41 protein-coding genes and 2 pseudogenes (1 of these 43 running past the window's edge) are annotated in these 57,671 nt (G+C 73.4%); 28 read left to right on the top strand and 15 right to left on the bottom strand.

The window, feature by feature from the left end:
* Positions 1-248, bottom strand: the 5' portion of a protein-coding gene (locus tag JF597_RS25695) for a PaaX family transcriptional regulator C-terminal domain-containing protein (RefSeq protein ID WP_293999223.1). Its footprint begins 511 nt before the window's first position; the window shows 248 of its 759 coding nt (coding positions 1-248); the start codon lies at positions 246-248; the stop codon falls past the left edge of the window.
* 72 nt (positions 249-320) lie between these two features.
* Between JF597_RS25695 and JF597_RS25690 the strand changes: the two genes are divergently transcribed.
* Both JF597_RS25690 and JF597_RS25685 read left to right on the top strand, forming a co-directional pair.
* Positions 321-1,982, top strand: coding sequence for an acyl-CoA dehydrogenase family protein (locus JF597_RS25690; RefSeq protein ID WP_293999220.1), 1,662 nt, complete (start codon positions 321-323; stop codon positions 1,980-1,982).
* Between the two features lie 129 nt (positions 1,983-2,111).
* On the top strand, positions 2,112-4,097 hold the full coding sequence (locus tag JF597_RS25685) for a HEAT repeat domain-containing protein (RefSeq protein ID WP_293999217.1): 1,986 nt from the start codon (positions 2,112-2,114) through the stop codon (positions 4,095-4,097).
* A gap of 178 nt (positions 4,098-4,275) precedes the next feature.
* Here the strand turns inward: JF597_RS25685 and JF597_RS25680 are convergent, their stop codons facing one another.
* Positions 4,276-4,896, bottom strand: a complete 621-nt coding sequence (locus JF597_RS25680; RefSeq protein ID WP_293999213.1) for a hypothetical protein — start codon at positions 4,894-4,896, stop codon at positions 4,276-4,278.
* A gap of 296 nt (positions 4,897-5,192) precedes the next feature.
* On the opposite strand from JF597_RS25680, the gene JF597_RS25675 reads away from it, so the two are divergent.
* From JF597_RS25675 to JF597_RS25660, 4 genes are all read left to right on the top strand, one after another.
* Entirely contained in the window at positions 5,193-6,278 is a 1,086-nt protein-coding gene (locus JF597_RS25675; protein ID WP_293999211.1) for an exo-alpha-sialidase, read from the top strand.
* Between the two features lie 126 nt (positions 6,279-6,404).
* On the top strand, positions 6,405-7,082 hold the full coding sequence (locus JF597_RS25670; protein WP_293999209.1) for a uracil-DNA glycosylase: 678 nt from the start codon (positions 6,405-6,407) through the stop codon (positions 7,080-7,082).
* Positions 7,079-8,095 (top strand): BadF/BadG/BcrA/BcrD ATPase family protein, encoded by a 1,017-nt coding sequence (locus JF597_RS25665; RefSeq protein ID WP_293999207.1) that lies wholly within the window; start codon positions 7,079-7,081, stop codon positions 8,093-8,095. The genes JF597_RS25670 and JF597_RS25665 overlap by 4 nt, the downstream gene beginning before the upstream one ends.
* Before the next feature lie 142 nt (positions 8,096-8,237).
* Positions 8,238-9,161, top strand: a complete 924-nt coding sequence (locus JF597_RS25660; protein WP_293999205.1) for a hypothetical protein — start codon at positions 8,238-8,240, stop codon at positions 9,159-9,161.
* A 167-nt stretch (positions 9,162-9,328) separates the two neighbouring features.
* On the opposite strand, the gene JF597_RS25655 is transcribed toward JF597_RS25660, so the two are convergent.
* Positions 9,329-10,360, bottom strand: a complete 1,032-nt coding sequence (locus JF597_RS25655) for a lactonase family protein (protein ID WP_293999203.1) — start codon at positions 10,358-10,360, stop codon at positions 9,329-9,331.
* Between the two features lie 123 nt (positions 10,361-10,483).
* Entirely contained in the window at positions 10,484-11,971 is a 1,488-nt protein-coding gene (locus tag JF597_RS25650) for an FUSC family protein (RefSeq protein WP_293999201.1), read from the bottom strand.
* Between the two features lie 214 nt (positions 11,972-12,185).
* Here JF597_RS25650 and JF597_RS25645 point away from each other — a divergent pair, with 214 nt between their 5' ends.
* The 3 genes from JF597_RS25645 (at position 12,186) to JF597_RS25635 (ending at position 14,958) form a co-directional block, all read left to right on the top strand.
* Positions 12,186-12,662, top strand: coding sequence for an Lrp/AsnC family transcriptional regulator (locus JF597_RS25645; protein WP_293999199.1), 477 nt, complete (start codon positions 12,186-12,188; stop codon positions 12,660-12,662).
* 15 nt (positions 12,663-12,677) lie between these two features.
* On the top strand, positions 12,678-13,355 hold the full coding sequence (locus JF597_RS25640) for an HAD family phosphatase (protein ID WP_293999197.1): 678 nt from the start codon (positions 12,678-12,680) through the stop codon (positions 13,353-13,355).
* 112 nt (positions 13,356-13,467) lie between these two features.
* Complete coding sequence (locus tag JF597_RS25635; protein ID WP_293999195.1) at positions 13,468-14,958, top strand: MFS transporter; 1,491 nt, start codon at positions 13,468-13,470, stop codon at positions 14,956-14,958.
* 36 nt (positions 14,959-14,994) lie between these two features.
* Here JF597_RS25635 and JF597_RS25630 read toward each other — a convergent pair.
* A pseudogene (locus JF597_RS25630) lies at positions 14,995-15,777 on the bottom strand (LysR family substrate-binding domain-containing protein); the annotation flags it as partial.
* Between the two features lie 110 nt (positions 15,778-15,887).
* Here JF597_RS25630 and JF597_RS25625 point away from each other — a divergent pair.
* The 8 genes from JF597_RS25625 to JF597_RS25590 all read left to right on the top strand — a co-directional run bounded on the left by JF597_RS25625 (position 15,888) and on the right by JF597_RS25590 (position 30,754).
* Positions 15,888-16,280, top strand: coding sequence for a DUF5997 family protein (locus JF597_RS25625; protein WP_293999193.1), 393 nt, complete (start codon positions 15,888-15,890; stop codon positions 16,278-16,280).
* A gap of 200 nt (positions 16,281-16,480) precedes the next feature.
* Positions 16,481-17,335: a DUF4132 domain-containing protein gene (locus tag JF597_RS25620; protein ID WP_293999191.1), complete on the top strand. Its 855-nt coding sequence runs from the start codon at positions 16,481-16,483 to the stop codon at positions 17,333-17,335.
* Positions 17,332-22,275, top strand: coding sequence for a hypothetical protein (locus tag JF597_RS25615; protein ID WP_293999189.1), 4,944 nt, complete (start codon positions 17,332-17,334; stop codon positions 22,273-22,275). Before JF597_RS25620 ends, JF597_RS25615 begins: the two co-directional genes overlap by 4 nt.
* A 46-nt stretch (positions 22,276-22,321) precedes the next feature.
* Positions 22,322-23,485, top strand: a complete 1,164-nt coding sequence (locus JF597_RS25610; RefSeq protein WP_293999187.1) for an AAA family ATPase — start codon at positions 22,322-22,324, stop codon at positions 23,483-23,485.
* 4 nt (positions 23,486-23,489) lie between these two features.
* Positions 23,490-26,975 (top strand): DUF5682 family protein, encoded by a 3,486-nt coding sequence (locus tag JF597_RS25605; protein ID WP_293999185.1) that lies wholly within the window; start codon positions 23,490-23,492, stop codon positions 26,973-26,975.
* Positions 26,972-28,984: a hypothetical protein gene (locus JF597_RS25600; protein ID WP_293999182.1), complete on the top strand. Its 2,013-nt coding sequence runs from the start codon at positions 26,972-26,974 to the stop codon at positions 28,982-28,984. The genes JF597_RS25605 and JF597_RS25600 overlap by 4 nt, the downstream gene beginning before the upstream one ends.
* Positions 28,985-29,148: 164 nt before the next feature.
* Complete coding sequence (locus JF597_RS25595) at positions 29,149-30,027, top strand: LuxR C-terminal-related transcriptional regulator (protein WP_293999179.1); 879 nt, start codon at positions 29,149-29,151, stop codon at positions 30,025-30,027.
* On the top strand, positions 30,014-30,754 hold the full coding sequence (locus JF597_RS25590; protein ID WP_293999177.1) for a class I SAM-dependent methyltransferase: 741 nt from the start codon (positions 30,014-30,016) through the stop codon (positions 30,752-30,754). The genes JF597_RS25595 and JF597_RS25590 overlap by 14 nt, the downstream gene beginning before the upstream one ends.
* 16 nt (positions 30,755-30,770) lie before the next feature.
* Here the strand turns inward: JF597_RS25590 and JF597_RS25585 are convergent.
* From JF597_RS25585 to JF597_RS55670, 4 genes and pseudogenes are all read right to left on the bottom strand, one after another.
* Positions 30,771-31,636: pseudogene (locus JF597_RS25585) on the bottom strand (MFS transporter).
* Positions 31,637-31,657: 21 nt separating this feature from the next.
* Entirely contained in the window at positions 31,658-32,203 is a 546-nt protein-coding gene (locus JF597_RS25580; RefSeq protein WP_366916446.1) for a GNAT family N-acetyltransferase, read from the bottom strand.
* Positions 32,200-33,378 carry a type III PLP-dependent enzyme gene (locus JF597_RS25575; RefSeq protein WP_293999174.1) on the bottom strand — a complete coding sequence of 393 codons (1,179 nt, stop codon included), beginning with the start codon at positions 33,376-33,378 and terminating at the stop codon, positions 32,200-32,202. Before JF597_RS25575 ends, JF597_RS25580 begins: the two co-directional genes overlap by 4 nt.
* A gap of 8 nt (positions 33,379-33,386) precedes the next feature.
* Entirely contained in the window at positions 33,387-35,363 is a 1,977-nt protein-coding gene (locus JF597_RS55670) for a DUF6271 family protein (RefSeq protein WP_366916445.1), read from the bottom strand.
* A 560-nt stretch (positions 35,364-35,923) separates the two neighbouring features.
* On the opposite strand from JF597_RS55670, the gene JF597_RS25560 reads away from it, so the two are divergent.
* Positions 35,924-36,769 carry a glycoside hydrolase family 76 protein gene (locus tag JF597_RS25560; RefSeq protein ID WP_293999172.1) on the top strand — a complete coding sequence of 282 codons (846 nt, stop codon included), beginning with the start codon at positions 35,924-35,926 and terminating at the stop codon, positions 36,767-36,769.
* Positions 36,770-36,844: 75 nt separating this feature from the next.
* Here JF597_RS25560 and JF597_RS25555 read toward each other — a convergent pair whose 3' ends face one another.
* A complete protein-coding gene (locus tag JF597_RS25555; RefSeq protein ID WP_293999170.1) occupies positions 36,845-37,273 on the bottom strand; it encodes a secondary thiamine-phosphate synthase enzyme YjbQ in 429 nt (142 codons plus the stop codon).
* 84 nt (positions 37,274-37,357) lie between these two features.
* Here JF597_RS25555 and JF597_RS25550 point away from each other — a divergent pair, with 84 nt between their 5' ends.
* Positions 37,358-38,443, top strand: coding sequence for an NAD(P)-binding domain-containing protein (locus JF597_RS25550; protein ID WP_293999168.1), 1,086 nt, complete (start codon positions 37,358-37,360; stop codon positions 38,441-38,443).
* Between the two features lie 13 nt (positions 38,444-38,456).
* Here the strand turns inward: JF597_RS25550 and mltG are convergent, their stop codons facing one another.
* Positions 38,457-39,365, bottom strand: coding sequence for an endolytic transglycosylase MltG (gene mltG, locus JF597_RS25545; RefSeq protein WP_293999165.1), 909 nt, complete (start codon positions 39,363-39,365; stop codon positions 38,457-38,459).
* A gap of 77 nt (positions 39,366-39,442) precedes the next feature.
* A complete protein-coding gene (locus tag JF597_RS25540) occupies positions 39,443-41,344 on the bottom strand; it encodes an ABC transporter ATP-binding protein (protein WP_293999162.1) in 1,902 nt (633 codons plus the stop codon).
* A 94-nt stretch (positions 41,345-41,438) separates the two neighbouring features.
* Between JF597_RS25540 and JF597_RS25535 the strand changes: the two genes are divergently transcribed.
* On the top strand, positions 41,439-41,891 hold the full coding sequence (locus JF597_RS25535; RefSeq protein WP_293999159.1) for a MarR family transcriptional regulator: 453 nt from the start codon (positions 41,439-41,441) through the stop codon (positions 41,889-41,891).
* Positions 41,892-41,972: 81 nt separating this feature from the next.
* On the opposite strand, the gene JF597_RS25530 is transcribed toward JF597_RS25535, so the two are convergent.
* The gene (locus JF597_RS25530; protein WP_293999157.1) at positions 41,973-43,568 is read right to left on the bottom strand and encodes a peptide-N4-asparagine amidase; all 1,596 of its coding nucleotides are present in this window, start codon (positions 43,566-43,568) and stop codon (positions 41,973-41,975) included.
* Between the two features lie 142 nt (positions 43,569-43,710).
* Here JF597_RS25530 and JF597_RS25525 point away from each other — a divergent pair, with 142 nt between their 5' ends.
* Positions 43,711-45,225 (top strand): M1 family metallopeptidase, encoded by a 1,515-nt coding sequence (locus JF597_RS25525; protein ID WP_293999155.1) that lies wholly within the window; start codon positions 43,711-43,713, stop codon positions 45,223-45,225.
* Positions 45,226-45,464: 239 nt separating this feature from the next.
* Positions 45,465-47,492, top strand: a complete 2,028-nt coding sequence (locus JF597_RS25520) for an N-acetylmuramoyl-L-alanine amidase (protein WP_293999152.1) — start codon at positions 45,465-45,467, stop codon at positions 47,490-47,492.
* A 28-nt stretch (positions 47,493-47,520) separates the two neighbouring features.
* On the opposite strand, the gene JF597_RS25515 is transcribed toward JF597_RS25520, so the two are convergent.
* On the bottom strand, positions 47,521-48,342 hold the full coding sequence (locus tag JF597_RS25515) for a L,D-transpeptidase family protein (protein ID WP_293999150.1): 822 nt from the start codon (positions 48,340-48,342) through the stop codon (positions 47,521-47,523).
* A 173-nt stretch (positions 48,343-48,515) separates the two neighbouring features.
* Here JF597_RS25515 and JF597_RS25510 point away from each other — a divergent pair, with 173 nt between their 5' ends.
* The 4 genes from JF597_RS25510 to JF597_RS25495 all read left to right on the top strand — a co-directional run bounded on the left by JF597_RS25510 (position 48,516) and on the right by JF597_RS25495 (position 53,119).
* Complete coding sequence (locus JF597_RS25510; RefSeq protein ID WP_293999147.1) at positions 48,516-50,297, top strand: ABC transporter ATP-binding protein; 1,782 nt, start codon at positions 48,516-48,518, stop codon at positions 50,295-50,297.
* Positions 50,294-52,075 (top strand): ABC transporter ATP-binding protein, encoded by a 1,782-nt coding sequence (locus JF597_RS25505; protein WP_293999145.1) that lies wholly within the window; start codon positions 50,294-50,296, stop codon positions 52,073-52,075. The genes JF597_RS25510 and JF597_RS25505 overlap by 4 nt, the downstream gene beginning before the upstream one ends.
* A 267-nt stretch (positions 52,076-52,342) precedes the next feature.
* Positions 52,343-52,813 (top strand): DUF5709 domain-containing protein, encoded by a 471-nt coding sequence (locus tag JF597_RS25500; protein ID WP_293999142.1) that lies wholly within the window; start codon positions 52,343-52,345, stop codon positions 52,811-52,813.
* A 45-nt stretch (positions 52,814-52,858) separates the two neighbouring features.
* On the top strand, positions 52,859-53,119 hold the full coding sequence (locus JF597_RS25495; protein ID WP_293999140.1) for a type B 50S ribosomal protein L31: 261 nt from the start codon (positions 52,859-52,861) through the stop codon (positions 53,117-53,119).
* A 41-nt stretch (positions 53,120-53,160) separates the two neighbouring features.
* Here JF597_RS25495 and JF597_RS25490 read toward each other — a convergent pair whose 3' ends face one another.
* Complete coding sequence (locus tag JF597_RS25490) at positions 53,161-53,955, bottom strand: metal-dependent hydrolase (RefSeq protein WP_293999135.1); 795 nt, start codon at positions 53,953-53,955, stop codon at positions 53,161-53,163.
* A 145-nt stretch (positions 53,956-54,100) separates the two neighbouring features.
* On the opposite strand from JF597_RS25490, the gene JF597_RS25485 reads away from it, so the two are divergent.
* Positions 54,101-56,614, top strand: a complete 2,514-nt coding sequence (locus tag JF597_RS25485) for an RNA helicase (protein ID WP_293999133.1) — start codon at positions 54,101-54,103, stop codon at positions 56,612-56,614.
* 55 nt (positions 56,615-56,669) lie between these two features.
* Positions 56,670-57,536, top strand: coding sequence for an acyl-CoA thioesterase II (locus tag JF597_RS25480; RefSeq protein WP_293999130.1), 867 nt, complete (start codon positions 56,670-56,672; stop codon positions 57,534-57,536).
* The last annotated feature ends 135 nt before the right edge of the window (positions 57,537-57,671 follow it).

The raw sequence follows: 57,671 nt of genomic DNA, 5'->3' as shown, positions 1-57,671 counted from the left end.
AGCAGCCGGTCGCTGAGGCCGTAGACGCCGTCGCCGGTCCGGCGCAGGTCGCCGGCCGCCGTCATACGGCTGAGCGCGGCCCGGAGCGTGGAGCCGCCGACCCCGAAGGGCTCGACGAACCGGATCAGGTCCTTCACCGGCAACTCCGGCGGATGCGTGCCCAGCAGCAGGCTCAGCACGACCGACCGGGCGGACAGGGGACGCAGGCCGACGTCGGCGGGCTCGGCGGACACATCCTTCATGCGCATGGTCACGTACTGTACGTCCGGGTCCATGTTGCACCATTGCTGCGGCCGCAGGATTACTGCAACATGGAGCCCATGGACTCGACCGTCTCGCTTCCGCAGCCGCAGTACGCCACCCACGACGTCGCCAACCAGGCGCCCCCGCTCGTCCCGTACGACGCCTCCGAGGACCCGGCCCTGCTCGAGGGGCTGCGCCGGGAGGGGGCGGAGTGGGCCGAGGCGGGGATCCGGCGGCTCGGGGTGCGGGCCGGGAGCGCGGAGGCGCAGGAGTGGGGTGAGCTGGCCAACCGGCACGAGCCGGAGCTGCGCACCCACGACCGGTACGGCAACCGGATCGACGAGGTCGACTTCCACCCCAGCTGGCACCACCTGATGCGGGCGGCGGTGGAGGAAGGGCTGGCCGGGGCCGCTTGGGCGGACGACCGGCCGGGAGCGCATGTCGCGCGCACCGCGGGCGGACTGGTGTGGGGGCACACCGAATCCGGCCACGGGTGTCCGACGTCCATGACGTACGCCGCCGTTCCGGCGCTGCGCACCCAGCCCGAGCTGGCCAAGGTGTACGAGCCGCTGCTGACCAGCCGGACGTACGAGCCGGGGCTGCGCGTGCCGACGGAGAAACCGGGGCTGCTCGCCGGGATGGGCATGACCGAGAAGCAGGGCGGTTCGGACGTCCGGACGAACACGACGGCCGCCACGCCCACCGCCGAGCCCGGCGTCTACACCCTGCGCGGGCACAAGTGGTTCACCTCGGCGCCGATGTGCGACGTCTTCCTGGTGCTGGCCCAGGCACCGGGCGGCCTCTCCTGCTTCCTCGTGCCGCGCGTGCTGCCGGACGGCAGCCGCAACGCGTTCCGCATCCAGCGGCTGAAGGACAAGCTGGGCAACCGCTCCAACGCGTCCTCCGAGCCGGAGTTCGACGGGACCGTGGCCTGGCTGGTCGGGCCCGAGGGGCGCGGGGTGAAGACCATCATCGAGATGGTCAACTGCACCCGGCTGGACTGTGTGATGAACTCGGCGACCCTGATGCGCAAAACCCTCGTCGAGGCCGGTCACCACGTGCGCCATCGCAGCGCTTTCGGCGCACTGCTCGTCGACCAGCCGCTGATGCGCAATGTGCTGGCCGACCTGGCGGTGGAATCGGAGGCCGCGACCACGCTGGCCCTGCGGCTGGCGGGGGCCGCGGACCGGGCGGTGCGCGGGGACGAGCAGGAGCGGGCCTTCCGGCGGATCGCGACCGCCGTCGGCAAGTACTGGGTCACCAAGCGCGGGCCGGCCTTCACCGCGGAGGCCCTGGAGTGCCTGGGCGGCAACGGTTACGTCGAGGACTCCGGCATGCCCCGGCACTACCGCGAGGCCCCGCTGCTGTCGATCTGGGAGGGCTCGGGGAACGTCAACGCACTCGACGTGCTGCGCGCGCTGTCCCGCGAACCCGGCGCCGCCGACGCCCTGTTCGGCGAACTCGCGCGGGCGCGCGGGGCGGACGCCCGGCTGGACGCGGCCGTGACCCGGCTGAAGAACGAACTGGCCGAGACCGATCAGGCGGGGGCGCGCCGGCTGGTGGAGCGGATGGCGCTGGCGCTGCAGGCCTCGCTGCTGGTCCAGTACGCGCCGGCCGCCGTCTCGGACGCCTTCTGCGCGACCCGGCTCGGCGGCGACTGGGGGCACGCCTTCGGCACCCTGCCGGCCGGCACCGGGTTCGACGCGATCCTGGAGCGGGCGCTGCCTGGCCGGAACTGATCCCTGTGCGATCCACCGGCGGCCGGCGACCGCCGGTGGATCGCACACAGTTGCCGTCCGATTCCGCATCGTTGTCAGTGCCGTGGTGCAGACTCCCGAACAGGTGGTACTCGCCCGGGGAGGACAACGGTGTTCACGGGGATCGACGAGGTCGACTGGGCCTCGCTGCGGCACGCGTACGGCAGCGCGGCGGACGTGCCCGGTCTGCTGCGCGGACTGGCCTCGGCGGACGCGGCCGAACGGGAGGTCGCGCTCGACGGGATGTACGGCTCGGTGCACCACCAGGGGAACGTGTACGACTCGACGCTCGCCTGCGTCCCGTTCCTCTTCGCGCTCGCTTCCCGTCCGGAGGTGCGGGACCGGGGCGCGATAGTGGAACTGCTGGTCAGCATCGGCGCGGAGAGCGCCGGTGCCCGGGCCCGGGCCGCCGTCCGTGCCGGCGCCGAGGCGCTCGTGCCGCTGGCCGACGACCCGTGCCCGGGGGTGCGCCGCGCGGTGCCCGGGGCGCTGGTCCGGTTCCTCGACGAACCGGACCGGGTGCTGGCGCTGTTACGGCGGCGGCTCACCGACGAGCGCGACGCACAGGTGCTGCTCGCCCTGACCGAGGCCCTCGGGCTGTTCGTACGCTGCCGTCCCGACCGGGCGGCCGGCGCCCTGGAGCTGCTGGCCGTGCAGAGCGGACCGCCGTACCCGCCGACGGCGCGGCTGGCCGCGCTCGGGCAGTTGGGCCTCGGTGCGCCGGAGCGGCTGCCCTCCGATCTGGTGCCGGCCGCGGTGCGGCTGCTCAGGGAGCGGTCGGAGCGGCGGACGGCCGGTCCGGACCGGGTGGAAGCGGACACCCTGGTCGGCCGGATACGGCGACTGCGCCCCTCGGACGAGGAGGGTTCGTATCTGCTGCGCACCCTGCACCGGGCGCTGGCGGACCGGGTGGCGGACCGGATCGCTCTGCTCGTCGGCCAGTTGAGCAGCCCGGACCCGATGGACCGGTGCAACGCGGTGTGGATGTCGGCCGGGCTGTTCCGTGGCTGGCGGGCGGACTTCACGGCGCCCGTCTCCCTCATAGGCAGACAACTCGACCGTGAGCAGGACCAGTTGCGGGACGCGGCGGTCTCGGTGCTCGTGGAGCTGTTCGGGCTGGCCGCGCCGGCCGCCGACGAGCTGCACGCGCTGGTGACCGTGCGGCCCGACCTGTGGGTGCACACCTGGGAGCGCGGCAGACCCTCGCTGGGCGGGCCGCTGAAGGCGCTGGCCAGAAGCGGCGACCCGCGCGCGGTGCCGGCCCTGGCCCAGTTGCTGGCGCGACCGGTGGTGCCCGGTGGGCTGGGCTTCGAGATCGTGCATCTGGGCCCGGCGGCCGCCCCGCTCGCGCCCGCGCTGCGGCGCCGGCTGGGCCTGGTCGACCCGGGCTCCCCCGAGGCCGCCGAACTGGCCGCCCCACTGCTGGCTGCGGTCACCGCCCTCAAGGACCCGGCGGCGGTGCCCGAGGTGCTGCGGCTGCTGCGCGGCGCACCGGACGGCCTGGGGGCCCGGGAGGCCCTCGTCGGGCAGGCGGTACGGACGCTCGACCTCCTGGGGACGGCGGCCCGGGCGGCGGCGCCGGTCCTGCGCGGGCTCCTGGACACCCGGCACGCCGCTCTGGCGGCGGGGGCCCTGTGGTCGGCGGAGGGGGACGTGGCCGCCGTACTCCCCGTGCTGCTGCGGGAGCTGGCGCACGGCCGCAACCGCGGCCCGCGGACGGCTGCCGAGCAACTGGGCCGGTTGGGGGCGGCCGCCCGCGGCGCGCTGCCCGCGCTGCGCCGGCTGGCCGGGTCCGGCAGGGTGTGGGAGCGGGTGGCGGCGGCCGAGGCGCTGTGGCGGATCGACGGGGATCCGGCACCCGCACTTCCGGTGTTCCGGGCCGCCTGGTCGCAGAACCCGTACACGCGGGGCGCGATAGCCGGGTGTCTGGCGGCGATGGGCCCGGCGGGCGCCCCGCTGCGCGACCTGGTGACGGCCGAACTCGCCGGGACCCGGCGGCACACGGCACGGCCGGGCGGGTACGGCAGCCACGACATCGCCCAGGACGAGCGACTGCTCGCCGACTGCCGCCGGGCGCTGGCGAGTTCGGCCGGGTGACCGGCCGCGGGGCAAGCACGCTTGGCACCGGCAGGACGGGTGACCGGCAGCCAGGCCGCGGGGCAAAGGCGCTTGGCACCGGCAGGACGGGTGACCGGCAGCCAGGCCGCGGGGCAAAGGCGCCGACGCCGCCGGGCCGCGGGCGCCCGGCGTGGGGGGCCGGGCGCGGGGCGCCGCGTCAGCCGGTCATCCGGCCCCACTGCGGTCCGAGCCGCGCCCATTCCGCGTCCCAGCGGTCCATCCGGCGCCGCTCCAGCCGGCCGCGCGCCACCAGCCCGGCGACGAACGGGACGGCGGCCGCGCTCAGCCCGACCAGGCCGCCGATCAGCGCGGAGCGCAAGCGGGCCTCGGAGGCGGTGGCGGGCCGGGTGACGAGGTGCCCCTGGAGGTCCGTCCAGACGGTGACCGGGGTGCCGGCCTTGCTGCCCGCCGGGACCCGCGCCTGGCCGGTGTGCGCGGAGCCGTCGGCGACGGTCCAGCCCACGCGCGCCCAGACCCGCTCGCCGTCCGACGAGTCGGAGGACTCGGAGGAACTGGAGGAGCCGGACTTCGGTGCCGCCGAGCCGGGGGCCTTGTCCATGACATGGGCCACGACCGGGTGCCACTCGACACGCTCGCGGGCGAGGCCGTCCTCGACCGACCGGGCCGCCGCGAGCCCGGCGAGCACCCCGGCCAGCAGGGTGAGGAGCCAGGCGCCGAGCAGCACCCAGGCCTCCATCGTGTCGGCACGCCGCTTCAGCGGGTTGCGCCGCCAGCGCCACAGCCAGACCTTGGGACCACGGAACGCCTTCAAAGGCATCCTCCTCACGCGCGCACGGACAGCCCGGACCGCCCTCCCATACGGGAGCGGCCGCTTCGTTGCTCACGGCGAACTCCGAGTCGACGGTCGCACGACCGACCCCGCTCGCGCAGGCGTCTCTCCGAACGCGTTCCGCCGCCTTGTTCGACCGGCCGACACGGCGGCTTCCACCTGCGGTGACGTCGCCCCTGGGGGGACTGTCAGTGGTGGGGTGCAGACTGGCCGATATCCGACCGAGGGCTGCGGGAGCAACCGCGGCCGAGGACTGTGACAAGGACGTCATGGAGGTGACCGGCATGACCGAAGTACTGCTCGCCGTGGGGACCCGAAAGGGGCTCTTCCTCGGGAGGCGGCGAGGTGGCGCCTGGGAGTTCGACGAGAGTCCCTACTTCAACGCGCAGGCGATCTACTCGGTCGCCATCGACACCCGGGGCGAGCGGCCCCGGCTCCTGGCGGGCGGCGACAGCGCGCACTGGGGGCCCTCCGTCTTCCACTCCGACGACCTGGGCCGCACCTGGACCGAACCGGGCCGCCCCGCCGTGCGGTTCCCCAAGGACACCGGTGCCTCGCTGGAGCGGGTCTGGCAGCTCCACCCGGCCGCCGCGGAGCCGGACGTGGTCTACGCGGGCACGGAACCGGCCGCGCTGTACCGCTCCGAGGACCGCGGGGAGAGCTTCTCCCTGGTCCGGCCGCTCTGGGAGCACCCCACGCGCGACAGGTGGGTGCCGGGCGGCGGCGGTGAGGGCCTGCACACCGTGGTCACCGACCGGCGCGACCCCAAGGCGGTGACGGTCGCCGTCTCGACGGCCGGCGTGTTCCGCACCGGCGACGGCGGCGCGAGCTGGACGCCGTCCAACTCCGGTGTCTCCGCGGTCTTCCTGCCGGACCCCGACCCGGAGTTCGGCCAGTGCGTGCACAAGATCGCGCAGGACGCGGGGGATCCGGACCGGCTGTATCTGCAGAACCACTGGGGGGTGTACCGCAGCGACGACGCGGGGGCGCACTGGACAGACATCGGCGAGGGACTGCCGTCCACGTTCGGATTCGCGGCGGCCGCCCATCCGCACCGCGGGGAGACGGCGTACGTCTTCCCGATCAACGCGGACGCCGACCGGGTGCCCGCCGGGCACCGGTGCCGGGTCTTCCGCACGGCCGACGCGGGGAAGACCTGGGAGCCGCTGACGGCGGGGCTGCCGCCGGAGGACCACTACGGCACGGTGCTGCGCGACGCGCTCTGCACGGACGACGGGGATCCGGCCGGGGTGTACTTCGGCAACCGCAACGGCGAGGTCTTCGCCTCTGCCGACGACGGGGACAGCTGGCGCCAGTTGGCCTCCCACCTTCCGGACGTGCTGTGCGTACGGGCGGCGGTCGTCGCCTGATGCCGGATCCCCTGAAGGAGGACGGTTTCCGTCATCCGGGGCACCGGTCCGGTCGTCCCCGGTCGTCCCCCGGCCACGGCGACCTCGGCTTGATCGCCGGCCCGTGTACGGCAGTAGGGTGACGCCGTGGCACCACGACCCTTGCATGAAATCGTCGAACCGGGCTGGGCGAAGGCCCTGGAACCAGTGGCCGGGAGGATCGCCGCGATGGGCGACTTCCTGCGTGCGGAGATCGCCGCGGGACGCACCTACCTCCCGGCCGGCCCGAACGTCCTGCGGGCCTTCCAGCAGCCCTTCGACGACGTCCGCGTCCTGATCGTCGGCCAGGACCCGTACCCGACCCCGGGGCACGCGGTGGGGCTGTCGTTCTCGGTCGCGCCCGAGGTACGCCCGCTGCCGGGCAGCCTGCTCAACATCTACCGGGAGCTGAACACCGACCTGGGCCTGCCCCAGCCGTCCAGCGGCGACCTCACCCCGTGGACCCAGCAGGGCGTCCTGCTGCTCAACAGGGCGCTCACCACGGCCCCGCGCACCCCGGCCGCGCACCGGGGCAAGGGCTGGGAGGAGGTCACCGAGCAGGCGATCCGGGCGCTGGCCGGCCGCGGCAAGCCGCTGGTGTCCATCCTGTGGGGCCGCGACGCCCGCAATCTCCGCCCGCTGCTCGGCCAGTTGCCGGCGGTGGAGTCCGCGCACCCCTCCCCCATGTCGGCGGACCGCGGCTTCTTCGGCTCCCGCCCGTTCAGCCGCGCCAACGACCTGCTGATCCAGCAGGGGGGACAGCCGGTGGACTGGCGCCTGCCGTGAGCGACGGGGGCGGCGGGCCCCGGGAAGAGAGGGGGTTTCTAGCCGTCGACTCCGGAGGCTCCGGGTTACGGGTGGTCGTGGGCGTGCCGGGACGCGAGCCGTCCGCTCCGCAGGAGTCCCGGGAGCCGGTGCGGACCGGGGCGCGGGGCATCGACCCGGGGCACCTGCTGGAGCAACTCCTGCCCATGGCGCGGGCGCTGGCCGACTCGTACGGGCTGGAGCGGATGACGACAGCCGTCGTCGGTGCCGCCGGGCTGGCCGGCCTCGGGGACGCGCTGCGGGCCGAGCTGCCGGGGGCGCTCGCCCGCGAGCTCGGGGTGCGGACGGTCGCGCTGGCCGCCGACGCCGTGACCGCGTACGCCGGCGCCCTGGGTCCGCGACCCGGCGCGGTGGTCGCCGCCGGGACCGGGCTGATCGCGACCGGGACCGATCTCACCCGGTGGTGGCGGGCGGACGGCTGGGGGCACCTGCTGGGCGACTGCGGCAGCGGCGCCTGGATCGGCCGGGCCGGCCTGGAGGCGGCGCTGCGCGCCTTCGACGGGCGCGACGGCGGCTCGGCCGCGCTGCGGGCCGGTGCCGAGGAACGGTTCGGGCCGCTGTCCGGGCTGCCCGGACAGCTCTATCCGCGCCCCGACCGGCCCGCCGTACTGGCCTCGTTCGCCCCGCGCGTCGCGGACTGCGCGGCGGCGGGCGACCCGGTCGCGGCCGCGATCCTGCGCGCCGCCGCCCGGCACATGGCCGAGTCGGCGGCCGCCGTCTGCCCCACGGCGGGTGAACCCTTGGTCGCCCTCACCGGCGGCCTGTTCAAGCTGGGCGACCCGCTCCTCGTCCCGCTGGCCGAGGAGTTGGCGCGGCTGCTGCCACAGGCACGGCAGGTGCCGGCGGAGGGCGATCCGCTGCACGGAGCGGTACGCGTCGCGAGTGACCTGGTCACCGGGCGGCTCACTCTGCCGGGTGATGAGAAACTGCTCTCCGTTGTACACATAAAACTTGTACACACAAAAGGCTATTGATCCCGCTGAGGCACGAAGTGTCCGACAAGCGGCGGGATCACCTTCGAATCATGCGTAACTCATCAGACAAAAGCGGACGGATACCGCTCACCTGCACCCTCCCCGAACAAGGGAGCCCAGATAGCCAGTAACATGCGGCGCCATGAGCTCCCCCACTGGGCCCGCCGGCCTGCCAGTACGAATGCCGCGCCCCCGCCAGCCCGGACGGCACCGCCGCCCCGAGCCGCTGGTGGCTCCCGAGGACGCGCCCGCGCTCGTCCTCGCGGTGCCGGGTAAGCCCAGCGCGGCCACGCGCAGCCTCTCCGAGGAGGTCGTGAGCATCGCTCGCTCCGAGCTGCCCGGCCTCGACGCCCGCATCGGGTACCTGGACGGGGACGACGCGGAGTTCCCCACCCTGCAGTCCGTGCTCGCCGGTGCCGCCGAGGAGCGCACCGCCCGCTACGAGCAGGCCGTCGCCGCCGGCGTCGAGGGGATCAAGGCCCCCGACGGCCCGGTCGCCGTCGTCGTGCCGCTGCTGGCCGGTCCGGACAGCGCGCTGCTGCGCCAGGTCCGCCACGCGGTCATGGAGAGCCGGGTCGCCGCCGACCTGACCGACGTCCTCGGCCCGCACCCGCTGCTCGCCGAGGCGCTGCACGTGCGCCTCTCGGAGGCGGGCCTCGCCCGCGCCGACCGTGCGCGGCTGTTCACCGTGGCGACGGCCGCGGACGGCATCATCCTCGCGTCGGTGGGCGGCGACGAGGCGGTGCAGGCCGCGGGGATCACCGGCATGCTGCTCGCCGCACGCCTGGCCGTGCCGGTGATGGCCGCGGCACTGGACCAGGAGGGTTCGATCGCCTCCGTCGCGGAGCAGCTGCGGGGTTCGGGGTCGCAGCAGCTGGCGCTGGCGCCGTACCTGATAGGGCCGGAGATCGACGCGGCGCTGCTGGCCGCGGCCGCGGAGGAGGCCGGTTGTGCCACTGCCGAGCCGCTCGGCCCGTACCCGGCGATCGGGAAGCTGGCGCTGGCCAAGTACACGACGGCGCTGGGCATTGCGCCGCAGCAGCCGCAGGGGGCACCGGTGCGGTGATGCGCTTCGCGCGTCGGCCGACGTGAGTCGAGGGCCCGTTTCCTTGAGGGGAGCGGGTCCTTTTTCTTGGTCTTTTTTTGCGGGGTACGGCCGGAGTTCGGCTGCGGGCCCGTGGGGGCTGAACGCGCAGTTCCCCGCTTCCCCTGACGGGGCGCTTCAAGGGGTCGTCAGTCGAAGACGATGCAGGACGGGGCCGGGATCTCCACCGTGCCGTCGTAGCGGGGCTGGCCCGTCTGCTGGTCGATCGTGAACCAGGTGATGTTGCCCGAGCGCTCGTTGGCGGCGTAGAGGAAGCCGCCCGACTCGGTGATCGCCCGGGGCCAGTGGCCCCCGCAGGGGACGGTCGCCGTCAGGTGCAGCTGGTCCCCGTCGACCGTGAACGTGGTCAGGACGTCCTCGCCCCTGGTCGCCGTCCAGACGAAACGGCCGTCGGGCGAGACGGCGACACCGGACGGATAGGCGTCGCCGGCCGGGGCGCCGGGCAGGACCGGGGTCTCGGTCAGCGGCTTGAGGGTGCCGGTGCCGGCGTCCCAGCGGCAGACGGTCACGGTCGGGGTGAGTTCGTTGACGACGTAGGCGTACCGGCCGCCGGGGTGGAAGGCCAGGTGGCGTGGACCGGAGCCGGGGCGCAGGGCGAACTCGCGGTGGAGGACGGGGGCGCCCTCGGCCAGGGTGCACACGCGGACCGAGTCGGTGCCCAGGTCGACGCTGACCGCCCAGCGGCCGCTGGGGTCGGGCTGCACCTGGTGGGCGTGCGGCCCGCGCTGACGCCGTTCGTGCGGGCCCGAACCGGTGTGCTGGAGCAGTCCGGAGGGGGCGGGGGCGAGCGTGCCGTCGGGGCGCACGGGGACGGCGGTGACGCTGCCGGAGCCGTAGTTGGCGGTCAGGACGTGGCCGCCGAAGACGCTGAGGTGGGTGGGACCGCTGGCGTCGACCGGGACCGGCGGCCCGGCGAGGCGCGGCTTGTCGTCGTGGACGTGGTACGCGGCCACCGCGCCGTCGGCGGTCTCACTGACCGCGTACAGGGTGCGCCCGCCGGGCGCGAGCGCGAGGTACGAGGGGTCCGGGACGCCGTCGACGCTCTCCAGGAGGGCCAGGGCGCCGCTGTCCGGACGCACCGCCGCCGTGACCACCCCCGGGCCGCCCGCGGCCGTGAACGACCCGATGAAGGCCCTGCGCCGCCTGCCGCCGTCTGCCACCGCTGTCCCCTATCGCTGCGAGCCACCACGAGCCGGTACGAGTCAGAACGGGCCGGTTCGAGCCCGCCCGGGGCCGACGGTAGCAGCTGGCGGTCTAGACCAGGGCGTGCGGGGCGGCGCGTCTCAGGCGCCGACCAGGGGCGAGCCCGAGGGGCTGCGCAGCGGCTCCGCGAGTTCGGACAGGGCACGCTCCAGGCCGTGCAGATGGGCGAGGGCGGGTTCGGCGGGCGGCTCGGCGGGGGCGGTGATGTGCTCCGAGCCCCTGGTGAGCGCCTCGACGGCGGCCTCGACGCGCCAGCAGGCGGCGGCCAGCCGGGCGTCGTGCGAGGCCTCCGGGTCGGCGGTGACCACGACCAGGCCGCGGATCTCGCGGGCACAGTCGTCCAGCAGGGTGAGCACGCGGCGGGCCCGGCGCTTACGACCGTGCATCGGGTTGAGCGGGTGCACGAGCGGGGCGACCGAGAGCCGTACCCGGCCGAGCAGCTGTTCCAGTTCGGCCACCCGGGGTGCCGGGTCGGCGGTGGCGGAGCCGGCGAGCCGGGCGGCGGCCTCGGCGGTGCAGGCGTGCACACAGCGCAGGGCGCGCCGGATCCAGGCGTCGGTGATGAGGTGGGTGCTGACAGGCAGCACGAACAGCACGGCGAGGACGGCGCCGAGGGCGCCCACCGCGGTCTCGGCCAGCCGCAGCGCCAGCAGGCCGGGGGTGAGGACGCCGAGCAGGCCGTAGAGCAGCTCGGCGAGGAAGGTCACCCAGAGCATCATCCAGGTGTAGGAGACGGCGGCCGTGTAGAAGATGCCGAAGACGGCGGCCGCGACCAGGACGGCGGTGGGCAGCGGGGCGCCGTGCACGGGGGCGGCGACCAGGAGGCCCAGTGCGACACCGATGACGGTGCCGAGGACCCGGCGGAAGCCGCGCACCAGGGTCTCGCCGCGCGAGGCGGTGTTGACGAAGATCCACCAGGTGGCGCCGACCGCCCAGTACCAGCGCTGGCCGGACACCAGCTCGCCGGCGACCAGCGCGAAACCCGCGCCCGCGGTCGCCTGAACCGCCTGCCGGGTGGTCACCCGCGCCAGTCCGGTGCCGGCGGGCGGAGCCGGGACCGGTGGCGGGGCCAGGCGGCGCTCGTAGCACCAGAGGCCGAAGCGGACGGCGGCGGCGCTGAGCACGGAGAGCAGGACGGCGGCGTAGAGCTCGGGAAGCTGCCCCGTGGTGGCGTGCAGGAACTGGGCGACGAAGAAGGTCATGAAGGCGAACACGCCCAGGCTGTGGCCGCGCGGCCCCCAGCGGCGCGCGTACACACCCGCGCCGACCACGGTGAGGAAGACCAGGTCGCGGGCGACCGGGATGCCGTGCAGTTCGGCCGCGGCCGCGAGCACCGGCAGGCCCACGACGGGCAGCAGCGCGGTGGTGACGGCCTGTCCGCGCACGGTGGGGTCCGCGACGGTGAACAGCGCGAGCAGAGCGGCGAGACCACCGGTGACGGCACCCGTGACGGAGTGCCCGGCCAGTGCGCAGACCACGACGGCGAGGCCGATGCCCAGCACGGCACGCGTGGCGAAGCGCAACCGGACCCGCCCCGGGTCCGGCGCCACGAACACCCTCTTCAGCACTGCTTCCCCTCCCGCGGACGGCACAGAAATGGCGCCGCGGGGATCCGCAGCGCCATCGACACACCCATGAGAGCACCGGAGTGGCTACTGGCTCAAGTGGCGTCGATTCTGATGTGCCAATGGTCCAGTGATTGAGGCCATGACTCGAAGACAGAAATACCAATGGCCCAGCTCGGCCAGGAACCCCGGTGAGCCATTGGTACAGTCGTAAGTCATGAGCGTGGACGAGCTCGACACCCGGATCCTGCGGCTGCTGCTGGAGCAGCCGCGCACCAGCGTGCGCGAGTACGCGCGGCTCCTCGGGGTCGCCCGGGGCACGCTCCAGGCGCGGCTGGACCGGCTGGAGCGGGACGGTGTGATCACGGGCACCGGCCCCTCCCTCTCCCCCGCCGCACTCGGCCACCCGGTCCTGGCCTTCGTCCACATCGAGGTCACCCAGGGGCATCTGGACGACGTCGGGGACGCGCTGGCCGCCGTGCCGGAGATCGTGGAGGCGTTCTCGATCACGGGCGGCGGGGATCTGCTGACCCGGGTGGTGGCGCGGGACAACGCGCACCTGGAGGACGTGATCCAGAAGCTGATCAGCCTGCCGGGCGTGGTGCGCACCCGTACCGAGGTGGCACTGCGCGAACGGGTTCCGCACCGGTTGCTGCCGCTGGTGGAGTCCGTCGGCCGGGCCGCCCGCGGGTAACGGCATCCTGGTCACATGAGCGATCTCGGCGGCCTCGCGGTCATCTTCGATCTCGACGGCACACTCGTGGACAGCGAGCCGAACTACTACGAGGCGACGCGGCAGATGCTGGCCGGGCACGGCGTCACGGACTACACCTGGGCGGAGCACGAGCGACTCGTCGGCATCAGCACGCTGGAGACGGTGACCCTGCTGCGCGACCGCCATGGACTGCGGCCCCCGGTGGCGGAGTTGCTCGCGGAGACGAACCGGCGGTATCTGGAGCTGGCCCGGACCGGTACGCGCGTGTACCCCGAGATGCGCAAGTTCGTGGAACTGCTGGCGGCCGAGGGCGTCCCGTCGGCGGTGGCCTCCGGCTCCTCTCCGGAGGCGATCGAGGCGATCCTGGCCGGCACGGGTCTGGGCGCGTACCTGCGCACCGCGGTCTCGGCCGACGAGGTGCCGCGCGGCAAACCGGCGCCGGACGTCTTCCTGGAGGCGGCCCACCGCCTCGGCGCCGCACCGGCCGACTGTGTGGTGCTGGAGGACGCCGCTCCGGGCGTGGCAGCGGCGCACACCGCGGGGATGCGCTGCATCGCGGTCCCTTACGCGGCCGCTCAGGCCGGTCTCCTCAGCACGGCCGATCTTCTCCTGCGCGGCGGCCAGGCGGAGTTCACGGCCCGCGCGGCCTACGACTGGCTCACGTCGCTCTGAACGGCGGCCGCCGGGCGCAAGGCGCCCGGGCCGGCACCCGGAAGGAGCAGTCCGGCCATCCGTTCGCTCCGCCGGTCGTGCGATGCGTGGGATGCCTGCTTAGCGTGGCCGTATGACCACGACCTGCTCAAAGCCGCAGCGGCCGGCCACCGACGACCGGCGGTGGAAGGCGCTCGGGGTCTGTCTCGCGGCCGGGTTCATCTCGCTGCTCGACACCTCGATCGTCAACGTCGCGCTGCCCTCGATGGAGCGCGGACTGGGCGCCACGGAGGCCGCCCAGTCCTGGGTGGTCTCCGGGTACGCGCTGACCTTCGGACTGGCGCTCGTCCCCGCGGGCCGGCTCGGCGACATGCGCGGGCGGCGCCAGGCCTTCCTGATCGGGCTCGCCGTGTTCACGGTGGCCTCGGCGGCCTGCGGACTCGCCGCGAGCCCCGACCGGCTGGTGGTGTTCCGGCTGATCCAGGGCGCGGCGGCGGGCATGGTCGCGCCGCAGACCTCCGGGCTGATCCAGCAGATGTTCCAGGGCTCCGAGCGCGCCAAGGCCTTCGGGCTGCTCGGCAGCGTCATCGGGGTCTCGACGGCGGTCGGCCCGCTGGCGGGCGGTGTGATCATCGATGCCGTCGGCACCGACGACGGCTGGCGCTGGGTGTTCTTCGTCAACCTGCCCATCGGGGTCGCCGCGTTCGCCGCGGGGTTTCGGCTGCTGCCCCGCTATCCCGCGACGGCGGACCGGCGGGAGCGGTTCGACCCGCTCGGCGTGCTGCTCCTCGGCTGCGGCGTGATCGCGCTGATGCTGCCGCTGGTGCAGGAGCAGCAGTGGACCGGACGGGAGAAGTGGGCGCTACTGCCGGTGGGTGCGGTGCTGCTCGGCCTGTTCTGGGTGTGGGAGCGGCGGCAGGGGCGGCTCGGACGGGCGCCGCTGCTCGATCTGAGCCTGTTCTCGATGCGGTCCTTCACCCTCGGCGCGCTGATCAGCCTGTCCTACTTCGCCGGCTTCACCACGGTCTTCTTCGTCCTCGCCCTGTTCCTGCAGAACGCGGCGGGATACAGCGCCCTGGCGGCCGGAGTCGCGGTGCTGCCGTTCGCGATCGGCTCGGCGGTCGGTGCCGCCCTGGGCGGCCGGCTGGTGATGCGCCACGGCCGCACGGTGGTCGTCATGGGCCTCACCGGGGTGACGCTCGGGTTGCTCGGCATCATCGCGGTGGTGCGGCTGGTGCCGTTGGAGAGCTTCGGGTGGGCCGCGGCGGTGCCGATGATCGTCGGGGGCATCGGCTCCGGCATCACGGTCTCCCCCAACACCACCCTCACCCTGACCCGCGTCCCCGTGAAGCGTGCCGGTGCGGCCGGCGGGGTGCTGCAGACCGGCCAGCGCGTCGGCTCGGCGGCCGGGATCGCGGTGGTGGGTTCGGTGTACTTCGCCCACCTCGCGCACCGCGGCCCGGCCACCGAGGCACTGCAGCTGGGCCTGCTCACCTCCGTCGGTTTCATCCTGGTGGCGCTGGGCCTGGCGGTGGCCGATCTGGGGGAACGGGCGAAGGCGCCCGAGACGTGGGAAGCGCGGGCGATGCCGGAGACGCCGGAAGCCGAGAGCCTCGCGCCCTAGCCGGGCCGCCACCGCCTCAGCCACCGAGAGCAGACGCTACGAGCGACGGCGGGGCTTGCCGCGCTTCGCCGGCTTGGCGGGGTTGCCGGACTTCGCGCCGGCGGCACGCGCGCGTGCGGTGCGGGCGCCCGGCGTCGCCTTGGCCGCGGCGGCCGGCTTCTGCGCCCGTTCGGACTTCTCCGGCGCGGCTTGGGCCGTCTTCGAGGCCGGTGCGGTCTGGCGGCCGCGGGTGCTGTTGACCGTGCGGCCGCGGACGATGCCGATGAAGTCGTCGACCATGTCCGTGGTGGCCTCCTCGGGCCAGGACAGGGCGACGGTCGACTCGGGGCCGTCGGAGAGCGGCCGGTAGGTGAGGTCCCGGCGGTGGTACAGGCGGGCCAGGGACTGCGGGACGACCAGGAGCCCCACCCCCGCCGCGACCAGTTCGACGGCGTCCTCGGTGGTCGCGGGGCGCTCGAAGGCGGGCTCGCCGGGCGGGGCGTCCCAGTCGAAGACGTCGTCGAGGGGGTGCAGGAGGACCTCGTCGGCGAGGTCGGCGACGGTGACCTCCTCGGCCGCCGTGATCACGTGGTCCTTGGGGACGACGACCACGGTGGTCTCCGTGTAGAGGGGGATCGCGCTGAAGCACGTACGGTCCACCGGGAGCCGTACGAGACCGGCGTCCGCCTCGCCCGCGCGCAGCAGGCCGGACGCCTCGGCGGCGGGGACCTGGAGGAGGGTGAGGGGGATGCCGGGCAGCCGCTCGTTCCAGATCCGAACCCATTTGGCGGGCGTCGCGCCGGGAACGTACGCGAGCCGGAACGACGGTGTTTCCTGGGCGCGGACGGCCCCCGGCGACGGCCGGGGCGGGCCGCCTCCGGCGGCGGGGCGAGGGCCGGCGCCACCGGCCGTGGTCAGGGCTTCCGCGCCCGGCCGATACCCTTGACCTCATGAGTTCGCACCAGACCGCCCAGACGATGAAGCCCGCGACCGCGGCGAAGAAGCTGGGCGTGTACCTGCCCGCCACGCCCGCCGCCTTCCAGGAGGGCGTCGTCTCGCGCGCCGAGCTGGCCGAGCTCCAGAAGAACCCGCCGGAATGGCTGCGCGAGCTGCAGGCCAACGGGCCGCACCCGCGTCCGGTGGTCGCGGCCAGGCTGGGCGTGTCCATCGCCGGACTGGCGCGCGGCGGGGTGACGGAACCGCTCACCACCGAGCAGATCGAGGAGCTCAAGCGCGAGCCGCCCGAGTGGCTGGAGAAGGAGCGCGCCACGCAGGCCGAGGTCCGCAAGGAGACCGTGCGGCTGAAGAACCTGAAGCGGGAGAAGGAGTCGGGGCAGAACTGACGCTCCTCCTGCAGAACCTCCCACGGCCCCGGCCCAGGCATCTCCGCCTGCGGACGGGGCCGTCGCCGTACCGGCCGGCTCCCCTCCCGCTCGCCCGCCGAACTGCGGTGTCCCCGGCCCGGCACGGACCGCGTGAGGCGTTGTCAGTGCTCTCCCCTACAGTCGCCATCACTTGATCACCGGGGTGCGGGGAGGCACACATGGGGTGGGTGACGGCCGGGGACTACGAAGTGGCTCTGGACGAAGGGAAGGTGGTCTGCCGCAACGCGGCGGGGCGGCGGCTGAAGTCCGTGCCCGCGAAGCTGGCGGACGACCCGGCCGTGCTGGGGCTGCGGCAGCTCGCCGAGTGGCTGGAGCGGCACGAACGGCAGTGCCTGGCCGACGTGGAGCGGTGGATGACCCGGTCCCTTCCGGTCCCGCTCGCCGTCCTTGCGCAGGTCTGGCCTGACCCCGCCTGGCAGGCGGCGCTGCGCGACCTGGTGGTCACCGGTGCCGACGGCGAGGTCGCCGGGTTCCTGCGGGACGCCGAGGCCGGGCGCGGGCTCGGCCTGGTCGACCTCGACGGCGACACCGTGCGCATCGCCCCCGAGCTGGTCCGGCTGCCGCACCCGGTGCTCCTCGAAGACCTCGTGGAGTTGCGGGAGTTCGCCGTCGAACTCGGCGTCGAGCAGAAGGCCCGGCAGCTCTTCCGGGAGGTCTGGCACCGCCCGGCCACGCTGGACGCGGAGGCCACCCAGATCGAGGAGTACGCGGGCGGGGTCTTCAAGGAGCTGCGGTTCCTGCACGGCAGGGCCACGCAGCTGGGATACCGCGTGCGCGGCGGCTACGCGGTGTGCTCCGTACTGGAGGAGGGCCGCGGGGTCGAGGCCCGGGTCTGGATCGGCGACTACGACAGCTACTTCGAGACCGAGACCGGCCCGCTGGCGTGGACCGATCCGGCCGGCCGCACGCTGAGGCTGGGTCAGGTCGGGCCGGTCGCCTGGTCGGAGGGCATGCGGATGGCGGCGGCGCTGTACGCGGGGCGGGACATCGAGGACGAGGAGCGGGCGGCATGACCACGTACGACGGCACCACCACGGCCGCGCTGCTCGACGCCGGCGCGATCCTGCCCCCGGGCACGTCCGCGCGGGAGGACGCCGACGTCCTGACCGCACGCACCTACACGCACCCCGCCCTGGACGGGCGGACGGTGGTCCGGCTGGTGCCGGGCACCCTCGGCGAGGCCGAGGACCTGGCGCTGGAGTTCCTCGGCCTGGCCCGGCAGCCGGAGGCGCCCGAGGTCGGTCAGGTGCGCCGGGAGACCCTGGGCTTCCCGGCCTGGGCGCTGGTGCACGACCCGGCCAACGGCCATCACGCCCTCGCCCTGGTCAAGGACGTCGAGCGGCTGGCCCGGCAGGCCAAGTCCAAGCCGGGCAACGCGAAGGACGGCTTCGAGGCGCTCGGCGAGCGGCTCGGCCGTGCGGTCCCGCACTTCCTGCCGACCTTCTACGAGCAGGCCGCCCGCGTCTTCCTCCAGCACGAGAACACGACCTACGCGGCCGCCTTCTTCGGCAAGGCCCGCGAGGCCGAGCGGGTGCACGCCCTGACCGTGGACGAGGAGCGGCAGCGGGCGGTGTTCCTGGAGTTCGCCTTCGCCGGGGCGCTCACCGTCAAGGCGCTCAAGGAGTACGTGAAGGACCTCGCGCGGCGGCTCGAACCGGCCACCGCCTGGGCGCAGTTCCGGCAGCTGACGGTGGAGCGCTGCGCGGCCGGCATGCCGCCGTACGCCTCGCTGCCCCAGGACGCGCGCGGGCTGATCAAGGCGGCGGGACTCGACCGGGTCACCGAGGAGTGCGCGCTCGTCGCCGACCTGCTCGCCTCCCCGGCCGCCGTCCGCGCGCCCGCCTCCTTCTGGAACGCCTACCGGAGTGTGCTGCCGGTCCTCGCCGAGCGGCGGCCCGGGATCCGGGTACGGCTGCTGGAGATCATGCCGGCCGGCCTCGGCCGGAGCGTGGAGGACGACGAGTTCTGGCTGACGCTGCTCACGGAGTGCGGGGCGGACCTGCTGCTCACCGAGGACGGCGGCGAAGAGGTCGACGCGGCGGACTGGCTCGGCCGGTGGGCCCAGCACCGCAAGCACGGGGCGGCGTACTCGCACCGCTCCCCCGCGACGCTGGCGCTCGCCGAGCGGATGGCGCCCCGGATGCGGGCGGGCGGACGCCCCGTCGACCTGTTCACCGGACGCTGGCAGGCAGGGGCGGATCTCGATCTGCTGGACCTGTGCGTCGCGGAGGGCATCGCGCTGGCCGTACCCGACGCGGGCACCCATGTGCACCTGCCGCTGTCCGGCTGGCTGCGCGACGAGCGGCCCGGCCGGCGGGACCTGAAGGCCGTCGCCGCCGAATCCCGTTACCGGGCGCTGCTGTTCGAGGCCGTCGAGGGCCTCGGCCGCGGGCAGGGGCCGACGGAACTACCCAAGGTGGCCGCGCATCCGGTCCTCGGCGACGTGCTGCGCGAGTGGTTGCAGGAGGCGACCGCGGAGTTCGCCGCGTGTGCCGGCCTGCCGGGGGCCGACGCGCAGCTGGAGCGGTTGCGCCCCTTCCGGGCGGTGGTGCAGGAGAACCCGCAGGCGGTGCGCCGGCTCACCGGGTACGACGTCGTCCCGGTCCTCGGCCGTACGCTGCGCGCCGGGATCCTGGACGAACTGGGCTGGCCCGCGCTGGAGGAGGCGCTGGCGCTGCTCGACGCCGAGGTGCGCGGGGACCGGGACCACGAGCTGTCGGTGACCGAGGCGTGGCCCGCGCTGATCGTGGCGCGCGGTCACAAGGCGGTCGTCGTCGGCCCCGAGGGGATCCTGCTCACGCACGAGCTGCGGCTGCCCATCACCCTCGACCGCTGGCAGCGGCCCCGGTTCCGGTACGCCGACGGCGAACTGCTGGTGATGTGGCGGGACGGTGCCAAGCAGCAGGGCTACTGGTCGAACCGCCCGTCCGAGGTGGTCGCGGTCGGCGGTGAGCAGATCACCGGCTGGTGGTCCGGCCTGGACGCGGCCCACGCCTCGATCCCGCTGCCGGGTGGCGGCCGGGCGACGGGCAGCCGCACCCTGCACGCCGGGGACACGGTCCTGCCGCCGGGCCGCCCGGTGCTGGGCGACGGCACCACGTACTGGCGCCAGGGCAGGCAGGGGCGGCAGTCGCTGTGGCTGGAGTACGACCCGGCGACGGGCGAGCACGGGCGGGCCTCGCTGCCCGCGCTGCTGGCGTCGGCCGTCCGCGAGGACGCCTCGCTGCTGCACGGCTCCTGCGAGGTGCTGCCGCTCCAACCCGGCCTCGAGCACACCCCGTTCGGCACCGACGGCACGGTCCTCGGGCGGTGGGTGCGCACGGAGGGCGAGGGTGCGGAGGCGCGGACGACCGCGGGTACGCCGGACGGCCGGACGGCGACCCTGCGGGCAGTCCGCGACGGCCGGGTGCCGCTGGGCGCCCTGCGGCTGCCGGGCGGGGCCGAGCCGATCGCCGCGCAGACGCATCGCAGCGTCGCCCTGCACGCGGCCGACGGCACCGAACTCGGGCGGGTCTCCTTCGGCGAGTCCGGCGGGACGTACGCGGCCGGCACCCGGCTGGTGCCGCCGGTCGCGTTCTGGCACGCGCTGCGCCCCCGCGACGAGCGCGGCTCGGCCGTGCTGCGCGCCCTGACCGACGCGTCGGCCGGTGAGCTGATGCGGGCGACGGCGACGGCCCTGGACGAACGGCAGGAGGCGCTGGCCCGGGCCGGCAAGGACGACAGGGCCAGGGCCGCGATACCGGCCGCCGACGCGGTCGCCGTGGCCGTGGTGGCGCGGGCGCTGCCCGAACTGACCGACCGGCGGCTGCTGTCCGGTGTCGCCGCCCTCGTCCATGCGGCGCTGCGGATCGCCGAGCGGGCCGGGTCCCTGGCCAGGCCCGCTGAGGAGCGTCCGCGGCAGCCCCGGCAGCGGACCGAGGGCATGTTCGCCGACTACTCCCCTGACCACGGCACGGATCGGACGCTGTACGACGCCACGGCCGGAGTCGTGACCCTGCAGAGCGCCTGGCACGGCGGCTGGGCCGCGCTGCGCCAGATCCGTGCGGTCAACCACGTGCTCTCCGGCAGGCCCGCCGACGGCAAGCCGCTGCCGGAATCCGAGCGGCTCGCCCCCGTCGGCGACGGCTGGCAGAGCGACGAGTACACCATCCCCCGCATCGGGGCGGAATGGACGCCCGTCCTGGGCGCGCTGCGGCCGCTCGCCTACCGCGCCTGCTCACCGGCCCTCACCGACGTCCAACGCGAACCGCTGCTCCTGTTGTTCGAGGCGCTGACCGAGGGCCCGCTCCCCGCGCTCGGGGCCGCGCTGCGCGTGGTCGTGCTCGGCGAGCCGCACGACAAACAGCAGCGGGCGGGCCAGGTGCTGCGCCGGGACGGCCGCACGGTGGTGGTGCTCGGCTGCCAGAGCGTCGACGACCCGCTGGGAACGGTCAAGTGGCTGGCGCTGGACCACGACCCGTCCGGGGCGTTCGGTGCGGTCGGGCACTTCACGCTGGTCCACGAGACCCGGTACGCCACCGGTATCCCGGCGGACCGGCTGGCCGAAGTGACCAGGCTGGTCCGGGAGAAGGGCGCCGCACCCTGGCGGCCCGCGGCCCCCGGGGCACTGGCCACCGCGACGAACGGCGCCCTCGGCCCCCTCCAGGCGACCGTGCTGCTGGCCGGCCACCCGCACGCCCCCGTCGCCGAGCGGCTCGCCGCCGTCGGGCTGAAGCCCCGGCAGCGGACCTTCGGCGCACAGCTGCTGGAATCGCTGGGCCAGGACGAGCAGCGGGCGCTCCTCGGCGCGCTGCTGCCCAACGACCCGGCCGACCTTTGGACCACCGGCCCCGACACGGCCGCCGCGGGCCGGCTGTGGGCCGAGCGCCTCGGCACCCTGGTGCGCCTGCCGGAGGACCTCTGCTCCGATCTCGCCGGCGCCGCCGCGACGCACGCCGAAGCCGTGCTCAACCCCGCACGGACGCCCTGGCTCGCCCGCACCACGGTGTTCCGGCCCGACGGGGACGGCGACTTCACGCCCGCCGATCCGTCGGCGGTGCCCGGCTCGTACACGCTGGCCGGAGCCGTGGAGAGCCTGGCCGCGCTGGCGTACGTGCTGCCGCACGGGCATGCGCTGCGGGCCGGGCTGACGGACGGGCTCGCCGCACTGCGCCGGCGGCTGGCCGATCCCGAGCTGCTGCTCGACCTGAACCTGGAGTGGACGGAGAAGGGCGGTCCGACCTCCGTGCGGTTGCGCAAGGTCTTCGGCCTGCCCGAGACCGGCGGCGGCGACGCGCACGGGCTGACGCGGGCCGGTGACACGCTGGTGCTGCGCCCCTGGTACTCGGACACCGAGCATGTGCTGCTCCGGCCGGGAGCGCTCGGCGGCGCCGACGACCCTGTCTTCGGGCTCCTGGAGGGCCTGCTCGGCGAGGGGCGGACGTCCCGGCTGCGAGCCGTCCGGACGATCCTCGGCGAGGACCTCGCCCGTGCCCTCGCGGCCGAGGGCCCGGCCGGATACGCCCAGGACCCCACGGTCTCCGTGCCCGCGCTGGTCGCGGAGGTCGCCGGGGCGCACGGTCTCGGCGCGGACGCCGCGGCGCTCTACCTCCAGTTGCTGGCGCTGCCCGATCCCACCGACCGCAACTGCGCGCGCTGGACCGGCTGGAAGCCCGCCCGGCTCAAGAAGGCGCGCGCCGAACTGGCGGCGAGCGGCCTCGTCGTCGAGGCGAAGCGCCCGCGGGCCGGCCGCACCCTCTTCCTGCCCGGCGGCTGGCGCGATCTCAGGGCTCCGGCTCTGCCGTCGGAGACCTGGAAGGAAGCCCTCTACCCGGTCTGCGACGGCCACCGGACCTTTCCCCTGGTCCCGGTGCCGGAGCTGTTCGCCCGCGCCTGGGAGCGCGTGCGCACCGGGGACGCCCCCGCGTACGAGCAGCTGACCACGCGGGCCGCCCGCGGGGGCCGCCGCCGATGACCACGATCCGCACCACCGCCCGGACCTCCTCGAAAGACGTACGCCGATGACCGTCAGCACCGCTCCCCTGCGCCAGATCGTCCCGCCCGAGGACCGGTACGCCACCGAACTGGCCTTCCTCGCCGCGTACGACGCCGGTCCGCGCCCGCCCGCCTGGCGGCTGACGCCCCGGGCCGTCGTCACCTTCGTCATGGGCAGCGGCGGCCGGGCGCTGCGGCTGCCCGACGACGCCGGGGCACCGGACGGGGTGCCGCGCCGGCTTGTCGTGGAGGGCAAGTTCGTCGGCGACCGGGCCCTCGTCGAGCGCTGTGTGGTGACCCTCGCCGGTGAGCGGGGGCTGCTGCTGGTCGGCGAGCCCGGCACCGCCAAGTCGATGCTGTCCGAGCTGCTGGCGGCCGCCGTGTGCGGTACCAGCGGCCTGGTCGTGCAGGGCACCGCGGGCACGACGGAGGACCAGCTCAAGTACGGCTGGAACTACGCCCTGTTGCTCGCTCAGGGCCCGAGCCGCCAGGCGCTCGTGCCCTCGCCGGTCCTCACCGCGATGTCGAGGGGCGCCGTCGCACGCGTGGAGGAGGTCACCCGCTGCCTCCCCGAGGTGCAGGACTCCCTGGTCTCGTTGCTGTCCGAGCGGCGCGTCGCGGTGCCCGAACTCGCGGGCACGGACGACGCGTTGGCGCATGCCGCCCCCGGGTTCACCCTCATCGCCACGGCCAACCTGCGGGACAGGGGGGTCTCCGAGATGTCCGCCGCGCTCAAGCGGCGCTTCAACTTCGAGACCGTGGGCCCGATTCCGGACCTCGACGCCGAGACCGCCCTGGTACGCGGCCAGGCCCGGGCGTCGGTGGAGCGGGCCGGGGCGCCCTTCCAGGTCGACGACGCGGTCCTCGAAGCCCTGGTCACCGCGTTCCGTGACCTGCGCGAGGGACGGTCGGCGGAGGGCTGGGAGGTGGAGCGCCCGTCCACGGTGATGAGTACGGCGGAAGCGGTGTCGGTGGCGGGCGCGCTGGCCCTGGCGGCGGCCTACTTCCCCGGGGACCACGACGTCCTCGGCCTGCTCCCGGGCCATCTGCTCGGCGTCGTGCGCAAGGACGATCCCGCCGACGCGGCCCGGTTGCGCGGCTACTGGGACGGTCCGGTACGACGGCGCGCGGAACAGGGCTCGGCGACCTGGCGCACGCTGTGGGACCTGCGCACGGTCCTGGAGGCGTGACGCCGTGTCCGACTCCCCCGAGGCGGCTCTCGCCGCTCTCACCGACCCGGCGGGGCCGTACCTGATCGGCGTACGGCACCACGCGCCCTCCCTGGCCGCCGCCGTCCCCGCCCTGCTGGACGCGGCGGGCCCCGACGTACTGCTCGTCGAGCTGCCCGCGGAACTGCAGGAGTGGCTGCCGTGGCTGGCCCACGAGGAGACCCGGGCCCCGGTCGCCCTGGCCGCGGCACCGGCCGACGGCAGCGGCGGCCCGGCGTTCTATCCGTTCGCCGACTTCTCCCCGGAACTGGCGGCGGTGCGGTGGGCCGGGCGGAGCGGGGTGCCGGTGGTCGCCTGCGATCTGCCGCTGGCGGATCGGGGATGGCGGGACGGGGAGCGTCCTGCGCAGGGGCCGGGCCGGCTGTCGGGCGCCCTGCGCTCCCGGCTCACCGGACGGCCGGGCGACGACCTCTGGGACCGGCTGGTCGAGGCCGCCGCGCCCGGTTCGACACCGGAGGCACTGCGGCGGGCCGCACTGCTGACGGGGTGGGCGCTGCGGGAGGAGTCGGCCGTGTCGGAGGTGGACCTGCGGCGGGAGGAGTGGATGCGGTCCCGGCTGGCCGGCGCGACGACGAACGGCGAGCGAGCCGCTGTAGTGGTCGGCGCCTTCCACACCCCAGCACTGGTCCGCCCCTTCAGGGGCGCGGGGCCGCATTCGATGTGCGGCTACCGCCGCGTGGGCGCGCCAAGCCCCCGCCCACCCGCACCTGAATGGACAACCTCCCTCATCCCCTACACCTACGCCCTCCTGGACGAGCGTTCCGGCTACCCGGCCGGAATCCGCGACCCCGAATGGCAGCACATGGTCCTGGAGTCGGCGGGAGACCCCCACACTCTGGAACATGCGCTGACCAGCGCGGCCGTCCGCATCTGCGCCGAACTCCGCGGTCTCGGCCACCCCTCCGGCCCCGCGGACGCACGTGAGATCACCCGCCTCGCCGGAGACCTCGCCCGCCTCCGCGGCCTCCCCGCCGCGGGCCGCGGCGAGTTGGTCGAGGCGACCCAGACCGTGCTGGCACAGGGCGAGCCCTACGGCCGGGGCCGGGCCGTCGCCAGGGCGATGGAGAACGTCCTGGTCGGCACCCGCGTCGGCCGTCCCGCACCGGAGGCGCCGCGCAGCGGTCTCGCCCCCGCCGTCGAGGCCGAGCTCGCCGAACTCGGCCTGCCCGGCCCCGCGGACAGCGGCTCCGGCACCACCCGGGACCTCCGGCTCGACCCGCTCCGCTCGGATCTCGACCGGCGCCGCGAACTGCTACTGCGCCGCCTGACGTTGTGCTCCGTGCCGTACGCCAAGTCCAGGCCGGTGACCGGGACGGGCGGGGCGGACGCGCTCACCTCACGCTGGGAGGTGCGCTGGACCCCGGCGACCGCCGCGATGCTGACGGCGGCCGGGGTCCGCGGGGTCACCCCGGCCCAGGCGGCCGAGGGCCTGCTGCGCGAGCGGAGCCGCAGGGAGCGGGAGGCGGGCGGCCCGACGGCGGCGCAGGTGCTCGACGGGCTGGAGCAGGCGGCACTCTGCGGCCTGGCGGGCCTCGTCGAGGAGCGGCTCGGTGACACCGCAGAGGTCCTCCCGGACGCCGGTACGCTGCCCGAAATCCTCGCCGGACTCGCCCTGTTGGACCGGCTGCGGACCGGTCACACCGGAGGGCCGGACACGGCCGAGGGCCATGCGGCCAGGTCCGTCGCCGTGGCCGGGCTGCTGACGGCGGCCGCGGTGCGCCAGGTCGACGGCCTGACCGGTTCGGAGGACCCGGCAGACGCCCACGCCCTGCTCGAACTCGCGCACCGCGCCGACCTGTCGGGCGGCATCCGGCTCGCCGACGCCCTGGCCCGGCTGGCCACCGGCGGCTCCCCGTTGATGCGGGGAGCCGCCGGAGCCGTCCGCGTCCTGCTCGGCCAGGAGGATCCGGGGGCGTTCGGCGACCGGGTCGCCTCCTGGGTGGACGGGGCGGCCGACGCCGAGTCGCGGTCGGCGCTCACCGCCCGGCTGACGGGGCTGCTGGCGGCCGCCGGGCGGCTGCTGGAGGCGGCGGCACCGGCGCTGGAGCCCCTGGTGGAGCGGGTGTCGGACCTGTCCGACCAGGACTTCCTGGAACGGCTGCCGGCCCTGCGCGGCGGCTTCGACACGCTGAGCCCGGCCGACCGCGAGCGGCTGCTGACGGGGGTCGAGGAGCGGCTCGGCGTCGACCGGGTGGCCGACACCGGCGCGGTCGACCCGGCGGCGCTGGCCACCTGGACCCGCGCGGACCTGACCGCCCGCGAAACCCTGCGCGCGCTCGGCCTGCTGCCGCCGCCGCGCACGCACCGGGAGTCCGGACCGGCCCGGGCCGTGCCGGTCCTGCCGGACCGTCGGCTGACCCCCGCCGACCGCTGGCGCCTGCTGCTCGGCCGCCGGACCGATCAACTCCCGCAGTCGGCACGGGCCTTGGCGACCGCGCTGGACGAGCTGTACGGCCGCGGGCGCGGCGAGGGCAGCAGAGGCGACTTCGGCGGCACCGGCGGCGGGCGGGAGGCGTCGTATCCCGGGGTGCGGGAGTGGTCGCAGGAGCTGGCGGCGCTGTTCGGGCCGGGCATCCGGGAGGAGGTGCTGGCGGCGGCCGCCGCGACGGGACGGCAGGACGTGCTGGCCGAGCTGGATCCGGACAGCGTGCGGCCCTCGGTGGACCTGCTGCGGTCGGTGCTGCGGCACGCGGGCGGGCTGCCCGAGGCCCGGCTGGCAGCGCTCCGCCCGCTGGTCCGGCGTCTGGTGGACGCGCTGACCCGGGAGCTGGCGACCAGGCTGCGCCCCGCGCTGCACGGCACCGCCCTGCCCCGGCCGAGCCGGCGCCCGGGCGGCGGCCTGGACCTGCCCCGTACGCTGCGGGCCAACCTGGCCACCGCCCGCCGGGCGGCCGACGGCACGGTCCGGGTGATCCCGGAACACCCGGTCTTCCGGACCCGGGCCCGGCGCGCCGCCGACTGGCGGCTGATCCTGGTGACGGACGTGTCCGGGTCCATGGAGGCGTCGACGATCTGGGCGGCGCTCACCGCCTCGGTGCTGGCCGGGGTACCGACCCTGTCCACGCACTTCCTCGCGTTCTCCACCGAGGTCATCGACCTCACCGGGCACGTCGACGACCCGCTGTCGCTGCTCCTCGAGGTCAGCGTCGGCGGCGGCACCCATATCGCGGCCGGGCTGCGGCACGCGCGCGAACTGGTGACCGTGCCGTCCCGCACGCTGGTGGTCGTGGTGAGCGACTTCGAGGAGGGTCGTCCGGTCGGCGGGCTGCTCGCCGAGGTCAGGGCGCTGGTCGGAGCGGGCTGTCAGGTCCTGGGCTGTGCGAGCCTCGACGACTCCGGGCGGCCCCGCTACTCCACCGGCGTCGCGGGGCAGCTGGTCGGCGCCGGCATGCCGGTCGCCGCCCTCAGCCCGCTCGAACTCGCCCGCTGGGTAGGGGAGAAGATCGCATGAGTACGGAACGGGAACTGCCCGCCGTCGCCCCGGCCGTGACCGCCGAGCTGGTCGCGGCCCTCTCGCCCCGGTTGCGCAGGCGGCTGGACGCGGGCATCGCCAAGCTGGCGGACCGGCCGGTCACGCGCGACGGCGACACCGTGCGCGTCACCGTCGACGACGAGGGCTCCGAGCTCGAACTGCACGCCCCCGGGGGTGTCGTGGCCGACGCCGCGGCCATCCGCTGCGGCTGTCTGCTGGCCCCGGCCTGCCTGCACCGCGCGGCGGCGGCGTCGGCGGCCCCGGTGGCCGACGTCGCCGAGGCCGCAGAGACCACGGCGAACACGGGGCCGACGGGCAGCGCGGCGGGCGCGCACGGTACCGCGGGCGTGGGGACCGCCCAGACCGGCGCAGTCGGCGCGCACAGCACGGCGGGCGCGGGGACCGCCGGGGCCGCCGGGAACACCGAGACCGCAGGGAACACTGGGACCGCCGGGACCGCCGGGGCCGCCGGGAACACTGGGACCGCCGGGGCCGCCGGGACCGCCGAGACCGCCGAGACCACCGGGACCACCGGGACCGCCGAGACCACCGAGCAGTCGGCGCCCCTTTCGGGCGCCGGTGCGGCACCCGTCGTCGACGAGTCGGCGACGCCTGCGCAACTCGCCGCCGCCCACGCCGTTTTCGGCGCGGTGGCCGCCGTGCTCGACGCCGGTACGGACGGTTCCGGTGCGGTCCTCCAGGCGGAGTTGCTGCGGGCTGCGCACACCGCGCGCCTCGCGGGTCTGCCCCGGGCGGCCACGGCGGCGGTCTCCGTGGTCACCGCGTTGCGCGCGGCCCGCGCGGCCGACCCCGCGTTCCGGCTCGCCGAACTCGTCGGCGCCGTGTCGGAGGCCCTGTCCGTGGCCCACCGTGTCCCCTGGGCCGCGGGTGCCGAGCTGGCCGGTCTGCGCGGCACGGTACGGCAGCCGTACACGCCGGACGGGTCGCTGCGGCTGTACGGCCTGTTCTCGGAGCCGGTGCTCACCGCGAGCGGCTACGCGGGGGCCGTCACCTGGACCGCCGACGCCGGGGGGCGGCTGTACACGGTCCCGGACGTGGCGCCGGGCGGCGTGGGCCGGACGGTGGGCGCCGCCGACCGTGCCGTACGCATCGGGGACACGGCCCTCACGCACCGCGAGCTGGCCCGTGCGGGGCTCGCGGTGTCGGGGGCGACGGTGTCCCCGACCGGCCGGCTGGGCGCCGGGGCGGGGGTACGGGCGGTGCGCGCGTCCGGGGCGGACTGGCGGGCCGAGCCCCTGGACCGGTTGTGGGCGGTGCCGGTGGCCGAGCAGGTGGGGCGCGCCCTGAGCGGCGGCCACGATCTGCTCTTCCTGGAGGTGACACTGGTCGGCGTGGTGCGCGAGGCGGCGGGCGACTGTCTGCTGGCCGACTGCGGCGGTGTGCCGTTGCGGCTGACGGCGGCGCACGACCATCCGGCGCTCCCGCACCGCGACAACCTGCGGCTGCTGGCCGCCGCGCGGGGCAGCCGGCTGCGGGTGATCACACGCCTCGCCGTGGCCCCGCACGCCCGCGCCCAGCTCCTCGCGACCGAGCACCCCACGAGCACCGGGAGCCGTGCCGACGTGGGCCTGGACCGGCTCCAGCACGCGGACCTGCCGGCTCCGGCCTCTTCGCCTGCCTCCCCGCCTCCCGCACCGGCCGTGCCGGCCGACGTGGTGGGCACGCCCGACGAGGCGCCCCTGCACCTGCTGCGCCGCCGGATCGAGCAGGCGGCTTCGGGCGGGCGGCGCGTGCTGGCCTTCCCGGGCGACTCGGCGGCCGACGCCCGCCGTCTGCACCGGCACGGGCTGGGCACGGCCGGCGATATCCTCGACGAGTTGCTCGCCGCGGCCGCGGAACGCTCGCGCGACGTCTTCGGCCGTCTCCTTCCGGCGGACACCGGCCGCTTCGCCCGGGCCTGGCTGACCGCGGCGCGCTACACGGACGAGGTCGACCGGGTGCTCTGTGCGGCGGCCTGGGGCGGATGACCGGGCGGGACGACGACCGGATGCGGGCCGCCGCTCCCCCGTGCCGGCGGCCCGCCTGACCGGAGTCGTGCCATCCGGCGCCGGCGCCCGGTTGAAGCATGCGGCACCCGGCCGCCGCCTGGGTATGCGTACAACTGCGTAGGGGCACGAGCCGAGAGGAACACGTGGTACAGGGGCTGGACAGGGCCTACGAACGCCTCACCGAACTGGCCGTCGCCGCGCTCAACGAACGCGAGCCCGAACGGCTCTGGCCGCTGCTCGCCGACGCTGTGACCGGCCTGTGCGGCGGGGAGACGCTGATCTACAAACTGGACGACTGGAGCGAGGGCAAGGGCACGCTCGGTCTGTCACCCGCCGCCGGCGGCGCGCTGGACCGGCTCGGTGACGAGGCCCTGGGGGTGCTGCGGTCCGGCTACCCGTTCGCCCACCACTACGCGGCCGGCCTCGGCCGTGCACCCGTGACGGCCCGTCGGCTGGCGGGCCGGGCCTGGCCGGTGAGCGAGACCGCGCGGGTGCTCGGTGACAGCCTGGACCTGGACCAGGTGCTGGCGCTCCCGCTGCCGGGGACGGTCGCACCGATCACGGGCTGCCTGGTCTACCGCTCGGGTGCGGACTTCACCGACGACCACATGCGGATCGCCGAGCGCGCACAGCCGCTGCTGGCCGCCGTCGAGCAGCAGCGCCGGCTGCTGGAGCAGTGGCGCCGGTCGTCGGCGACGGCCGGCGAGGCGGAGGAGAGCGCGGCGGACTGTGCGTTGACGCCCCGGGAGCTCACCGTTCTCCTCCTGCTCACCGACGCCCTGACGGCGGAGGCGATCGGGCGGCGGCTGGGCATCTCGGTGCGCACGGTGCACAAGCACGTCGAGAACATCTACCGCAAGCTCGGCACCCGGGACCGTCTCGGCACGGTGCTGCACGCCCAGCGGCTGGGGCTGGTGACGACCCCCGGTCCGGCCCGGGCCGGAAAGCGGCCGGCGGCCGGAAAACCTGGTGGACAGCGTCGTCGTCCGCCCGGCACAGTGGCCGCTCGTGACGACGAGTGAGCTGTGGAGCCAGGCCGAAGCCGACCGTTACGACGGCGAGGAGGACGAGATGTCCTCGGCCGCCGTGCTCGGTCCGACCGTCGACTTCCTCGCCGGACTCGCCGGGGACGGCCGGGCGTTGGAGTTCGCCATCGGCACGGGACGGGTCGGTGTCCCACTCCGGGAGCGCGGGGTGCCGGTGGCAGGCATCGAGTTCTCCGAGCACATGGTGGCGGTCCTGCGGCGGAAGGCCGACGAGGAGACCCTGCCGGTCGTGGTCGGGGACATGGCCACGGCCACCGTGCCCGGTGAGTTCGCCCTGGTCTTTCTCGTCTACAACACGATCTCGAACCTGCTCACCCAGGACGAGCAGGTCGAGTGCTTCCGCAACGCGGCCCGGCATCTGCGGCCCGGCGGCCGGTTCGTGATCGAACTGGGGGTGCCGCCGCTGCGGTTGCTGCCGCCCGGCCAGGTCGCGGTGCCGTTCGACGTCTCCGCGGGACATCTCGGCTTCGACACCTTCGACCTGGTCGAGCAGATCCTCGTCTCGCACCACCTCACCCGCGACGGCGAGGACGGCCGCTACCGCCGGGACGCCTCCCGGCACCGGTACGCGTGGCCCGCGGAGCTGGACCTGATGGCCCGGATCGCCGGGCTCGCGCTGGAGCGCCGGGTGGCCGACTGGGACGGCTCGCCGTTCACCCAGGACTCCACGAAGCACGTCTCGGTGTGGCGCAAACCCGAGTGACCGGCCCGGACACCGGTCAGCCGCTCACCGGCGCCCACTGGATCCGGGTACTGCACAGGGAGACCACGACGGCCGCCGCGGCGACCACTCCGAGGCCCCACACCAGGCTGCTCGAACTCGCCACGAAGCCGATGAGCGGCGGCCCGGCCAGCAGTCCCGTCGTGCCCATGGCCGCGACCAGGGCCAGCGCCTCCGAACCCTGTTTCGCCGCGGCGACGTAGACGCACGGGGTCACCGCCGCACAGCCCAGCCCGACGCAGGCGAATCCGACCAGCGCCGCCGTCACTCCCCCGCTGAGCAGGGCGAAGGCCAGTCCGGCGGCGGCCAGGGCGCTGCCGCACAGCACGACACGGCCGTCGCCCCAGCGGCTGCGCCAGCCGTCCGCGAAGAGGCGGGCCAGGCCCATCAGCAGCACAAGGACAGCCGCGGCCCACGCCGAAGTGCGCCGCAACCGAGGAGGTGGCCGCGTTCATGCCTGAGCCGAGCAGCCAACCGGCGCTGAACGTCGCGTGCAGGCGGGCCATGGTGTTGCGTGTGTACCAGGTCTCCAGCGCCGTTCCCTGTGCGTTCATGGCCACGTTCAGGCACCCGACGAACACGCCGTCGGCCACCATGACCAGCAGGGCGACCGATAGTCCGAGGCTAGCGCGAGTGCCAGGAACCGCACGGTCGGGCAGAGTGCCGACAGCAGGGCCAGCAGTGCCGAGCCCAGCCGTCTCATGAGCACCGGCACCAGGGGGGAACGCGACCACCGCGCCGATGCCGGCCGTCATCAGCGGCACTCCCCTCGGCAGCGGTCAATCCGAGGTCCGCCTTGATGGCGGGGATCTTGGAGGCCCAGATGGCGTACTGGAAGCCGGGGGAACCGAACAGCGCGGCGATGCCCGGCCGACTGCCGGGGGTTTATGAAAGGGAAATGCGTACATCAACTCGCTTCGTCGACTCGGCCATCGTACGGGACATGTAGACGGCGTTCACGCCATATCCGCTGGGAGAGATGCTGGGGTACGCGATGTACCCGTGGGCCGACCAGAAAGGTTCGCTCCCGCCGACGGCGACCAGCGAGATCCGTTCGAATCCCCGTGCGGCGGCGGCCAGGATGAGGTGGTCGTGGAGGCGCCCGCCCAGTCTTCTGCCGCGCAGCCGCTCCGCGACGACGATGTCGTGCAGGTGCAGGTTGCGTGGCCGGTGAAAGGAGACCAGGGACTCCTCCGCCTGTTCGAGGTCCGGGTATCCGAAGAGCGGATACGGCAGTGCCAGCACATACCCGGCGATCTCGGAGCCGACGTCCAGAACGAAACAGGTCTCCGGCGACACGTCGGCCCTGGAGCGCAGGGCCGCGCGCCCCTCCGAGAGGCCGAGTTGCGCATAGGCCCGGGATTCCATCGCCGCGATGGCGTCCCAGTCGGTGTCGGAGATGTAGCGTATGCGTACCTTGTCGCCGCTCACAGGTGTTCTCCGTCGACGCAGGTGTACGAGAGTGGGGCGAAGCCGTTGAAGCCCTGCGTCATGTAGCTGAGCGCATAGGCGCCGCTGGAGAGTACCCACACGGGGTCACCGGACGCCAGGTTCCGGGGGACGTGCACGTGGGCGTGTCCCTGCGGGTAGGCGTCATCGCTGTCGCAGGTAGGACCCGCCACAACTGCAGGGATGTGGTCGGCCTCCGGGTGGGTGGGAAAGACCAGGGGGTACTGCAGGGCGTCCATCTCGTAGAGGCCGCTGAATCTGCCGCAGCTCAGGTAGAGCCAGTGCTGCCGCTCGCCGTCGGGTCGTCGCCGCTCGGCCAGGCGGGCCACCTGGGCGCGGACGACCCCGTGGTCGGCAACGAGGTGACGGCCCGGCTCCACGACGAACTCGAGGTGTTCGCCGTGGGCCTGTTTGAGGTGACGCATGCCCTCGCGGACGACGGCAAAAATCTTGTCCAGCGGGGGGTGCAGAGGCAAGCCGTGCCGGTCGAGGTACCCCAAGGCCGGCAATCCACCGCCAAGGTTGACGTGGTCCAGGACGATGCCGCGCCGACTCAGGGCTTTCAGGACGTCAGCCAGGCACTCGAAAGCACTGTGCCAGGCGTCGGGCGTCATCTGCTGGGAGCCGACGTGCACGGACAGCCCGGAGGGTGTCAGGCCCATCGCGGACGCCGTCTCCAGCATCCGTACCGCGTCCGCGGGCGAGCAGCCGAACTTGTGGCTCAGTCCCCACAGCGCGCCGTAACCGCTCGTTGCCAGCCGGCAGAACACGCGGGCCCCGGGGGCGTGGGCCGCGACAGCCGCCAGATCCTCGACACTGTCGGTAGCGAAGTCCCTGACTCCGAGTCGGTGGGCGTTCGCGATGTCCCGGTCGGACTTGACGGTGTTGCCGTAGTGCGTCCTGCCGACCGGCACGCCGGCACGTACCGCCTGCTCCAGTTCACCGGGGCTCGCCCCGTCGACTCCCGCCCCCCGGCTTGCGAGGCAGGCGAGCACTTCGTCCACGGGGCAGGACTTCATAGCGAACTTGACGTCGACACCCGGCAGTTCACGTCGGAGTGCGTCGAAGCCCCGCCGGATTCCGGCCATGTCGAAGAAGATCTGGTCCTCGGTTGCACCCGTCAGGGCGGCGAGCATGGCTGGGGAGAGGTCAGTCATGGCCGCCGTCACCGCCGCTGTCCGGGCGTCCGAAGTACGCAGGTGCGGCGGGCCGCGCCGATCAGCAGCTCCCAGCCTTCTGTCAGCGGGGCGAAGTCCTCAACGCCGCTGCGTGCTTCCGCGAGCACGTACTCGCGGCGTCGGTCCAGGTCGGCTAACTGGACGTACCGGTTGCGCAGTTTGCGGAACGCCGTGTCGAGAACGTCCAGACGGGGGACGTCCCCGCTCCGGTCGAACCTCATGCTATGTCTCGCCGGACGGGCCACGCCGGATGTCCGCACCTGCCTCTGCGCGTCGAGCAACGAGGCACCCGAGCGGACCATCGGGTCGTTGGCGAGGTTTGCATAGAGCATCGGCAGCAGGACCTCGACGTGGCGCAACTGGTACGCCACGAAGCGGGAGACGGTCCCGCCTTCGCCGACGACGCTCCGATCGCGCAGGACTCCAAGCAGCGAGGCGTTGTGCACCAAGTGGATCGGCCAGTTGTCGCTGCCGCCGGTGTCGATCGCCAACGGCAGCGGCATGTACTCGCGGACGCCGTGGGAGGGTATATTGCACATGTGCAGGCGCATAGGGCCGACCACAATCGATGCGGCGATTAGGGTCTCGGTGAGGTGGCAGGCGGCGTAGGCCGCAAGCCTGCCCAGTGACAGGAGTTCGTGGTCGACGGGAGCGCAGCCGAGCGCGAGGGAAAGGGCGGGGTTGGTGCAGGCACCGCGAGAGAAAACGAGCGGCAGTACAAGCTCCAGCGGGATGTCGCGCTTCGCAGCCGCAGACCGGCCGAACCCGCTTTGGGGGAAGTCCCGTCGCCGCTCTTCGCCGAAACAGCAGACGACGATGCATGGGCCGGCCGGTATCCGGCGTACGGCACCGTGGTGTTCGCCGGAGGCCGGTGCGGCGCATGGGTCGAGGATCAGCACGCGCACTGTGACGTCGCAGTGTGCGACGACATGGGCCGCCTGCTCGGCCAATGCCGTGATCGTCGCCGCGCAGGGCCGACGGGGCGGCAAGGTCAGGCAAATTCGGCGCATATCTCTTCTCCGGTCTGCCACTCGGCAGCGTCCAGGTCTGCCCCGCGCCAGGACGTGCGTCTCAGCAGCCGGGCGCCGAGTCAGTCGACGGTGCCCCTCCCACACCACGGGAACCTGGGTCGGCTGGCGTAGCCCGGCGGCGGGCGTGGCGAGGGGCCGCCATGACTCGGCCCGGGAACGCCGGAACGTTTCATGGGACGGCAGCACCGGCGTCATGGGCAGGTACTGGACCGTGCGCACGATCTCTTCGGAAGTCTTCGGTGACACGCCGTGCGCCAGCAGCCCCTTGAAGATCAGAAGGTCATCGGCCTCCAGTTGCGTTCTCACCACGGGGATCTCGGCGCGGTCAATGCGGAGCTGGGGTGAGTCGCGATCCTTTGGCCGGAACGCCTCCCCCTGGTCGCAGCCTTTGAACAACTTGGGGCAGCACTCGAAGCCGCCGAGCTTCGGCCTGGTGTGAGCCAGGGCGGTGTCGGGGATCAGGAACCGGTCCTGGTTCTCGATGTCGGGCGGGTTCAGGTTGAGCCGGTCGACCGCCACCCCCAACTCCTCGCGGTGCCAGATGTCGACGAATGCGTCGTAGACCCGGCGGGTCCGGCTGTCCCAAATGAGTTGCCGGTGGCAGACCTCGACGAAACCGTAGAAGTGAAGATTCCGGTCCAGGTCGGAGCGGTATTCACGCTCCCCGTGCCAAGTCTCCGGGCGCTCGACTTCACGGCCCTGGAACTCCCAGCCGAAGTCGAGCAGCAGACGGGCCGCGGCGGGAATGATTCGCGTCAACCCCACGTAGCGATATATCTGCCCGCGGGCGAAGTGCTCCTTGGTGAGGAATCGCAGCGGGAGGGTCTTGGTCAGGTCTCGCAAGGCTGTCCGGTTCAGGTAGGTCTCCCCGTTCGTGCCGAAGTATGGGATGTCCGACGGGGCTCGACGGAGCCAACGGTCAGTCGTGGGCATAGGGCGCTCCACACCTCGATATCGGGTACCGGCGGCCTGACCAGGTCGCCGGCTGCGCGGAGTGAGGGGCCGGGGACCGCTTCAACAGGGTCACTGCACCACGGACCACATCGATGCCTCTTCGAACTCGCGTACACCAACTTGGACTAGATCAACTCACCCTGTCAAACATGCCAGTTGAGGGCGCCTTTCAACAACAGAACGCGTTCCTCGTGCTTGGCTAGCTGACGGAGGCGCGTTGCCCTATACCGACGGACGGGTGCACGCTATGGTCGCCACCAGACATAGCAAGGAGTTGCGACGACTGGCGCGCTCCGTCCTACGGGCAGGGTTTGTGCCATCGAGGCCCCCGACTGGATGCTGCGCGAGATCGGAGAAGTGCTCGCAGCCGGTGGCACCCGCAGAGGTGCTTGCGGGTGCGCTTTGGTGCAGACCTGAGTGCCGACTTGGTACAGACCTCAGTGCAACGTCCTTACCGGTGAACCACGTTGACGCACGCCCTCCCCTTCCCTACCTTCCGAGAGCGCTCTCACATCCGTCCCTCGAAGCAGGGAGGTGACATGTTCCCCGTGCGCAGACCGGTCAGCCGCACCCTTCGCCGGCTGGCGGCGGCACTCGCTCCGGCACCGTTCACCGTCCTCGTCCCCCTCACGCCCCCGGCGGCCGCCGTCTGCAACAAGTACTGCAACACCCGGGACCCCGCGCTGTCCGCGGGCGACCCCACCCCGGTCACGGCGAGCATCTCCTCGCGGTCGGTCGTCCTGCACTTCGACGACGCCGACGCCATGGGCTGGGCCTCCATCGACAACGGCAACCCCGGCGACGAGGTGTGGCTCGACCGCTCCTTCGACGGCGGCCGCACCTGGAGTTCGGGCAGCAGACTCGGCGACACCGTCGTGCCGACCGGCCGGCGGGGCTGGCGCACGCTCATGTACAACGTCGACGACTGGAACAACCTCGACGGCATCGACCTGTCCACCTGCGGCAACAACGGGCAGGCCGTCTGGTCGTACAACCAGGGTGTGCTCCTCGGCGCGCTCGCCGAGCTGTACCGGGCCACGGGCGACGGCGGGCTGCTCACCAGCGCCCGGCAGATCGCCGACGCCGCCACCACGACCTCCCAGCTCCACACCTCCGACGGCATCCTGCGCGATCCGTGCGAGAGCGGCGACTGCGGAGGCGACGGCCCGTCATTCAAGGGCGCCGACGTACGCGGCCTCGGCAAGCTCAACTCGGTGCTCCCCGACCACCCTTACACCGCCTACCTCGAGCGCCAGGCCGACCGCGCCCACGCGAGCGACCGCAACGCCCTCGACCAGTACGGGCTGCGCTGGTACGGGCCGCTCGACCAGGTCGACGCCGCCCGCCAGCAGAGCGCCGTCGATCTGCTCGACGCGGCGTCCTGACCGTCCGACAACGCCGTCCGACCGAGATCTGCGCGCCGGCATGCGACACCCTCGCCCCGTCGAAGGCGCGAGGGTTCAGGAGCCCGCCAGGAACGTGAGCCGAACCTTTCGCTGCGGGTTGTCCCGGTTCGTGTCGACCAGGCACACCGACTGCCAGGTACCCAGCGCCAAGCGGCCGCCGATCACCGGGAGGGTGGCGTGCGGGGGGACGATCGCCGGGAGGACGTGGTCGCGGCCGTGGCCGGGGCTGCCGTGCCGGTGCTGCCAGCGGTCGTCGGCGGGGAGCAGGGTGTGCAGGGCGGCCAGCAGGTCGTCGTCGCTGCCGGCACCGGTCTCCAGGACCGCGATGCCGGCCGTCGCGTGCGGGACGAAGATGTTCAGCAGTCCGTCGCGGCCGGCCGCGGCCTCGCGGAGGAAGGCCTCGCAGTCGCCGGTCAGGTCGACGACCCGCTCCCGGCTACCGGTGGCGACGTCGAGTTCTCGTGTGGTGAAGGCATCCGACATGCTCCCATCGTGGCCCATGCCCGCAGCGCGCGGGCGAGCGGCCGGGCGGGAAGATCCACGGCCGCCCCCGCTGTTGGTACAAGCGTGAACAATGCGCGTGCGGTCGAAGAGGTCGAGGCAGTCGTCATCGGCGCCGGTCAGGCCGGTCTGTCCAGCGCCTATCACCTGCGGCGCACCGGTTTCGAGCCGGACCGCGACTTCGTGGTGCTCGACCACTCCCCCGCGCCCGGGGGCGCCTGGCAGTTCCGGTGGCCGTCCCTGACGTACGGGAAGGTGCACGGGATGCACGCACTCCCTGGCATGGAGCTGACCGGGGCCGATGCGGCCCGGCCGTCCGCCGAGGTGATCGGGGAGTACTTCGCGGACTACGAGCGCACCTTCGGCCTGCGGGTGCACCGGCCGGTCGACGTCCGCGCGGTGCGCGAGGGCGAGGACGGGCGGCTGCTCGTGGATACCGACCACGGTGACTGGTCGACGCGGGCGCTGATCAACGCCACCGGCACCTGGGACCGGCCGTTCTGGCCTCGCTACCCGGGCCAGGAGACCTTCCGCGGACGGCAGTTGCACACCGCGCAGTACGCCGGGCCCGAGGAGTTCGCCGGGCAGCGGGTCGTGGTCGTCGGCGGCGGCGCCTCCGGCACCCAGCACCTGCTGGAACTCGCCCCGTACGCGGCCGCCACCACCTGGGTCACCCGGCGCCCGCCGGTCTTCCGCGAGGGCCCCTTCGACGAGGGCGCGGGCCGGGCCGCGGTGGCGCTGGTGGAGGAGCGGGTACGGCAGGGGCTGCCGCCGCGGAGCGTGGTCTCGGTCACCGGGCTCCCGCTCAACGACGCGATCCGGCAAGGCCTCGAGGACGGGGTCCTGGACCGGCAGCCGATGTTCGACCGCGTCACGCCCGACGGTGTGGCCTGGGACGACGGCCGGCACGTCGACGCCGACGTCATCCTGTGGGCCACCGGCTTCCGGGCCGCCCTGGACCATCTGGCGCCGCTGCGGCTGCGCGAGCCGGGCGGCGGGATCAGGGTCGAGGGGACCCGCGCCGCCGCCGACCCGCGCGTCCACCTCGTCGGCTACGGCCCGTCCGCCAGCACCATCGGCACCAACCGCGCGGGACGCGACGCCGTACGGGACATCAGGCGGCTCCTGGCCGGGGAACCGGTCGCCGCGTGACCCACCCCGCGGCTCACCGCGGCGGCTGCGTGACCTGCGGCGACTGCCGGGGCTTCGAGTTCTGTACGGCGTTGAAGTCGGCGACGTTGCGCTGGTGTTCCGCGAAGTCGGCGGTGAACCGCGTGTCCCCCGGCTTGACCGTGACGAAGTACAGCCAGTTGCCCGGCGGCGGGTTGAGCGCGGCACGCATCGCGTCCTCGCCCGGGTTGTCGATCGGCGTGGGCGGCAGGCCCATGCGCTGGTAGGAGTTGTACGGGTTCTCGATGCGGGTGTCGTTCACCGTCGTGCGGAGGGTGTTGCGGTTGAGGGCGTAGTTGAGGGTGGAGTCCATCTGGAGCGGCATGCCGCGCTGCAGCCGGTTGAGCACGACGCGCGCCACCTTGCCCATGTCGGCCTTGTCGGCGGCCTCGGCCTGCACGATGCTGGCGATGGTCACCGCCTGGTAGACGTTCATCGAATCGCGCTGCGCGCCGGCCGCGACGGGTGCCCAGCCGAACCGCCGGTTGGCCGTGTCGACCATGCCCCGCAGCACCGACTGCGGGGTCGCGTCCTTGTCCAGGGGGTAGGTGGCCGGGAAGAGATAGCCCTCCGGGTTGCCCCCGGCGTCGCCGGGGAGTTTCAGGCCCGCGGTGCCGACGGAGCTCTTGGTGCTTCCGGCGGGGAGGGCGAGGGCCTTGTCGACGGCGTCGTAGACCTGGGACGCGCGCCAGCCTTCCGGGATGACCAGGGCGGCGGGTCCGGCCGTGCCGGCGGCCAGGGACAGCAGGGGTACCGTCACGGCGGCGGCGGCCACGACGGCGCCGGCCACGACGAGCACCAGCCTGCCCCGGCGGGTCAGCCGGAGCGACTTGCCGCGCGTCGAGGCGCCACGGCCGACGGCCTTACGCCGGCCCGGGTTCCGTGGCGGAGTGTTCATCTGCATGCGGGCACGTTAGCTCGCACAACGCCGCAAACCCGACATATCTTCAGCTTGTCGGCCGCGATTTGTCCCCGCCGGCTTCAGCCCGTCGGCGGTGTGACGTGCCGGCGCCCCCGGTCGCCCCGCCGGCGCACCGGCCGCAGGGCCGTATCCCGCTGGGCCGGCTCGCCGGCTGCGGGCAGCTCCGGCGCCGTCTCCAGCCGGGCGTCCCTGCGTACCAGGGCCGCGTACCGGCCGTCGAGCTCCAGCAGTTCCTCGTGGGTGCCGCGTTCGGCCACCCGTCCGGAGTCGAGGACGACGATCTGGTCGGCGCCCTGGATCGTGGAGAGCCGGTGGGCGATGGTGATGGTCGTCCGGTTGGCCGACAGGGCGTCGATGGCGTCCTGGACCGCGTGTTCGGTGCGGGTGTCCAGGGCGCTGGTCGCCTCGTCGAGGATGAGGACCGGCGGGTCGCGCAGGATGGTGCGCGCGATGGCCAGCCGCTGCTTCTCACCGCCCGAGAAGCGGTGTCCGCGTTCTCCGACGACGGTGTCGTAGCCGTCGGGCAGCGCGGCGATGTGGTCGTGGATCTGGGCGGCGCGGGCGGCCTCGTGCAGTTCCTCGTCGGTGGCGTCCGGCTTGGCGAAGCGCAGGTTGTCGGCGACCGAGGCGTGGAAGAGGTAGGTCTCCTGGGAGACGACGCCGACCGCGCGGGCGAGGGTGTCGAAGTCGAGGTCGCGGACGTCGACGCCGTCCAGGGTGACCCGGCCGCCGGTGACGTCGTAGAGCCGGGGCACCAGGTAGCCGAGCGTGGACTTGCCGGCGCCGGTGGGGCCGACGACGGCCAGGCTGCGGCCGGCCGGGACGGTGATGTCGATGCCGTCGAGGACGGGGCCGCCCTTGTCGTCGTAGCGGAACCCGACCTGCTCGAAGCCCACCTCGCCCTTCACCCGGTCCAGGTGGACCGGCTCGTCACGCTCGGTGATGTCGACGGGCAGGTCGAGGTACTCGAAGATGCGCTGGAAGAGAGCGAGCGAGGTCTGGATCTGGACGCCGGTCGCCAGCAGGCTCACGGCGGGGCGGAACAGGCCCTGCTGGAGGGAGACGAAGGCGACGATGGTCCCGAGCGAGATCTGCGGGGCGCCCAGCTGGAGGGCCATGCCGGCGGTCCAGTAGATGACTGCGGGCATCGCGGCCATCACGATGGTGATCACGGCCATGCGCCAGCGCCCCGCCATGTTCGACCGGACTTCCAGGCCGACCAGTTGCTCGGACTCGTCGGCGAAGGAGGCGGTGAGCGAGTCGGCGCGGCCCATGGTGCGGCCGAGCAGGATGCCGCTGACGGAGAGCGACTCGGTGACCGTCGCGGCCATCGCGGCCATCTGCTTCTGGCGCTGCGTGGTGATCTTCCTGCGCTCGTTGCCGACCCGGCGGCTGATCCACACGAAGAGCGGGAGCAGGACCATCGAGACGATGGTGAGCCGCCAGTCGAGGGCGATCATCGCGACGACGGTGGCGACGACGCTGGTCAGGTTGGACACCAGGGAGGTGGCCGTCGAGGTGACGGTGGCCTGCATGCCGCCGATGTCGTTGGCTATGCGGGACTGCACCTCGCCCGTGCGGGTGCGGGTGAAGAAGGCCAGCGACATGCGCTGCAGCCGGCCGTAGACGGCGGTGCGCAGGTCGTGCATGACGCGCTGGCCGACGGTGGTGGATATCAGCGTCTGCAGGACGCCGAAGACGCTGGTGAGGACGGCGCTGAGGATCATGCCCAGCGCGAGCAGGCTGAGCAGTCCGGTGCGGCCCTGCGGGATGGCGGTGTCGAGGGTCGCCTTCAGGAGGAAGGGGGTGGCGACCGAGACCAGCGAGGCGGCGCCGACCAGCAGGCCGACGATCGCGAGCCGGCCACGGTAGGGCCGGAAGAGCTTGAGGATGCGGCGCACCTGGCGGGGCTGGCCGGCCGAGGTGCTGTCAGGGGTCCAGTTGATCTCGTCTCGGGGCATGGCTCCTACGGATGGTTCGGTGTGTACGGATTCACGGAGCATAGCTCACTGTTACCTATACTCACAATGAACATAGTCCTGATATTGTTCCCGCATGAGCACCCCCGACCCCGACGGCCCGCTCGCCGAGCAGTTGCTGCGTCTCACACGCCGGGTGTGGCGTATCCAGAAGCGCCATCTCGCGGCACGCGATCTGGGCGTCACCCCGGCCCAGTCTCGGCTGCTGCGCACCCTCGCGCACTACGAGGCACCCCCGCGGATGGCCGACCTGGCCGAGCGCCTGGAGGTGGTGCCGCGTGCGGTGACGACACTGGTCGACGGCCTGGAGGCGAGCGGCAAGGTGTGCCGGGTGCCGGATCCGACGAACCGCCGGGTGACCCGGATCGAGATCACGGAAGAGGGGCGCGAGACTCTGCGTGAGCTCCGGGCGGCCCGGCGGTCCGCGGCCGAGGAGATCCTGGCCCCGCTCTCGCCGGAGCAGCGGGAGACGCTGGGCGGACTGCTGGACACACTGGTCGACGGGCCGGTGGCGGCGAAGCACTGCTGAGAGCCGGGTGACGCGTCGCGCACAGCGCGGCGCGGCGGCCGCCGCTCGGCAGCGGCCGCCGGCGACGGCGACGGCGACGGCTCAGCAGCGCTCGCGATCCACCGTCAGCACCCCCTGTTCGGTGGCCAGCGAGCGGTCGTAGCAGCCCTCCGGGCCGTACAGCCGGTAGCGCTCGCTCGACGTGCCGACCGCGTGCCGCTGGTCGCGCGGCACGTCGAGTGTGTACGTCGCGTCCCCGCTGTAGGTGTCGTCGAGCCGCGACCAGCCGCCTCCGGACCGCCTGACCGCCGCCCGGTCGCCGAGGGTGAGCCGGGTGCGCAGCCGGTCGCCGGTGCCGATGGTGGTGGCGCCGTTCATGGTGTACGTACGGTCGGTGCGGGTCGTCCGGGGCACACCGCCCGCCTTCACCGTGACGCTCTGGTCGTCCGTCCAGGTGGCGTCGAGCGCGTCCGTGGTCTCGCCGTCGTTCCAGCGGTGCACGGAGGTGTTGGCCAGCGTCCGGTTGACGGTGGTGGTCACCCGGCCGTAAGAGGTGTCGACGTATCCGGAGACGGTGAGGCGGTGCCCGGCGTCGGTGTCGACCCGGTACTCCCCCGACCCCGGCGTGTACACGGAGGAGTTGACGGGCTCGGAGGCCTCGGCCCCGGTGAGCGCGCCGGTGACCTGGGCCCGGTGCGCGTCCTGCCAGACCAGCACGTTCACGGGGGCGCTCCAGCCGGCCTGGCCCTCGGGCACACCGGCGACGGAGACCTCGACCTGGTGCGGGCGGCCGTCGTCGAGGAGTCCCGCGAACGGCGTCAGGTCGTATTCGATCGGTCTGACGTCGAAGGCGCGCGGGGCCGGTATGACGTACCAGAGGAACGGATCGGACCAGCCGCCGGTCCACACGTTCGGGAACGGCGCGGCGATTCCGGCCAGTCGGCCGTCGACCTTGATCTGCACCTCCCGGTAGGGGCCCTTGTCCGCCTTGCAGGAGTACGACGCCGGGTCGGCCACGGTCAGGTACCAGAACTCCTCGCAGCCGCCGCCGGACCCGGTGGCGTACACCTCGGCGACGACGCGTTCGCTGTTGCGCGGGGTGGTCAGGGTGGTGCCGCCGGCCAGGGTCAGCACCTTGTCGGGGACCGAGGCCCTGGGGCGTCCGGCGTAGAAGGTGAGCGTGGCCTTGACGTCGATGACGCCGGTGTAGGTGTCGTCGACAACGTTGCCGATGAGCATCTCGACGTCCTGCGTGCCGCGGAAGGTGTCGCTGTAGCGGGTGACGTCCTTCTCCACGTGCCACTCGATGCCGTCCGGCGAGGGCTCGGGGGTGGAGGTGCGCAGCACCTCGACGCCGCCGACGTGCAGGTAGCCCAGGCGGTCGTACTGACGGCCCTTCACCTTGCCGTCCAGCCGCAGGACGACCTTGCTCCAGCGGTCGCCGCAGCCCCGTGGGGGCGTGTACGTTCCCCGGTACGGCGTGAAGTCGCGGAACTGGGCCTCGGCCAGGGTGACTTGGCAGGACCTGGCTCCCTTGGGCACGGACACCGGCGGGGTCGCGGTCACCGGGTCGTGCCAGTCGGTGCCGAACTCGGCGGGGACGTCGGCGGCACGGGCGGCGGGTGCCCCCGTACCGAGGAGCGCGCTCGTCAGGAGGGCCGCTCCAGCGAGCATGGACATGACTATCCGTCTTCTCATGGCCGGTGTTCTACGGGGAGTTGACGGTCGGCCGCAACGCCTGGGCCGGTCGACAGCGAGCGGTTCGGCCACCGGGTCCGGACAGACGCATACCACGGGCACAAATGGTGCTATAAGCGGATGACACTGTCACAGTGCTGCCATGGAGATCATGACCGCTCGCGCCCTGCGCGCCGTCCTCGCGCTCACGGGAGCCGTCGCACTCACCGGAACCGGCTGTTCGGGCGGTGTCCCGCACCGGGGCCACGGCTCCGCCGCCCCCGGCGCGTCGGCGGTCCCGGCCGGCACCGCCCCGTCCCCCGGCGCACCCGGGATCGGCGACCCGCTCATGCCGCTGGACGGCAACGGCGGCTACACGGTCCGCCGTTACACCCTCGACCTCGACTGGCGGGCCACCGGGACACCCTTCCCCGCCGGTACCACCATCAGCGCCACCGCCACCCAGGCCCTGTCCCGCTTCGACCTGGACTTCGCGGGCAACACGCTGCACCGGGTCACCGTCGACGGCGCGCCAGCCACCGCCGTACGCGACGGCGACGAACTCGTCGTCACGCCCGCGCGGCCGATCCCGCGCGGCCGCACCTTCACCGTCCGCGTCGCCTACACGGCCGATCCGACCCAGCGGCGGCAGCGCGACGACGCGATCCGGGAGTACGGCTGGGTACCGACACCCGACGGCACCGTGGTCTGCGCACAGCCCGACGGCGCCAAGATGATCTTCCCGGCCGACGACCACCCCAGCCTCCGTGCGCCCGTCACCTTCCACATCACCACCCCGCCCGGTCTGAGCGCGGTGGCCAACGGCCGGCTGGTCGAACGCGTGCGGCGGCCCGACGGGCGGATGCAGTGGACGTACGACTCCGAGGAACCCATCGCGGCACAGCTGGTCCAGCTGGCGATCGGGAAGTTCACGTTCGTCGCCGGCCGGGGGCCGGGCGGGCTGGCCGTGCGGGACGTGGTGCCGGACGACCTGGTCGCGGACACCGAGGCCGAACGCTCGCTCACCCCGGAGCACCTCGCCTGGCTGGAACAGCGGCTCGGCCCGTACCCGTTCCGCCGCTACGGCGTGCTGGTCGGGGACACCGACCTGCCGGTGGCGCTGGAGACGCAGTCGCTGTCCCTCGTACCGAAGGACGACCTGCTGGGCGACCGCGTCGACGCGGAACGCAATCTCGTCCACGAGCTGACCCACCACTGGACGGGTGACAGCGTCGCCGTCCGGCGGTGGTCCGACCTGTGGCTGAGTGAGGGTCATGCCCGCTACTACGAACGGCTGTACTCCGACGAGCACGGCGGCGCCGACATGGAGGACGCCATGCGGGCGGCGTACGAGCAGCACGGCCAGTGGCGCCACGACGACGGGGCGCCCGCCGAGCCCACCGCCGCGACGCTCTTCAAGGTGATGCGGTACGACGGTTCCGCGCTGGTGCTGTATGCCCTGCGGCAGAAGGTCGGTGACGAGACGTTCGACCGGATCGAGCGGGCCTGGGTCACCAAGTACCGCGGCCGCGCGGCCGGCACCCGGGACTTCGTCGCGCTCGCCTCCAGGGTCGCGGGCGAGGATCTGACGCCGTTTCTGACGCCTTGGCTGTACGGGCCCGACACCCCGCCGATGCCGGGCCACCCCGACTGGCACGTGGACCCGGTCGAGGACTGATCCCGCCCGGCGCGCCGCCGCCCGCCGGGCTGCCGGCCCACTGCCGCCGACCGGGTGGCCTCTGCCGGACCGCTGGGCCACCCGGTCGACGCTCGGCGCGCCGTGTCGCGCCGGGCACGGAAACGTACGAGGGGTGACGTGATGGGCAACCCCCTTGCCCTGGTTGCGACGAGCGTGCTTGGAGACCCACAGCAAGCGGTTGGAGACCCTCTGGTATGAGAAGAACTGTCGCTCCACGTGTGCCCCGTGCCGTCCGGACGTGCCGCCTGGCGGCCTGCCTGATCGCGACGGCCGCGCTGCTGCCACCGCTGCTGATCCTCCCGGCGTCCGGCACCGACGACTCGGAGGACCAGCGTCTGCAGAACGCCTTCACGGACGCCGCGCGCGAGTTCCACGTGCCGCGCAGCGTGCTCATGAGCGTGTCCTACATGCAGTCGCGCTGGGACATCCACCCGGGCACCCCGAGCATCGCGGGGGGCTACGGTCCGATGCACCTGGTGGACACCGCCCGTACCCGCGCCTCGGACCGGTCACCCGCACCGGGCCCGGCGGCGGACGGCGCGAAGGCCGACCCGCTCGCGGGAACGGCGTTCGCGGTGGGCGGCCACGCCGTGCAGCCAGCGGACCTGGAACACGCCGCACGGCTGATCAAGGTCCCCGCCGGCCAGCTGCGGACGGACGCCGTCGCCAACGTGCGCGGCGGCGCGGCGCTGCTGGCCGCGACGCAACGGCATCTCGGCAAGCCGCTCAGCGCCGACCCGGAGGACTGGTGGCAGGCGGTGGAACGTTTCCCCGGCACCCGTGACGTCACGTCGGCGACGGCGTACGCCAACGACGTCTTCGGCCTGATCCGCCGGGGCGCACACCGGACCACCGCCGACGGGCAGGAGGTCACCCTCCCCGCCACCCCCGGCGTCAGTCCGCACCCCGGCCCGCAGCCCCCCAAACGGCCGAAGAACGTCGAGTGCCCGCCCGAGCTGGCCTGCGACTGGCTCGCCGCGCCCTACGAGGAGATCGACGACGACGGCGACTACGGCAACCACGACCTCGCCGACCGTCCCCGGGACCAGCGGATCGAGTACATCGTCATCCACGACACCGAGTCGACGCTGCCGAACATGTTCAAGACCGTGCAGGACCCGACCGAGGCGTCCTGGCACTACTCGGTCCGCTCCAGCGACGGCCACATCACCCAGCACGTCAGGACCAAGGACGAGGCCTGGCACTCGGGCAGCAAGTTCGTGAACGCCCGCTCGATCGGCATCGAGCACGAGGGTTTCCTCACCCACCCCGGGACCTGGTACACCGAGCAGATGTACCGGTCCTCGGCCCGGCTGGTGCGCTACCTGGCGAAGAAGTACGGCGTCCCGATGGACCGGCAGCACATCTTCGGCCATGACAACGTGCCGTCCCCGACCGGCGACAGCATCCCCGAGATGCACGAGGACCCGGGGCCGTTCTGGGACTGGCGGCACTACTTCGACCTCCTCGGCGCACCCCTGAAGGCCACGGCCGGACCGGACAGCCCCATGGTGATGATCCTGCCGGACTACGCCACCCACAAACCGCGGTACACGGGGTGCGACGGCGACGGCAAACGGTGTCTGCCACACGGCTCCAGCGCCGTCCGCCTCTACACCCGGCCGGACGAGAACGCACCGCTGATCCAGGACCCGGGACGCAGGCCGGACGGCGACCCGTCCACGGAGGACGTGAGCGACCTGGGTTCGCGGGTCTCCACCGGCCAGACCTTCGCCGTCGCCGACCGCAGGGGCGAGTGGACGGCGATCTGGTACCAGGGCAACAAGGCGTGGTTCAAGAACCCCACGGTCCACCCGACGGCCGTCGGCGCGAGCGGGCGCATGGTGACGCCCAAGGAGGGCCTGGACGAGATCCCGGTGTTCGGGCGGGCCCTGCCGGAGGAGGAGGCCTACCCGGACGGGATGGAGGAGGAGGACGAGTCGCCGCTGCCGTACAGCCTGCGGGCGGGCCAGCGGTATGTGACGCAGTCGGCCCTCGGCGGCTCCTACGTCGACCGGTCCACGTTCTCCGCCACACCTCAGCCCGTGGTGGTGGGTCAGGAGAAGTACTACGAGATCCAGTTCGGTCACCGGCTCGCCTACGTCCGGGCGGACGACGTGGACGTGCTGGACACGCGGACCACCGGCACGACCGGCACGACCGGGACCACCGGGACCACCGGGACCACCGGCACGAACGGCACGGCGGGCTCGGCCGGGAGTGAGGCGGTCCCGGACGAACAGTGACCAGCGCCCGGGGTCCGGGGCAGCCGCGCTAGGACAGCAGGCTCGGCCTGTCCCCCATCACCACGACGGGATCCCGGGCCGGGTCGAGGGTGCGCAGCAGGTACTCCATGGCCTCCCCGGGCAGGCCGATGCACGCCGAGGTGCCGCTGCCGTGGTCGAGGTGCAACCAGATGCCGCCGCCCCGGCCGGCGCCCCAGGGGTGGGTGGTGTCGTGCGGGGGTGTGCCGCGCAGGCGGTTGTAGTCGATGGCGATGACGTAGTCGAAGTCGTGCCGGTACGCCGGGCTCCAGGAGCGCGGGGGCGTGTAGAGGTCCTGGCCCTGGGCGTAGGAGAGCCGGGTGCCCGGGTCGGGAAGCACACCGCCGGCGTCGGTGACGGTGAACACGCCCACCGGGCTGCGTCCGTCACCCGCGTAGTGGTCGGTGGTCCAGCCGGACCGTCCGTTGTGGGCGGGCCAGCTGCCCACCGGACGCCAGCCGCTCCCGTCCCGGGTGTAGAGCACGACTGTGGAGTCGGCCGAGTCCGCGCCCTCCCCGTACACCGCGACGGCCTGGCGGGAGTCGGCGGGGATCTCCGCCTGCAGCAGCTCGCCGACCCCAGGCAGCCGGCCGGGATCACCGACGGGAACGGCCCGGTCCGGCCGTTGCCACTCCTGCCCCGCCGCGGCCTTCGGGGCCGTCGGGTCTCTCTGGGCTCTGGCGTGCGGCCCCGGCAGACCGTTCTTCGCGCCACCGCTCGGTGACGCCCCGCAGGCGCTCAGGGTCACCAGGACGGACCCGATGACCGCCGCCGCCGTGGCGGTCGTCCGCCGCACGCTCTTGATCCGCACCCGGCCATCCTGACATCCCATAAGGGGCAAGTTATGAGATCTCCTTCCATTCAGTGCGTGTTGAGCGGCAGACCCTGGCCGGAAGGGGCGGATTTCGGCGGCCGGCCGGGAAAACCGTTTGATTTCGACGACGCTCCGACGCGAACCTTTCACGGCTTGTCGCCACCTCCCCCGACCCGAGCCGCTGGGACGCCATGCAGATTCAAGATCTTCCGTACTCCGATCCAGGCGAGCCGGACGCGCGTTCGGGTCCCCGGTTCCTGTGGTGGCTGGGGCGGAATCAGCTGGGCGGTCAGCTCAAGGCACTGGCCTGGGGGCTGCTGCACTTCGTGGCCGTCTCCGCGCTCCCGTTCTGCGTGGGCCTCGCCGTCCAGGCCGTGGTCGACCGCTCCGGCGCCCGGCTGGCCCTGACCGGCGGTCTGCTGGTGCTGTGCGGCACGGCGATCGCCGTCGGCGACACCTTCCTGCACCGGGCCGCCGTCACCAACTGGATCACCGCGGCCGCCCGGGTGCAGCAGCTGCTCGCCCGCAAGGCCACCCGGCTGGGCTCCGCGCTGACCCGTCAGGTGGCGGCCGGTGAGGTGGTGGCCGTCTCCACCGGCGACGTCGAGAAGATCGGCTGGTTCGTGGAGGCCGTCTCCCGCTTCACCGCCGCCGCGCTGACCGTCGTCGTGGTCGGCATCGGCCTGCTCTTCTACCAGCCCGCGCTCGGCTGGGTGGTCGCGGCGGGGCTGCCGCTGGTGGCGCTCGCCGTGCTGCCGCTGCTGCCCCGGGCGACCCGGCGCGCCGACTTCCAGCGGGCCAAGGCCGGCCGGGCCACCGAGCTGGCCTCGGACACCGTGGCGGGGCTGCGGGTACTGCGCGGCATCGGCGGCGAGGACCTCTTCCTCGACCGCTACCGGCGCGCCTCCCAGGAGGTGCGGCACGCCGCCGTACGCAGCGCCCGGATGTGGTCCCTGATCGCCGCGATCCAGGTGCTGGTGCCCGGCCTGCTGCTGATCGCGGTGGTCTGGCACGGCGTCCACCTCGCCCGGCAGGGCCGGGTGACCGTCGGCGAACTGGTCACCGTCTACAGCTCGGTCATGATCCTCAACTACCCGTTGCAGCACTTCACCGAGATCGCCATGGCGTACTCCTTCTCGCGTCCGTCGGCGAAACGGGCCGCCCGGGTGCTCTCCCTGGAGCGGGCCACGGACGTCGGCGGCTCGCGCGCGAAGACGGTGCCGGACGGTGACCTGTACGACCCGGACTCCGGTCTGCTGGCGCCCGCGGGCAGGCTGACCGCCGTGGTCTGCGGCGACCCCGACGCGGCCGGCCGCCTCGCCGAACGGCTCGGCGGCCACCCCGCCGAGGCCGCCCCCTCCGTGCTGCTCGGCGATGTCCCCCTCGACGAGCTGCCGCTGGAGTCCGCCCGCACCGCGGTGCTCGTCCAGGACAAGGACCCGGTGCTGCTCTCCGGTTCGCTGCGGGAGCTGCTCGACGTGCCGGCCTCCGGGTCCGTACGGGCCGAGGACGCGCTGGCCGCCGCCCAGTGCGCGGACGTCCTGGCGGCCCTGGTCCAGGGCTCGCTGGACGTCACCGACCCGCTGGACGCCCGGATCACCGAGCGGGGCCGCTCCCTGTCCGGAGGGCAGCGCCAGCGGCTCGCGCTCGCCCGGTCGCTGATCACCGACCCCGGGGTGCTCGTGCTGGACGAGCCGACCTCCGCCGTCGACTCGCACACCGAGGCGCGGATCGCGGAGGGCATCCGCGAGGTCCGCTCCGGCCGTACGACCGTGGTGTTCACCTCCTCGCCGCTGCTGCTCGACCGGGCCGACCGGGTCGTCCTCGTCCACGAGGGCAAGGTCGAAGCGGTCGGAGTGCACCGCGAACTGCTGCACACCGAGCCCCGGTACCGGGCGGTCGTGACCCGGGAGACGGCCGACGAGACCGCGCTGCTGAGCGGCGCGCTGGAAGAGATCGAGGAAAGCGCATGATCGGCGTCGCACCACCGGCATACGACCCGGCGGCCCCGACGACGGCCACCACCCTGCCCGTCGGCGCCGCCTCCACCGTCCGCGCCTATGCGGCCGAACTGTTCCGTCGGCACCGCCGGGCCTTCTCCCTGCTCGTGCTGGTCAACACCGTGGCCGTGATCGCCTCCATGGTCGGCCCGTACCTGCTCGGCGGGCTGATCGAGCGGGTGTCGGACGGTGCCCGTGAACTCCATCTGGGCCTGACCATCGGCCTGTTCGTGCTCGCGCTCGCCGTCCAGGCCGTGTTCGTGCGGGAGGTACGGCTGCGGGGCGCCGTGCTCGGCGAGCGGATGCTGGCCGACCTGCGTGAGGACTTCCTCGTCCGGTCGGTCGGGCTGCCGCCGGGCGTCCTGGAGCGGGCGGGCACCGGCGATCTGCTGTCCCGGATCACCACCGACATCGACCGGCTCGCCAACGCCATGCGGGAGGCCGTGCCGCAGCTGTCGATCGGTGTCGTGTGGGTGGTGCTGCTGCTCGGCGGACTCGTGGTCACGGCGCCGCCGCTGGCCGCCGCCGTGCTGCTCGCCGTTCCGGCCCTGGTCGTCGGCTGCCGCTGGTACTTCCGGCGGGCCCCCTCCGCCTACCGGTCCGAAGCCGCCGGGTACGCGTCCGTGGCCGCCGCCCTCACCGAGTCCGTGGACGCCGGGCGCACCATCGAGGCGCACCGCCTCGGCGCCCGCCGCATCGCCCTGTCCGATCGCCGGATCAAGGAGTGGACCGCGTGGGAGCGGTACACGCTGTGGCTGCGCTCGGTGCTCTTCCCGGTCACCAACGCCACCCACACGACCGTGCTCGGCTCGGTGCTGCTGATCGGAGGCGTCTTCGTCCTGCACGGCTGGCTCGACGTCGGCCAGCTGACCACGGGCGCCCTCATCGCGCAGATGCTCGTCGAACCGGTGAACCTGATCCTGCGCTGGTACGACGAGGTCCAGGTCGCGCATGTGTCGCTGGCCCGGCTGGTGGGCGTGCGGGACATCGAGCCGGACCCCGGCGACGCCTCGCTGGCCCCCGCCGGCCGCAAGGTGCACGCCGACGAGGTCCGCTTCGGGTACCTGCAGGGCGTCGACGTGCTGCGCCAGGTCTCGCTGGAGGTCGCGCCCGGCACCCGGCTGGCCCTGGTCGGCCCCTCGGGCGCGGGCAAGTCCACCCTCGGCCGGCTGCTCGCCGGGATCTACGCGCCCCGGGACGGCCGGATCACCCTGGGCGGCGCGGAACTGTCCCGGATGACCGCCGAGCGGGTCCGTTCCCACGTCGCCCTCGTCAACCAGGAGCACCACGTCTTCGTGGGCTCCCTGCGGGACAACCTGCTGCTGGCCCGCACCGACGCGGCGGACGCCGAGCTGTGGGCGGCGCTCGGCGCGGTCGACGCGGACGGCTGGGCGCGCGCCCTGGAGGAGGGCCTCGACACCGAGGTCGGCTCCGGCGGGCTCGCCCTGACCCCGGCGCAGGCGCAGCAGATCGCGCTGGCCCGGCTGGTGCTGGCCGACCCGCACACGCTGGTCCTGGACGAGGCGACCTCGCTCCTGGACCCGCGCGCCGCCCGCCACCTGGAGCGGTCCCTGGCCCGGGTCCTGGACGGCCGTACGGTGGTCGCCATCGCGCACCGGCTGCACACCGCCCACGACGCGGACGTCATCGCCGTGGTGGAGAACGGCCGGATCAGCGAGCTGGGCAGCCACGACGCGCTGGTGGCGGCCGACGGCGCCTACGCGGCGCTGTGGCGGTCGTGGCACGGCTGACAGGCCGCGCCGGCCGCGGCCCGGGGTGCTGAGGCCGGGGCGCGGGGTACTGCCGACGGGGCGGGAGGTGCTGCCGACGGGGCGCGAGGTGCGGTGCGTCGCAGGTCGCGCCCCGTGCCGTTGCGCGGGTGCGAGCAGGGGTGGAAGGCTGGAGAGCGGCACCGGTTCGGGGACCGGCCGGGAACCGTACGGTTCGCGCCGCGCACCCGTGCCGAGTGTGCCGGCGGCCCGCCCCGCGGACCGCGTCCTCACTCCCTGGAGGTAGCCGTGACCACCGCCGACGGATGGGGGGACGACGTCTACCAGCCCGACGGATCCGAGATCCGTGAGGACACGGGGCTGCTCGACGTGGAGGACACGCTGGAGTCCGACGGCGTCAGCGAACCGCTGGACCGTGGCTGGTCCCCGCCCGAGCGGCCGTGGGCGGTGGAGCACACCGGGGTGACCGCGGCGGAGCGCCACCGGGGCGAGACTCTCGACCAGCGGCTCGCCGAGGAACTGCCCGACCCGGCCGTCCCCGACGGCGACGGCATCGGCGACTGCCAGGGCAGCGACGGCGAACTCCTGGACAACGAGGTCGGCGACCTGCGCTCCGGCCGGCTTGTGGCCCCGAACGAGGGCGCGCACGAGGACGACGAGAACGGCCTCGTCGCGACCGACATCGGCATCGACGGCGCCGGGGCCTCCGCGGAGGAGGCCGCGATGCACATCGTCGACGAGGACACCGCCTACGGCTGAGCCCGCCCGCCCCTGCCCGCCCGCCCCGCCCCCCGAGGAGCCGCCATGCAGCAGGACAAGCACCCCGACTACCACCCCGTGGTCTTCCGCGACCGCGCCGCCGGATACGCCTTCCTGACCCGGTCCACGGCGACCAGCGACCAGACCATCGAGTGGGACGACGGCGAGACCTACCCGGTGGTCGACGTGGAGATCTCGTCCGAGAGCCACCCCTTCTACACCGGGAAGGCCCGCACGGTGGACACCGAGGGCCGCGTCGCCGCGTTCGAGCGCCGCTACGGAAGCGGCTCGGGGACGGCGGGCTGACCCGCGGGGCACACGGGGCCGGCGGCCGGCCGGGCCACGGCTCAGATCACGTTCAGGGCGGCCGCACAGCCTATGCCGCCGAGCACCATGAACACCGGCATGAGCACCTTCAGCTCCACCCAGCTGCCCGCGCGGAACCGCATCACCTTCGGCGGGCCCACCGGGAACCAGCGCTTGCGGCCGATCGGGATCGGCCACAGGATCGGGCAGCCGGAGACGGTCAGCGCGTCCCCGATGTCGTGCACCAGCGCCCCCAGCACCACCGGCAGCCCCAGCCACAGGTACTCCTGGCCGGGCTGGGTGAACAGCCAGTCCGAGCCGTTGCCCGGCTTGTCCAGGGTGCCGGCCAGGATCCAGGCGCTGGTCGCGGCCAGCAGCCACACCAGCACGTCGCTGCTGGAGCCGCGGGCCGCCCGCCACAGCAGCCCCTCGATCGCCAGCACCATGTGCGCGAAGAGGATCGCCAGCACCGCCCAGCGGCCGCCCAGGATCGCGGCGGCCGAGCAGCCTCCGCCGATCAGCACCGCCCACAGCCAGGTGTGGGTCAGGGTGCGGTGCCCGCCGGAGCGGCGCGGGTCGCCCTGCTTCCGGGTCGCCTTGTAGACGGCGTAGGAGAGCTTGTCGACGATCTCGCAGAGCCAGCGCGACAGCGGTCCGAAGGCGCGTGAGATGGTGGCGGCCTTGTGGTCGAGGTCGGGGGCGAGCGCGGCGCCGGCGCAGATCAGCGCCCCGACCAGCAGCACCGGCCAGGGCATCGCGTGCCCGGCCGCGGCGGCCGCCGCTCCGACGCCGAGCCAGGCGGCGGCTCCCGACAGTGAGTGTGCTGGTCCCATCATGGCCGTTACCCGCCCCATTCCTCGTGTACCGCTGTCCAGTTGACCGGGTGCGATGACGCTCCGTCGGCGACACAGCGTAGCGGTCATGATCTTCGTACTCGAAGCCGATTCCCCCCTCGGCGGGTGGGCCAGGCAAGATGGGGGCGTGACCCTCATCGATCAGCTGCCGCCGACCGCCGACCCCGACGCCCTGTACGAAGCCTTCGAGGCGTGGGCCCAGGAGCGCGGTCTCACGCTCTACCCCCACCAGGAGGAGGCGCTGATCGAGGCGGTCTCCGGGGCGAACGTGATCGTGTCGACGCCGACCGGCTCCGGCAAGAGCATGATCGCCGCGGGCGCGCACTTCGCCGCGCTGGCCCGGGACGAGGTCACCTTCTACACGGCCCCGATCAAGGCGCTGGTGTCGGAGAAGTTCTTCGAGCTGTGCAAGCTCTTCGGCACCGAGAACGTCGGCATGCTCACCGGCGACGCCTCCGTGAACTCCGACGCGCCCGTCATCTGCTGCACCGCCGAGGTCCTCGCCTCCATCGCGCTGCGCGACGGCAAGCAGGCCGACGTCGGCCAGGTCGTCATGGACGAGTTCCACTTCTACGCCGAGGGCGACCGCGGCTGGGCCTGGCAGATTCCGCTCCTCGAACTGCCCCAGGCGCAGTTCATCCTCATGTCGGCCACCCTCGGCGACGTCTCCTTCTTCGAGAAGGACCTCACCCGCCGCACCGGCCGCCCCACCGCGGTGGTCCGCTCGGCGACCCGCCCGGTGCCGCTCTCCTACGAGTACCAGCTCACCCCGATGACCGAGACGCTCACCGAGCTCCTGGAGAGCAGGCAGGCGCCGGTGTACATCGTGCACTTCACGCAGGCGCAGGCGGTGGAGCGGGCGCAGGCGCTGATGAGCATCAACATGTGCTCGAAGGAGGAGAAGGAGCAGATCGCCGAGCTGATCGGCAACTTCCGCTTCACCACCAAGTTCGGCCAGAACCTCTCCCGTTACGTCCGGCACGGCATCGGCGTGCACCACGCCGGCATGCTCCCCAAGTACCGGCGCCTGGTGGAAAAGCTCGCCCAGGCCGGGCTGCTGAAGGTCATCTGCGGCACCGACACCCTGGGCGTGGGCGTCAACGTGCCCATCCGCACGGTGCTGTTCACCGCCCTCACCAAGTACGACGGCAACCGGGTGCGCACCCTGCGCGCCCGTGAGTTCCACCAGATCGCCGGCCGCGCGGGCCGGGCCGGTTTCGACACGGCGGGGCTGGTGGTCGCGCAGGCGCCCGAGCACGTCATCGAGAACGAGAAGGCGCTGGCGAAGGCGGGCGACGACCCGAAGAAGCGGCGCAAGGTGGTGCGCAAGAAGGCACCGGAGGGCTTCGTCGGCTGGACGGAGAACACCTTCGAGAAGCTGATCGCCTCCGAGCCGGAGCCGCTGACGTCGCGGTTCCGGGTGACGCACACGATGCTGCTGTCGGTGATCGCCCGGCCGGGCAACGCCTTCGATGCGATGCGCCACCTTCTGGAGGACAACCACGAGCCGCGCAAGCAGCAGCTGCGGCACATCCGCCGGGCCATCGCCATCTACCGCTCGCTGCTCGACGGCGGCATCGTCGAGAAGCTCGACGAGCCCGACGCCAACGGCCGTATCGTCCGCCTCACGGTCGACCTCCAGCAGGACTTCGCGCTCAACCAGCCGCTGTCGACCTTCGCGCTGGCCGCGTTCGAACTCCTCGACCCCGAATCGCCCTCCTACGCCCTCGACATGGTGTCCGTCGTCGAGTCCACCCTGGACGACCCGCGCCAGATCCTGGCCGCCCAGATGAACAAGGCGAAGGGTGAGGCCGTCGCCGCGATGAAGGCGGACGGCGTCGAGTACGAGGAGCGCATGGAGCGCCTCCAGGACATCACCTACCCGAAGCCCCTGGAAGAGCTGCTCTTCCACGCGTACAACACGTACCGCAAGAGCCACCCCTGGGTCGGCGACCATCCGCTGTCGCCGAAGTCGGTCATCCGGGACATGTACGAACGGGCGCTGACCTTCACGGAGTTGGTGTCGGTCTACGAGCTGGCCCGCACCGAGGGCATCGTGCTCCGGTACCTGGCGAGCGCCTACAAGGCCCTGGACCACAACATCCCGGACGACCTGAAGTCCGAGGACCTGCAGGATCTGATCGAGTGGCTGGGCGAGATGGTCCGCCAGGTCGACTCCAGTCTGCTGGACGAATGGGAGCAGCTCGCCAACCCGGAGGAGATGACGGCCGAGGAGGCCCAGGAGAAGGCCGACGAGGTCAAGCCGGTCACCGCCAACGCGCGCGCCTTCCGGGTGCTGGTGCGCAACGCGATGTTCCGCCGGGTGGAGCTCGCCGCCCTCGACCGGGTCGACGAACTGGGCGAGATGGACGCGGACTCCGGCTGGGACGCCGAGGCCTGGGGCGACGCGATGGACAAGTACTGGGACGAGTACGAGGACCTGGGCACCGGCCCCGACGCCCGCGGTCCCAAGTTGCTCGTGATCCAGGAGGAGCCGCAGAACGGGCTGTGGCGGGTCCGGCAGATCTTCGACGACCCGAACGACGACCACGACTGGGGCATCAGCGCGGAGATCGACCTGACGGCCTCCGACGCCGAGGGCCGCGCGGTCGTGCGCGTCACCGATGTCGGCCAGCTCTGAGCACGAGCCCCGGAACAGGTCCGCGCACAGGTCCCAGCACAGGAGAGTCCTACCGATGACCAACCCGGCCGAGAGACTGGTCGACCTGCTCGACCTGGAGCAGATCGAGGTCAACATCTTCCGTGGCCGCAGCCCCCAGGAGTCCCTCCAGCGGGTCTTCGGCGGCCAGGTGGCGGGCCAGGCGCTGGTCGCCGCCAGCCGCACCGTGGAGGGCGACCGCCCCGTGCACTCGCTGCACGCGTACTTCCTGCGCCCGGGCCGGCCGGGCGTTCCGATCGTGTACCAGGTCGAGCGGGTCCGCGACGGGCGGTCGTTCACGACGCGCCGGGTCACCGCCGTGCAGCAGGGCCGCACGATCTTCAATCTGACCGCCTCCTTCCACGAGCCTGAGGTGGGAGCTTTCGAGCACCAACTGCCACAGTTCCGCGAGGTGCCGCACCCGGAGTCGCTGCCGACGCTGGCGGAGGAGATCCGCAAGCATCTGGGCGAGCTGCCCGAGCAGCTGGAGCGGATGGCACGCCGCCAGCCCTTCGACATCCGCTACGTCGACCGGCTGCGCTGGCACCCCGAGGAGATAGCCGGCACCGAGCCGCGCAGCGCCGTGTGGATGCGCGCGGTCGGCCCGCTGGGCGACGATCCGCTGGTGCACACCTGCGCGCTGACCTACGCCAGCGACATGACGCTCCTGGACGCGGTCCGCGTCCCCGTCGAACCGCTGTGGGGGCCACGGAACTTCGACATCGCCTCGCTGGACCACGCCATGTGGTTCCACCGGCCGTTCCGCGCGGACGAGTGGTTCCTGTACGAGCAGGAGTCCCCCATCGCCACGGGCGGCCTCGGCCTGGCCCGGGGACGGGTCTACGACCTCGAAGGGCGGCTGCTGGTGTCGGTCGTCCAGGAAGGGCTGTTCCGCGCGCTCTAGGTGTGCTGTCCCGGGACGTTGGTGACACGCGGGCTGGGTGCTTGAACAGGTGAGGGCCTTCTGGGTTCGGTGTGGATTGCGACATCTACGCCCGACCGCAGGAGGCCCTCATGTCCCACCGTAATGCCCCGCTGA

Origin of the sequence: Streptomyces sp. (assembly GCF_019510245.1) — a bacterium.
Lineage (GTDB): Bacteria > Actinomycetota > Actinomycetes > Streptomycetales > Streptomycetaceae > Streptomyces.
This window is presented reverse-complemented; position numbering and strand designations above follow the sequence as displayed.

What these genes read in the sequence shown, in the direction of transcription:
- JF597_RS25690 (WP_293999220.1), top strand. Translation starts at nt 321, where the DNA reads ATGGACTCGACCGTCTCGCTTCCGCAGCCGCAGTACGCCACCCACGAC.
- JF597_RS25680 (WP_293999213.1), bottom strand. Translation starts at nt 4,896, where the DNA reads ATGCCTTTGAAGGCGTTCCGTGGTCCCAAGGTCTGGCTGTGGCGCTGG.
- JF597_RS25675 (WP_293999211.1), top strand. Translation starts at nt 5,193, where the DNA reads ATGACCGAAGTACTGCTCGCCGTGGGGACCCGAAAGGGGCTCTTCCTC.
- JF597_RS25660 (WP_293999205.1), top strand. Translation starts at nt 8,238, where the DNA reads ATGAGCTCCCCCACTGGGCCCGCCGGCCTGCCAGTACGAATGCCGCGC.
- JF597_RS25645 (WP_293999199.1), top strand. Translation starts at nt 12,186, where the DNA reads ATGAGCGTGGACGAGCTCGACACCCGGATCCTGCGGCTGCTGCTGGAG.
- JF597_RS25640 (WP_293999197.1), top strand. Translation starts at nt 12,678, where the DNA reads ATGAGCGATCTCGGCGGCCTCGCGGTCATCTTCGATCTCGACGGCACA.
- JF597_RS25635 (WP_293999195.1), top strand. Translation starts at nt 13,468, where the DNA reads ATGACCACGACCTGCTCAAAGCCGCAGCGGCCGGCCACCGACGACCGG.
- JF597_RS25625 (WP_293999193.1), top strand. Translation starts at nt 15,888, where the DNA reads ATGAGTTCGCACCAGACCGCCCAGACGATGAAGCCCGCGACCGCGGCG.
- JF597_RS25620 (WP_293999191.1), top strand. Translation starts at nt 16,481, where the DNA reads ATGGGGTGGGTGACGGCCGGGGACTACGAAGTGGCTCTGGACGAAGGG.
- JF597_RS25615 (WP_293999189.1), top strand. Translation starts at nt 17,332, where the DNA reads ATGACCACGTACGACGGCACCACCACGGCCGCGCTGCTCGACGCCGGC.
- JF597_RS25610 (WP_293999187.1), top strand. Translation starts at nt 22,322, where the DNA reads ATGACCGTCAGCACCGCTCCCCTGCGCCAGATCGTCCCGCCCGAGGAC.
- JF597_RS25600 (WP_293999182.1), top strand. Translation starts at nt 26,972, where the DNA reads ATGAGTACGGAACGGGAACTGCCCGCCGTCGCCCCGGCCGTGACCGCC.
- JF597_RS25575 (WP_293999174.1), bottom strand. Translation starts at nt 33,378, where the DNA reads ATGACTGACCTCTCCCCAGCCATGCTCGCCGCCCTGACGGGTGCAACC.
- JF597_RS55670 (WP_366916445.1), bottom strand. Translation starts at nt 35,363, where the DNA reads ATGCCCACGACTGACCGTTGGCTCCGTCGAGCCCCGTCGGACATCCCA.
- JF597_RS25560 (WP_293999172.1), top strand. Translation starts at nt 35,924, where the DNA reads ATGTTCCCCGTGCGCAGACCGGTCAGCCGCACCCTTCGCCGGCTGGCG.
- JF597_RS25555 (WP_293999170.1), bottom strand. Translation starts at nt 37,273, where the DNA reads ATGTCGGATGCCTTCACCACACGAGAACTCGACGTCGCCACCGGTAGC.
- mltG (WP_293999165.1), bottom strand. Translation starts at nt 39,365, where the DNA reads ATGCAGATGAACACTCCGCCACGGAACCCGGGCCGGCGTAAGGCCGTC.
- JF597_RS25540 (WP_293999162.1), bottom strand. Translation starts at nt 41,344, where the DNA reads ATGCCCCGAGACGAGATCAACTGGACCCCTGACAGCACCTCGGCCGGC.
- JF597_RS25535 (WP_293999159.1), top strand. Translation starts at nt 41,439, where the DNA reads ATGAGCACCCCCGACCCCGACGGCCCGCTCGCCGAGCAGTTGCTGCGT.
- JF597_RS25530 (WP_293999157.1), bottom strand. Translation starts at nt 43,568, where the DNA reads ATGAGAAGACGGATAGTCATGTCCATGCTCGCTGGAGCGGCCCTCCTG.
- JF597_RS25525 (WP_293999155.1), top strand. Translation starts at nt 43,711, where the DNA reads ATGGAGATCATGACCGCTCGCGCCCTGCGCGCCGTCCTCGCGCTCACG.
- JF597_RS25515 (WP_293999150.1), bottom strand. Translation starts at nt 48,342, where the DNA reads ATGGGATGTCAGGATGGCCGGGTGCGGATCAAGAGCGTGCGGCGGACG.
- JF597_RS25510 (WP_293999147.1), top strand. Translation starts at nt 48,516, where the DNA reads ATGCAGATTCAAGATCTTCCGTACTCCGATCCAGGCGAGCCGGACGCG.
- JF597_RS25505 (WP_293999145.1), top strand. Translation starts at nt 50,294, where the DNA reads ATGATCGGCGTCGCACCACCGGCATACGACCCGGCGGCCCCGACGACG.
- JF597_RS25495 (WP_293999140.1), top strand. Translation starts at nt 52,859, where the DNA reads ATGCAGCAGGACAAGCACCCCGACTACCACCCCGTGGTCTTCCGCGAC.
- JF597_RS25490 (WP_293999135.1), bottom strand. Translation starts at nt 53,955, where the DNA reads ATGATGGGACCAGCACACTCACTGTCGGGAGCCGCCGCCTGGCTCGGC.
- JF597_RS25480 (WP_293999130.1), top strand. Translation starts at nt 56,670, where the DNA reads ATGACCAACCCGGCCGAGAGACTGGTCGACCTGCTCGACCTGGAGCAG.